The sequence below is a fragment of the Pontimicrobium sp. SW4 genome (assembly GCF_039954625.1).
In the GTDB taxonomy this organism is placed as follows: Bacteria; Bacteroidota; Bacteroidia; order Flavobacteriales; family Flavobacteriaceae; genus Pontimicrobium.
This window is the reverse complement of the sequence record NZ_CP157199.1, coordinates 2,132,857-2,190,527: the sequence shown is the minus strand read 5'-3', so window position 1 is coordinate 2,190,527 and position 57,671 is coordinate 2,132,857. Positions and strand designations below refer to the sequence as shown.

59 protein-coding genes (2 of these 59 only partly in view) are annotated in these 57,671 nt (G+C 30.9%); 34 read left to right on the top strand and 25 right to left on the bottom strand.

Translation table 11 applies throughout. From position 1 onward, the window contains the following. The 6 genes from ABGB03_RS10260 to ABGB03_RS10235 all read left to right on the top strand — a co-directional run. A protein-coding gene (locus ABGB03_RS10260) for a M20/M25/M40 family metallo-hydrolase (protein ID WP_347922422.1) crosses the window boundary here: on the top strand, positions 1-1,076 show its 3' portion. It extends 298 nt beyond the left edge of the window; 1,076 of the gene's 1,374 nt are visible here — the last part of the coding sequence; its start codon lies beyond the left edge, outside the window; it ends in the stop codon at positions 1,074-1,076. 168 nt (positions 1,077-1,244) lie between these two features. After that, complete coding sequence (locus tag ABGB03_RS10255; protein WP_347922421.1) at positions 1,245-2,747, top strand: AraC family transcriptional regulator; 1,503 nt, start codon at positions 1,245-1,247, stop codon at positions 2,745-2,747. A gap of 237 nt (positions 2,748-2,984) precedes the next feature. Further along, on the top strand, positions 2,985-6,011 hold the full coding sequence (locus tag ABGB03_RS10250; protein ID WP_347922420.1) for a TonB-dependent receptor: 3,027 nt from the start codon (positions 2,985-2,987) through the stop codon (positions 6,009-6,011). A 9-nt stretch (positions 6,012-6,020) separates the two neighbouring features. Then, a complete protein-coding gene (locus ABGB03_RS10245) occupies positions 6,021-7,349 on the top strand; it encodes a RagB/SusD family nutrient uptake outer membrane protein (RefSeq protein WP_347922419.1) in 1,329 nt (442 codons plus the stop codon). 168 nt (positions 7,350-7,517) lie between these two features. Beyond that, positions 7,518-8,102: a hypothetical protein gene (locus ABGB03_RS10240; protein WP_347922418.1), complete on the top strand. Its 585-nt coding sequence runs from the start codon at positions 7,518-7,520 to the stop codon at positions 8,100-8,102. A 134-nt stretch (positions 8,103-8,236) separates the two neighbouring features. Next, positions 8,237-9,016: an SDR family NAD(P)-dependent oxidoreductase gene (locus ABGB03_RS10235; protein WP_347922417.1), complete on the top strand. Its 780-nt coding sequence runs from the start codon at positions 8,237-8,239 to the stop codon at positions 9,014-9,016. Between the two features lie 165 nt (positions 9,017-9,181). On the opposite strand, the gene ABGB03_RS10230 is transcribed toward ABGB03_RS10235, so the two are convergent. The 10 genes from ABGB03_RS10230 to ABGB03_RS10185 form a co-directional block, all read right to left on the bottom strand. Beyond that, positions 9,182-9,844 carry a DUF1361 domain-containing protein gene (locus tag ABGB03_RS10230; RefSeq protein ID WP_347922416.1) on the bottom strand — a complete coding sequence of 221 codons (663 nt, stop codon included), beginning with the start codon at positions 9,842-9,844 and terminating at the stop codon, positions 9,182-9,184. Then, positions 9,813-10,205: a DUF2809 domain-containing protein gene (locus ABGB03_RS10225; protein ID WP_347922415.1), complete on the bottom strand. Its 393-nt coding sequence runs from the start codon at positions 10,203-10,205 to the stop codon at positions 9,813-9,815. Before ABGB03_RS10225 ends, ABGB03_RS10230 begins: the two co-directional genes overlap by 32 nt. Beyond that, the gene (locus tag ABGB03_RS10220; RefSeq protein WP_347922414.1) at positions 10,202-10,582 is read right to left on the bottom strand and encodes a hypothetical protein; all 381 of its coding nucleotides are present in this window, start codon (positions 10,580-10,582) and stop codon (positions 10,202-10,204) included. The genes ABGB03_RS10225 and ABGB03_RS10220 overlap by 4 nt, the downstream gene beginning before the upstream one ends. A 3-nt stretch (positions 10,583-10,585) precedes the next feature. After that, the gene (locus ABGB03_RS10215) at positions 10,586-11,983 is read right to left on the bottom strand and encodes a DUF4173 domain-containing protein (RefSeq protein WP_347922413.1); all 1,398 of its coding nucleotides are present in this window, start codon (positions 11,981-11,983) and stop codon (positions 10,586-10,588) included. A gap of 70 nt (positions 11,984-12,053) precedes the next feature. Then, complete coding sequence (locus ABGB03_RS10210) at positions 12,054-12,320, bottom strand: hypothetical protein (protein WP_347922412.1); 267 nt, start codon at positions 12,318-12,320, stop codon at positions 12,054-12,056. Beyond that, a complete protein-coding gene (locus tag ABGB03_RS10205; RefSeq protein WP_347922411.1) occupies positions 12,320-12,619 on the bottom strand; it encodes a transcriptional regulator in 300 nt (99 codons plus the stop codon). Before ABGB03_RS10205 ends, ABGB03_RS10210 begins: the two co-directional genes overlap by 1 nt. A 35-nt stretch (positions 12,620-12,654) precedes the next feature. Further along, positions 12,655-12,942 carry a hypothetical protein gene (locus tag ABGB03_RS10200; protein WP_347922410.1) on the bottom strand — a complete coding sequence of 96 codons (288 nt, stop codon included), beginning with the start codon at positions 12,940-12,942 and terminating at the stop codon, positions 12,655-12,657. Positions 12,943-12,957: 15 nt separating this feature from the next. Further along, positions 12,958-13,584 carry a hypothetical protein gene (locus tag ABGB03_RS10195; RefSeq protein ID WP_347922409.1) on the bottom strand — a complete coding sequence of 209 codons (627 nt, stop codon included), beginning with the start codon at positions 13,582-13,584 and terminating at the stop codon, positions 12,958-12,960. A 70-nt stretch (positions 13,585-13,654) separates the two neighbouring features. Continuing rightward, a complete protein-coding gene (gene ggt / locus ABGB03_RS10190; RefSeq protein ID WP_347922408.1) occupies positions 13,655-15,355 on the bottom strand; it encodes a gamma-glutamyltransferase in 1,701 nt (566 codons plus the stop codon). Between the two features lie 81 nt (positions 15,356-15,436). Then, positions 15,437-16,396 carry a transglutaminase domain-containing protein gene (locus ABGB03_RS10185; RefSeq protein ID WP_347922407.1) on the bottom strand — a complete coding sequence of 320 codons (960 nt, stop codon included), beginning with the start codon at positions 16,394-16,396 and terminating at the stop codon, positions 15,437-15,439. Between the two features lie 24 nt (positions 16,397-16,420). Between ABGB03_RS10185 and ABGB03_RS10180 the strand changes: the two genes are divergently transcribed. Beyond that, positions 16,421-16,798 (top strand): DUF1801 domain-containing protein, encoded by a 378-nt coding sequence (locus tag ABGB03_RS10180; protein WP_347922406.1) that lies wholly within the window; start codon positions 16,421-16,423, stop codon positions 16,796-16,798. Here ABGB03_RS10180 and kdsA read toward each other — a convergent pair. Continuing rightward, a complete protein-coding gene (gene kdsA, locus ABGB03_RS10175; protein WP_347922405.1) occupies positions 16,795-17,616 on the bottom strand; it encodes a 3-deoxy-8-phosphooctulonate synthase in 822 nt (273 codons plus the stop codon). The two genes, ABGB03_RS10180 and kdsA, sit on opposite strands and share 4 nt — an antisense overlap. 35 nt (positions 17,617-17,651) lie before the next feature. Continuing rightward, positions 17,652-18,011 carry a hypothetical protein gene (locus tag ABGB03_RS10170; RefSeq protein ID WP_347922404.1) on the bottom strand — a complete coding sequence of 120 codons (360 nt, stop codon included), beginning with the start codon at positions 18,009-18,011 and terminating at the stop codon, positions 17,652-17,654. 149 nt (positions 18,012-18,160) lie between these two features. Between ABGB03_RS10170 and typA the strand changes: the two genes are divergently transcribed. From typA to ABGB03_RS10135, 7 genes are all read left to right on the top strand, one after another. Then, positions 18,161-19,960, top strand: coding sequence for a translational GTPase TypA (gene typA, locus ABGB03_RS10165; RefSeq protein WP_347922403.1), 1,800 nt, complete (start codon positions 18,161-18,163; stop codon positions 19,958-19,960). Further along, entirely contained in the window at positions 19,960-20,190 is a 231-nt protein-coding gene (locus tag ABGB03_RS10160) for a uroporphyrinogen decarboxylase (protein WP_347922402.1), read from the top strand. Before typA ends, ABGB03_RS10160 begins: the two co-directional genes overlap by 1 nt. 117 nt (positions 20,191-20,307) lie before the next feature. Next, positions 20,308-21,201, top strand: coding sequence for a GNAT family N-acetyltransferase (locus ABGB03_RS10155; protein WP_347922401.1), 894 nt, complete (start codon positions 20,308-20,310; stop codon positions 21,199-21,201). 8 nt (positions 21,202-21,209) lie between these two features. Beyond that, positions 21,210-22,298: a DegT/DnrJ/EryC1/StrS family aminotransferase gene (locus ABGB03_RS10150; RefSeq protein ID WP_347922400.1), complete on the top strand. Its 1,089-nt coding sequence runs from the start codon at positions 21,210-21,212 to the stop codon at positions 22,296-22,298. Continuing rightward, entirely contained in the window at positions 22,299-23,600 is a 1,302-nt protein-coding gene (locus ABGB03_RS10145) for an O-antigen translocase (RefSeq protein ID WP_347922399.1), read from the top strand. Then, a complete protein-coding gene (locus ABGB03_RS10140; RefSeq protein WP_347922398.1) occupies positions 23,590-25,068 on the top strand; it encodes an oligosaccharide flippase family protein in 1,479 nt (492 codons plus the stop codon). Before ABGB03_RS10145 ends, ABGB03_RS10140 begins: the two co-directional genes overlap by 11 nt. After that, entirely contained in the window at positions 25,061-25,468 is a 408-nt protein-coding gene (locus ABGB03_RS10135; RefSeq protein ID WP_347926413.1) for an FdtA/QdtA family cupin domain-containing protein, read from the top strand. Before ABGB03_RS10140 ends, ABGB03_RS10135 begins: the two co-directional genes overlap by 8 nt. Here the strand turns inward: ABGB03_RS10135 and ABGB03_RS10130 are convergent. Continuing rightward, on the bottom strand, positions 25,461-26,408 hold the full coding sequence (locus ABGB03_RS10130) for a glycosyltransferase (RefSeq protein ID WP_347922397.1): 948 nt from the start codon (positions 26,406-26,408) through the stop codon (positions 25,461-25,463). The genes ABGB03_RS10135 and ABGB03_RS10130 overlap by 8 nt on opposite strands. Positions 26,409-26,501: 93 nt before the next feature. Here ABGB03_RS10130 and ABGB03_RS10125 point away from each other — a divergent pair, with 93 nt between their 5' ends. Continuing rightward, a complete protein-coding gene (locus ABGB03_RS10125) occupies positions 26,502-27,593 on the top strand; it encodes a glycosyltransferase (protein ID WP_347922396.1) in 1,092 nt (363 codons plus the stop codon). A gap of 1 nt (position 27,594) precedes the next feature. Then, positions 27,595-28,689 carry a glycosyltransferase gene (locus ABGB03_RS10120; RefSeq protein ID WP_347922395.1) on the top strand — a complete coding sequence of 365 codons (1,095 nt, stop codon included), beginning with the start codon at positions 27,595-27,597 and terminating at the stop codon, positions 28,687-28,689. 2 nt (positions 28,690-28,691) lie between these two features. Here the strand turns inward: ABGB03_RS10120 and ABGB03_RS10115 are convergent, their stop codons facing one another. The 3 genes from ABGB03_RS10115 to ABGB03_RS10105 are packed head-to-tail and all read right to left on the bottom strand — an operon-like array spanning position 28,692 to position 31,272. Then, positions 28,692-29,585 carry a glycosyltransferase family 2 protein gene (locus ABGB03_RS10115; protein ID WP_347922394.1) on the bottom strand — a complete coding sequence of 298 codons (894 nt, stop codon included), beginning with the start codon at positions 29,583-29,585 and terminating at the stop codon, positions 28,692-28,694. 6 nt (positions 29,586-29,591) lie between these two features. Continuing rightward, positions 29,592-30,569, bottom strand: a complete 978-nt coding sequence (locus tag ABGB03_RS10110) for a class I SAM-dependent methyltransferase (RefSeq protein WP_347922393.1) — start codon at positions 30,567-30,569, stop codon at positions 29,592-29,594. Positions 30,570-30,588: 19 nt separating this feature from the next. After that, positions 30,589-31,272 (bottom strand): ATP-binding cassette domain-containing protein, encoded by a 684-nt coding sequence (locus tag ABGB03_RS10105; protein WP_347922392.1) that lies wholly within the window; start codon positions 31,270-31,272, stop codon positions 30,589-30,591. 240 nt (positions 31,273-31,512) lie between these two features. On the opposite strand from ABGB03_RS10105, the gene ABGB03_RS10100 reads away from it, so the two are divergent. After that, positions 31,513-34,539 carry a tetratricopeptide repeat protein gene (locus tag ABGB03_RS10100; RefSeq protein ID WP_347922391.1) on the top strand — a complete coding sequence of 1,009 codons (3,027 nt, stop codon included), beginning with the start codon at positions 31,513-31,515 and terminating at the stop codon, positions 34,537-34,539. Positions 34,540-34,558: 19 nt separating this feature from the next. Beyond that, complete coding sequence (locus tag ABGB03_RS10095) at positions 34,559-36,346, top strand: TonB-dependent receptor (protein ID WP_347922390.1); 1,788 nt, start codon at positions 34,559-34,561, stop codon at positions 36,344-36,346. 5 nt (positions 36,347-36,351) lie between these two features. Here the strand turns inward: ABGB03_RS10095 and ABGB03_RS10090 are convergent, their stop codons facing one another. Beyond that, entirely contained in the window at positions 36,352-37,047 is a 696-nt protein-coding gene (locus ABGB03_RS10090; RefSeq protein WP_347922389.1) for a class I SAM-dependent methyltransferase, read from the bottom strand. Positions 37,048-37,279: 232 nt separating this feature from the next. Here ABGB03_RS10090 and ABGB03_RS10085 point away from each other — a divergent pair, with 232 nt between their 5' ends. The 6 genes from ABGB03_RS10085 (at position 37,280) to ABGB03_RS10060 (ending at position 40,898) form a co-directional block, all read left to right on the top strand. Beyond that, on the top strand, positions 37,280-37,771 hold the full coding sequence (locus ABGB03_RS10085; protein ID WP_347922388.1) for a YkgJ family cysteine cluster protein: 492 nt from the start codon (positions 37,280-37,282) through the stop codon (positions 37,769-37,771). After that, on the top strand, positions 37,768-38,667 hold the full coding sequence (locus ABGB03_RS10080) for a hypothetical protein (protein ID WP_347922387.1): 900 nt from the start codon (positions 37,768-37,770) through the stop codon (positions 38,665-38,667). Before ABGB03_RS10085 ends, ABGB03_RS10080 begins: the two co-directional genes overlap by 4 nt. Further along, positions 38,645-38,938 carry a hypothetical protein gene (locus ABGB03_RS10075; protein WP_347922386.1) on the top strand — a complete coding sequence of 98 codons (294 nt, stop codon included), beginning with the start codon at positions 38,645-38,647 and terminating at the stop codon, positions 38,936-38,938. The genes ABGB03_RS10080 and ABGB03_RS10075 overlap by 23 nt, the downstream gene beginning before the upstream one ends. A gap of 37 nt (positions 38,939-38,975) precedes the next feature. After that, positions 38,976-39,359: a hypothetical protein gene (locus ABGB03_RS10070; protein ID WP_347922385.1), complete on the top strand. Its 384-nt coding sequence runs from the start codon at positions 38,976-38,978 to the stop codon at positions 39,357-39,359. Between the two features lie 120 nt (positions 39,360-39,479). Then, on the top strand, positions 39,480-40,319 hold the full coding sequence (locus ABGB03_RS10065) for a sterol desaturase family protein (protein ID WP_347922384.1): 840 nt from the start codon (positions 39,480-39,482) through the stop codon (positions 40,317-40,319). Between the two features lie 174 nt (positions 40,320-40,493). Then, on the top strand, positions 40,494-40,898 hold the full coding sequence (locus tag ABGB03_RS10060; protein WP_347922383.1) for a hypothetical protein: 405 nt from the start codon (positions 40,494-40,496) through the stop codon (positions 40,896-40,898). Between the two features lies 1 nt (position 40,899). Here the strand turns inward: ABGB03_RS10060 and ABGB03_RS10055 are convergent, their stop codons facing one another. Together ABGB03_RS10055 and ABGB03_RS10050 are read right to left on the bottom strand one after the other, a co-directional pair. Then, a complete protein-coding gene (locus ABGB03_RS10055; RefSeq protein WP_347922382.1) occupies positions 40,900-41,973 on the bottom strand; it encodes a serine hydrolase domain-containing protein in 1,074 nt (357 codons plus the stop codon). A gap of 87 nt (positions 41,974-42,060) precedes the next feature. Next, a complete protein-coding gene (locus tag ABGB03_RS10050; protein WP_347922381.1) occupies positions 42,061-43,293 on the bottom strand; it encodes a DUF1343 domain-containing protein in 1,233 nt (410 codons plus the stop codon). Between the two features lie 9 nt (positions 43,294-43,302). On the opposite strand from ABGB03_RS10050, the gene ABGB03_RS10045 reads away from it, so the two are divergent. The 4 genes from ABGB03_RS10045 (at position 43,303) to ABGB03_RS10030 (ending at position 49,523) form a co-directional block, all read left to right on the top strand. Then, positions 43,303-44,538, top strand: a complete 1,236-nt coding sequence (locus ABGB03_RS10045; protein WP_347922380.1) for an FtsX-like permease family protein — start codon at positions 43,303-43,305, stop codon at positions 44,536-44,538. Between the two features lie 76 nt (positions 44,539-44,614). Next, positions 44,615-45,595 carry a pyridoxal-phosphate dependent enzyme gene (locus ABGB03_RS10040; RefSeq protein ID WP_347922379.1) on the top strand — a complete coding sequence of 327 codons (981 nt, stop codon included), beginning with the start codon at positions 44,615-44,617 and terminating at the stop codon, positions 45,593-45,595. Between the two features lie 36 nt (positions 45,596-45,631). Beyond that, entirely contained in the window at positions 45,632-47,245 is a 1,614-nt protein-coding gene (locus ABGB03_RS10035; protein ID WP_347922378.1) for a SulP family inorganic anion transporter, read from the top strand. Positions 47,246-47,321: 76 nt separating this feature from the next. Then, positions 47,322-49,523 (top strand): response regulator, encoded by a 2,202-nt coding sequence (locus ABGB03_RS10030; protein WP_347922377.1) that lies wholly within the window; start codon positions 47,322-47,324, stop codon positions 49,521-49,523. A gap of 56 nt (positions 49,524-49,579) precedes the next feature. On the opposite strand, the gene ABGB03_RS10025 is transcribed toward ABGB03_RS10030, so the two are convergent. From ABGB03_RS10025 to ABGB03_RS10015, 3 genes are all read right to left on the bottom strand, one after another. After that, a complete protein-coding gene (locus tag ABGB03_RS10025) occupies positions 49,580-50,029 on the bottom strand; it encodes a HEAT repeat domain-containing protein (RefSeq protein WP_347922376.1) in 450 nt (149 codons plus the stop codon). Between the two features lie 62 nt (positions 50,030-50,091). Continuing rightward, positions 50,092-50,547 carry a pantetheine-phosphate adenylyltransferase gene (coaD, locus tag ABGB03_RS10020; protein ID WP_347922375.1) on the bottom strand — a complete coding sequence of 152 codons (456 nt, stop codon included), beginning with the start codon at positions 50,545-50,547 and terminating at the stop codon, positions 50,092-50,094. Positions 50,548-50,564: 17 nt separating this feature from the next. Next, complete coding sequence (locus ABGB03_RS10015) at positions 50,565-51,539, bottom strand: D-alanine--D-alanine ligase (protein WP_347922374.1); 975 nt, start codon at positions 51,537-51,539, stop codon at positions 50,565-50,567. Between the two features lie 176 nt (positions 51,540-51,715). Here ABGB03_RS10015 and ABGB03_RS10010 point away from each other — a divergent pair, with 176 nt between their 5' ends. From ABGB03_RS10010 to yaaA, 3 genes are all read left to right on the top strand, one after another. Then, positions 51,716-52,267 carry a PASTA domain-containing protein gene (locus ABGB03_RS10010; protein ID WP_347922373.1) on the top strand — a complete coding sequence of 184 codons (552 nt, stop codon included), beginning with the start codon at positions 51,716-51,718 and terminating at the stop codon, positions 52,265-52,267. Beyond that, entirely contained in the window at positions 52,254-53,309 is a 1,056-nt protein-coding gene (locus ABGB03_RS10005; RefSeq protein WP_347922372.1) for an RluA family pseudouridine synthase, read from the top strand. The genes ABGB03_RS10010 and ABGB03_RS10005 overlap by 14 nt, the downstream gene beginning before the upstream one ends. 78 nt (positions 53,310-53,387) lie before the next feature. Continuing rightward, positions 53,388-54,146 carry a peroxide stress protein YaaA gene (gene yaaA, locus ABGB03_RS10000; protein ID WP_347922371.1) on the top strand — a complete coding sequence of 253 codons (759 nt, stop codon included), beginning with the start codon at positions 53,388-53,390 and terminating at the stop codon, positions 54,144-54,146. A gap of 19 nt (positions 54,147-54,165) precedes the next feature. Here the strand turns inward: yaaA and ABGB03_RS09995 are convergent, their stop codons facing one another. Next, a complete protein-coding gene (locus ABGB03_RS09995; RefSeq protein WP_347922370.1) occupies positions 54,166-54,327 on the bottom strand; it encodes a 30S ribosomal protein THX in 162 nt (53 codons plus the stop codon). An 84-nt stretch (positions 54,328-54,411) separates the two neighbouring features. Here ABGB03_RS09995 and ABGB03_RS09990 point away from each other — a divergent pair, with 84 nt between their 5' ends. Both ABGB03_RS09990 and ABGB03_RS09985 read left to right on the top strand, forming a co-directional pair. Next, a complete protein-coding gene (locus ABGB03_RS09990) occupies positions 54,412-55,134 on the top strand; it encodes a hypothetical protein (RefSeq protein ID WP_347922369.1) in 723 nt (240 codons plus the stop codon). Beyond that, positions 55,135-55,851: a uracil-DNA glycosylase family protein gene (locus ABGB03_RS09985; RefSeq protein ID WP_347922368.1), complete on the top strand. Its 717-nt coding sequence runs from the start codon at positions 55,135-55,137 to the stop codon at positions 55,849-55,851. 9 nt (positions 55,852-55,860) lie between these two features. On the opposite strand, the gene ABGB03_RS09980 is transcribed toward ABGB03_RS09985, so the two are convergent. Next, positions 55,861-56,781 (bottom strand): YitT family protein, encoded by a 921-nt coding sequence (locus ABGB03_RS09980; RefSeq protein WP_347922367.1) that lies wholly within the window; start codon positions 56,779-56,781, stop codon positions 55,861-55,863. 207 nt (positions 56,782-56,988) lie between these two features. Here ABGB03_RS09980 and ABGB03_RS09975 point away from each other — a divergent pair, with 207 nt between their 5' ends. After that, positions 56,989-57,381, top strand: a complete 393-nt coding sequence (locus ABGB03_RS09975; protein ID WP_347922366.1) for a hypothetical protein — start codon at positions 56,989-56,991, stop codon at positions 57,379-57,381. A 43-nt stretch (positions 57,382-57,424) separates the two neighbouring features. Here the strand turns inward: ABGB03_RS09975 and ABGB03_RS09970 are convergent, their stop codons facing one another. Next, on the bottom strand, positions 57,425-57,671 hold the 3' end of the coding sequence (locus tag ABGB03_RS09970) for a M28 family metallopeptidase (protein WP_347922365.1). The gene runs 1,370 nt beyond the window's last position; only the last 247 of its 1,617 coding nucleotides appear in the window; its start codon lies beyond the right edge, outside the window — the gene reads right to left on this strand; its stop codon occupies positions 57,425-57,427.

Genomic DNA, 57,671 nt, shown 5'->3' with positions numbered 1-57,671 from the left:
CAAGACCAGGAGAAACAATTAGTGTAAATATTTGTGCTTTGGGAGGTTCGGTTGCTACACCAACACTTGGTATTAAAGCAAGCGTTGTTGAAGTGCAAAGCCTTGAAGAACTAAAAATCCTTGGTCGCGAGAAATTAGAAGGAAAAATTGTATTCTTTAATCGACCTATGGATGAAACACATATCAATACTTTTAATGCTTATGGAGGTTGCGTCGACCAACGTGGTTCAGGAGCTAAAGAAGCAACTAAATATGGCGCTGTAGGAGTTATTGTGAGATCTATGAATTTGCGTCTTGACGATTTTCCGCATACTGGAGGGACAAATTATGGAGATACACCAATTAGTGAGCGTATTCCTGCTGCAGCTATTAGTACCAATCATGCTGAGCTATTGAGCAGTATGATAAAACTTGATAACGATGTAAAGTTTTATTTCAAGCAAAACTGTCAACAATTGCCAGATGTACAATCTTATAATGTCATTGGTGAAATAACAGGAAGTGAATTTCCAAAAGAAATAATTGTTGTTGGAGGTCATTTGGATTCATGGGATTTAGGAGATGGCTCGCATGATGATGGAGCAGGTTGCACACAATCTATGGACGTTGTTAGATTATTAAAGGAGTCAGGAATAAGACCAAAGCGTACTATTAGAATAGTACTTTTTATGAATGAAGAAAATGGTTTAAGAGGAGGACGCAAATATGCAGAAGTAGCCAAACTAAAAGGGGAAAATCATATAGTTGCTTTAGAAAGCGATTCAGGAGGCTTTACACCTAGGGGGTTTTCATTCGATTGTAATGATGAAGATTTTAAACAAGTATTAAGTTGGAAACATTTGTTTGAGCCTTATTTAGTTCATTTTTTTGAACAAGGAGGAAGTGGAGCAGATATTGGGCCTTTAAAAAATGAAGATATAGTTTTGGTCGGATTGCGTCCAGATACTCAGCGTTATTTTGATTATCATCATGCAGCAAATGATACTTTTGATGCTGTTAATAAAAGAGAATTAGAACTAGGAGCAGCTACAATGACAGCTTTAGTTTATCTATATGATAAATATGGAGTGAAATGAATAGCTAATTAATACGACTAAAATACAGTCACAATTTTTTGTGATCATTGATATATATGTTATATGTCTTAAAATTATGCTAAAATTTAAGTAAAAAATTATCGGGTTTTACTTTAAAGTAGCTTATTTAATTCAACATATTGTATCTTTAAGTGTAAAAATTGCGTTTTGGAAAAGCTTAAAAAACATATAGTTTATCCAAAAAAAGACTTTATTCTAATTATTTTTCTTGCCTTGCTTTCAAATGCCTTTGCATTGGAGCAGTACTTTATTGAAGGTGTAGACGTGAAAATTGCTGAAAAGAATTTATTAGAGTTTCCGTCTTTTTTTGACTCTTCATTTGTATTGGATTCTAATCTAGTGCAATCAAAGGATTCTATATTGTATTTTAGAAATTTGGCTGTAGAATATTCTAGTAAGAATGATGTAGATAATGCTATTGTATATATTAAGAAGTATATAGGAGCTACTGCAGATTTATCTTTAATAAACGACCATCTATTTTCAAACATTAATAATGCTGAGAAGTATATAGCATTTAAGCAGAAATACTTGCCAAAATTTAATTTTATGGCAATAATTTACTTTTATGCAGGCTTTTTAGGGATTTTTATTTTTGTAATACTAAATATAAAAAAGGGAGTGGACAGGGTAGGTACCTTTTTAATTAGTCTATTCGTATTATTTAACTCATTGTTTATTTTACATTTAAGCCTGTATATAATTAATTATCAATACCACATACCACAAGCATTGATGATGACTATAACATTTTCCTTTTTATATGGACCATTGCTCTACTTTTATTTTAAGAGGGTTAATTATAATTATAAGTTTAGATTAATAGATATTTTACATTTGATACCATCAATAATTCTTTTGATATCAATTTTGCCTTATTATTTTATGTCTTCATTAGAGAAGTTTAATATTCTATTTGATGGAAGAAAAGAATTGCTTCCAGCTGCTTATACTGTAATTGTTGTTAAAATACTGTCTTTATCTATTTATGCCTTTTTAATTTTAAAAGTGTATCGAAAAAATAAAAAGATTGTAAATAATAAAAATAAAGTGATATTTTGTTGGCAAAGAAATTTATTAACGCTTCACATAATCTATACAATTGCTTATATAATATATGTAGGAGGAGTTGTTAAAATAATTAATTTTCAACCCTTGTATCATTTGCAAATTTTGGTAATGGTGAGTGTGGTATTTTATGTTGCATATATAGCTTACGGACAACCAGAAATTTTTAAAGGAAAGGTAAAACTCTTAGATCCTATTAACTTTTTTAAATATAAAAAATCTGGACTAACACCGTCTTTCTCTTTGGAGTTAAAAGAAAATCTTTTAAGACTTCTCAGCGAAGAGAAAATATATTTGGACAATGATTTGAATTTGGAATCATTATCTGATAAGCTTGGAACAACAAGACATAATACCTCTCAAGTAATTAATGAGCATTTTAACATGAGCTTTTCTGAGCTTATGAATCAATATAGAATAGATGAAGCTACAGAAATCTTAAAGAAAGATGAGTATAATAGTTTAAGTATTATACAGGTAGCATACGAAGTTGGTTTTAATAATAAAGTCTCGTTTAATAAGTCCTTTAAAAAACAATTGTCTCTTACGCCAACACAATACATTAAATCTATAAGAGCGTAAATAAAAAGTAAGTTTTCTTCGGCTTTGGTTAATTCTTATGGGGTTTCCCTACAAACACAGTAATAACAAGTTCTTTTGATATACAATCAATCAAAAAAGCTTGTCGTAATTTTTACACCTTCCATTAAACTTTGTTTTTAATCAATTCTAATTGGAAGAATTTTATTTGAATTAGTCTTCGCTTTACTTCAGGCTTTTTTTGGTTGTAAAACTGAATTAATAACTAAATATTTAATTATGAAAAAAAAATGCAAAGTTGTTTTCTTACTATTGTTTTTAAACATTTCTATTGCTTTTGCGCAACAAAAAACCGTATCAGGAACAGTTTCGGACCAATCGGGAGTTCCTCTTATTGGAGTTAATATTGTTGTAAAAGGCACTACGAATGGAACACAAACAGATTTCGATGGTAAATATTCAATTAATGTAAATGAAGGACAGACCCTTGCATTTACGTACGTAGGACTTAAACCTGTTGAGGTAATAGTAGCATCTTCCAGTACTATAAACGTTACTATGGAAGAAGATGCAGCAGCGTTAGAAGAGGTTGTCGTAATTGGCTACGGTACGCAATCTAAAAGATTATTAACCGATAATGTCGCAAAAATTGACGCTAGTCAAATTGAAGGCGTTTCAACACCTAGTTTTCAAGGTGCCATTGTTGGTAAGGCAGCAGGTGTACAAATCACACAAATTAATGGTAAAGTTGAGGGTGGTGTAAAAACTATTATTAGAGGATTGTCTTCGGTTTCAGCTTCTCAAGAGCCATTATACATAATTGATGGTATTGAAATGAACAATAGAAACACTTCTTCTATTGGAGCAAATTTAAATCCATTATTATCTCTAAATCCAAATGATGTTGCTTCTATAGATATTCTAAAAGATGCTTCAGCAACAGCTATTTATGGAGCAAAGGGGACCAATGGTGTAATTTTAATTACTACTAAAAGAGGAAAACAAGGAGACTCTAAAGTTTCTGTAGATTTTTCGACATCAGTAGGAGAGCCAACCAATAAAAGAAATTGGTTAAATGCAGAACAATATGTTGAGTTATTGAGAGAGTCGGCTTTTAACAGTGGTTTTTTTGCAGATCAAACAGCTTCAGATGCATGGGTAGATGGTCGTTTACCAAGGTATCAAGGTGATGAAGATTGGAGAAATGTAGATACCGATTGGCAAGAAGAAGCTTTTCAAAATAGTATCACTCAGGATATAAATGTATCTGTTTCTGGAGGAAATGAGAAAACAACAAGTTACATTTCTGGAGCTTATAATGATACTGAAGGAATTGTAAGAGGAAACAATTTAAAGCGTTATAGTTTAAGAGCAAATTTGGATCATAAAGTAAGTAGTAAATTTAATGTAGGCCTTAATGCAAATTATTCCAGTACGATTATAGATAGAATCTCAGGTGATAATTCGTTTACTACACCATTACAAGCTATAGCCCAAGTTCCAACATCACCAGTGTATTTAAATAATGGTGATCCAAATGATGGAACACTATATGCAAACTTTTTATTACAAGACAAACATTCTTTTAGAAAAACATCTGTAAGAAGAATTTTGAGTAAGGTTTTTGGTGATTACCAATTCTTACCATCTCTAAGTTTTAGAACTGAGTTTGGATATGATTATTTAAGTCAGACAGTTGACAGAAATACAGGACGACTAGCACCATTTCAATCCACAAATGGGCAAACATTTGCATCTAATGATGGAACTGAAATTATATCAACAAACAACTATTTCACGTTCGACCATACGTTTGGAGAATTATCAGATTTAAATGTTGTAGCTGGTATGACGTATACTAGATTAAAAAACAGAGCAATTTCGGTTACAGGTGATGGATTTCCAACCGACGATTTTAAATCTGTTTCAAGTGCTGCAACAATTTCAGCGGGAACAGGAACATTTACAAATTGGGCGCAAGTATCTTATTTTGCTAGAGCGACTTATAGTTATGATAATAAATATTTATTAAAGGCTTCACTTCGTAATGATGCATCGTCTCGATTTGGTGCAGACCAACGTAATGGATATTTCCCTGCAGCATCAGCTGGATGGATTATCTCGGAAGAAGATTTTTTAAAAGACTCTAATGTAGTTTCAAATTTAAAACTAAGAGGCAGTTGGGGAATAAATGGTAATACACCAGTTTCAAATTTTGGAAGCTTAGGACTTTATGGAGGGACTGCTTATGATGGTGTATCTGGTATTGCTTTTACACAAATTGAAAATCCTAATTTAAAATGGGAAGAAACAGCCCAAACTGATATTGGAATCGATTTCGGATTTCTTAATAACAGAATAAGCGGTGAGATAGATTATTATGTAAAGAAAACTAATGATTTAATATTTAATGAGCGTATTCCGTTTGAAGCTGGAGCTCCAGGTCATGCTATATTAAAAAATGTTGGAAATCTTGAAAACAAAGGATTCGAGTTTGTTTTAAATACTACCAACATTCAAACAGATGATTTAACATGGAAAACCAGTTTTAATATTGCAACCAATAAGAATAAGGTTACTAATTTGCCAAATGGTGCAGACCTTATAACAGGACGAAATATTCTTAGAGAAGGCGAACCTATCAATGCGTTTTATATGGTTGAATATGCTGGTGTTGATCCAGCAAATGGTGATGCCTTATATTACTTGAATACTGAAAATTCTGATGGTTCTTTAGATAAAACGAAAACTAATAATTTTTCTCAAGCGCAACGTATTATTATGGGTAATCCAAACCCAGATCTTATTGGAGGATTGTCAAGTAATTTAACTTATAAAACATTCGATTTTTCGTTTACATTCCAAGGTCAATGGGGAGCAAGTTTATATAACAATGCTGGACAGTATCAAGAGACAGGTTTTGGTAATGGTTTGGATAATCAGGATGTATATGTTTTCAAAAACAGATGGCAAAACCCTGGAGATGTTACAGATGTACCACAAGCAAGGTTATTTAATAACAATGGTCATTCTGCTAGTTCTAGATATTTACAAGATGCCGATTTTATAAGACTTAGAAATATAACATTAGGGTATTCATTACCACAGAGTGTTTTAGATAATATCGGTTTTAGTAAAGTAAGAGTGTATTTAGCTGGTTTAAATCTAATTACCATTACAGATTATAGAGGCTATGACCCAGAATCATCGAATGATGATGCCAATACAAATACTAATGTAGGTAATACATTCTATTCGGCACCGCCAGCAAAGACATTTACACTCGGAGTTAATTTAACCTTTTAAAAATACGTTATGAAAAATATAAAATATTTAATTATTGTTTTATGTTCGTTTTGCATCGTTTCATGTGAAAGCGAATTAGATATAGAGCCACAACAAAGTGTTAGTGAAGATGTTGCAACGGCAACTGCTGATAATATTGAAGCAATCCTAGTTGGTGCTTATGCAACTGGAAGAGGAAATTATGATGGAGATATAGCAAACATAAGTGTGCTATTTGGTAATACTGATCAAGTTGAGTGGAACGGAACTTTTGCTAATCTAAGAGATGTTTATTTTAAGCAAATGATAAATAATAATGGATCTGCAAATACTATTTATGGCAACTACTATTTACTCTTTGGAGATGTTAATACAGTTTTAGCAAATTTGGATAAGTTTACTGATCTTGATAGAAAAGATCGTGTTGAAGGTGAGGCTAAATTTTTAAGAGGTCTTGCTTATTTTGATATGGCTCGTCTTTTTGGACAGCAGTATAATTCAGCTGGAGGAAATACTCAAGAGGCAGTTCCAATAGTATTAGATCCGCCAAATGTTACAAGGCAAGTTGCTAGAAATACAGTTGAAGAAGTTTATGCTCGTGTTATAAGCGATCTAACGGATGCTTATGCTATTTTACCTGACGATAATGGTAATAGGGCAGATAAATACGCAGCTCAAGCATTATTAGCAAGAGTTTATTTACAACAAGGCAATTATAGTGCGGCAAGAGACGCGGCTCATGATGTTATTGAAAATAGTGGACATACTTTAATGCCTACGTTTAGTGCTGTTTTTGATTCAGATGATAATACATCAGAAACTATTTTTTCTTGGGTAATTACTACGCAAGAAGGTGTTAATAGACACGTTCAGCATTTTGCAACTCAAGCTTTAGGTGGTAGAGGAGGAGATATTTCTATAACACCAGCATATTTAAGCAAATTCGATTCTCCATTAGATGAACGAGGAAACTTCTATTACACGGATGCAGGATTAACATTAAGTTCAAAGTATGTTCGTCAATATGCCAATACTGAGCAAGTACGATTAGCTGAGATGCATTTAATTAGAGCTGAATGTAATTTTAGAGAAAGCACCTCATTAGGCTTAGATCCTTTAGTAGAGATTAATACGTTAAGAGCTAGATCTTCTGCGCCAGCTTTAGGAGCATTAACATTGGATTTAATACTAAACGAAAGAGAATTAGAATTAGGGTTAGAAGGATTTGTATTACATGATTATAAGCGTACTCAACGTGATATTGGTGGAATGCCTTATAACGACAACAAGTTGATTTTTCCAATACCACAATCAGCAAGAGATAGAAACCCATTGTTAAGTCAAAACCCTGATTACTAAAATAAATTTAAACTAAGAATAATTTTTATAGCTATGAATTAAGAAAAAGGTTGGTGCCAATTTTTATTGGTTCTTAATTCGGTGAACCCCTTCAAGTATATTCTTGAAGGGGTTTTACTTTATTTAGTTTTTTATTGATAACTTTATGAACTAATTAAAACGACTTAAATGAAAATAAAATCATCTCTACTTATAGTATGTTTATTAATAGTGGACCTTATAAGTGCACAAACGGAAAAGCTACCATATTATGAAATTCCTGATTATCCTTCCGAATATAATGAAGGCACTGTCGTTGCAAGATTGATAGATGGATTAGGGTTTAGATACTATTGGGCAACTGAAGGTTTAAGAGCTGAAGATTTGGAGTTTAAGCCAAGTGCAGAAGGTAGAACTACAGATGAAACTATTGATCATATTTATGGATTGACAAAAACTATTATTAATTCAGCATTAAAAAAACCAAATATACCTATAGAAGAACCTAAAATGACTTTTGCCGAAAAAAGAGCTAAGACTTTAAACTTATTAAAACAAGCCGCTGATATTTTTCGTGAAAGTAATGATTTATCAGAATTTACTATGGTATTTCAAAGAGGATCAAATACAACTGAATACCCTTTTTGGAATCAAATTAATGGCCCAATATCTGATGCATTATGGCATGTAGGGCAAGTGATTACACACAGACGTACTTCGGGTAATCCATTTAATTCTAAAGTAAGTGTGCTAGCAGGAAAAGTTAGAGATTAGTTTGTTTTTATGTATAAAACATTTTAATGTTATATATTATATTTAAGCAAGATAGTTAACTCTAAATCTTATTATTACGTGGTTTTAAGTTTGAAAAGACCAACTAGTAGGTTATCATCTTAAAAAACATGTATATGAATAAAACAGCGTTAGTCACTGGTGCTGCTACGGGATTAGGATTAGAGTTAGCATTACTGTTAGCAAAAGACTCTTTTAATCTAATTTTAATTGATATTGACGCTGTTAATCTTGAAAAAGCTAAATTACAAATTACTAGTTTACATGATATAGAAGTTATTCTATTAGTGAAAGATTTATGTCTACCAAATATAGCAGAAGATATCTTTGCTGAAATGAGTTCGCCTATTGATGTTTTAATAAACAATGCAGGTTTTGGACTATTTGGTTCTTTTTCGAATACAGATTGGAATCGTGAAATGGAGATGTTGCAACTGCATGTTATTACTACTACACAACTAACAAAGCTATTACTGCCAGACATGATTGAAAGAGGGTCGGGTAAAATATTAAACTTATCTTCACTTGCGGCCTTTCAACCAGGGCCTTTAATGTCTTTATACTATGCTTCAAAGGCCTATATTTTATCTTTTTCAGAAGCTATTGCAAATGAACTTAAAGGTACAGGAGTTACTGTAACAGCATTGTGTCCTGGGCCAACAAGAACATCATTTCAATCAACTGTTTCAGATTCATCTGCGGATAATAAAATTGGATTTAATATGGCTTGTCCAAAACAAGTTGCATTATATGGTTATAAAGCAATGCACAAAGGAAGAATTGTTGCAATACCTGGAATGTTTAATAAGTTTTTATCAATATTACCACGCGTTTTTACCAGAAAAAGAGCAACTTCTATTGTTAGAATAATTCAAGAAAAAAACAGAAATGATTAACTACATATAGGATTAAGCCAATAATTTTAATGGTATTTCAAAGAGAAGCTATTTAGCCAGAATTAAATAAAGAGAGTAACAACAAAGCTTTGTTATGTTTTGTATAGATAATTACTTATGTTCCTTTTTGGAAATCCGCTTAACTCTAAAGCTAGTATAATTAAATTAAAAATTGGTTTGTTTAAGTGTTTTAACAACTTTGTAAGTTAAGCCTAAAAATACACCAAAACAGAATGTAAAAGTCCAAGCTTCGAAATGTTGATTTGGATTACTTATTATCTCCCATATATTATTAATTAATAAATCTGGATGCTGTAAAATATCCCAAGAATTAAATCTTAAAAAACGACCTAAATACATTCCAAATCCAGTTAAGAAGAAAACAAATAAAAATAAAAAGTTGGTTTTCTTAATACTTATGAATTTTCTCAACAGAGTTTCCATATCCAAAAGTGTTAAGTGAAAAAGTACCAATCCATTTATAGTAAATGATGTTACCATTAAAATATCCAACCATAAAAATGTGCTTGTACTTCTTTTAAAATGCAATAAATCAGTGATTATATAAGGTGCATTCGGCAAGAACAATAGCCAAATTGTGAAATAGGCAAGTAACTTTGTTTTGGTTATTCTAGTTTTGCTTTTAAGATATAATGTCATGCAAAATGGAATAAAAGCTAAGAACAAATTCCACACTAAAAATAAGTAGTAAAACGATTGGTTTAGCTTTACTCTAAGTAAGAGTAGAAATCCGCTTAGCATCATTGACAATGCCATGTAAGTTAGTAACTGAAATCTAGAATTTATGAGTGTTTTTAAATTTGTCATGGTTTAATTTCTTTTCTATTATTATAGTAGTCACGATGCCTAAAGTATAAGCTACTAGATCTGTCACATGAAACGTACTGCCGAAAACAATTTTTGCAGCCTTATTGTCTTGTAAATTCACCAATTCCAATAATGGTGTTAGTTGTAGAAACTCTACAATAAAAGCAATACAAAGGACTATTAAGCCTAAAGTAGTTGGCTTAATGTCTATAAAACTTTTAAAGAGACAATACAGCATAATGACCACCAGAAAATCACCAAACGTATGACGAATGAAGCCGCTTTTTAAGAAATAAGCGATGCATGCTTCTATAGCAAATAGCATTAAGAATAGTATGAAATATGTTTTTGAGAATTTCATTTTATTTCAACCTTTTCTTTTGAAAACCATACCCAAGATTGTGTAGTTGTAATATACGCAGATACATAAAAACTTAAAACAAAAACATCAAACGAAGATTTATAAATACTATATAAGCAGAACCCAAATGCTATTATTGTATATATTGGGAAGTAAGTTTTAAAAATTCTTTGCTTACTATAGTTATCGTTCTCTAAAAACCAAAATATTGGGCAGATAGTGATTAAAATGGTTAGTGCACAAATTATATATATTGGAATTAATGAAAGAAAAATATATGGTACCATATCCAAGTCAAAAGTATCGGATAAAATAATCATCCAAAATATTGAAGCAGCTAAAAGTGATGATTTCCCAATATTACCTAGAATATGCATTTGTTATTTTTTATTAGCAGTTGCTTTTAATTTAAAATTAGAATAGGTGTATTCTTGCCAATTTCTATTATTAACTGTATTTACATAATCACGATGCTTAATGAAAATCCTATTATCTTGTTCTGTATTGAGGTTATTTGACTCTCTATATTTATTAAGTAAAACAGCATTGTTATCTGATAAGTTGATGAGGTAATTTAAGTCTAATGAAGGCGCATGATTAATGTTGTATTTTGTGATGGAATAATCCCAATCAATTATGCTAAAAAGTATAAGAAGCCCAAATGCTATTCGTGTATTTATTCTCAATAAAAACCAGAAATTCTTAACCTTAGAAACTTTTAATAATGTTGTGATTAAGCCAATAAGAGTTAGAAATAGATAAATGTTAACTCCTATTCGCTTGTAGGTTAGTCCAAATAAAGCAATATAATTATAGTTTTTTGTGGCTATTAAAATGACAAGCACTGCATTTAAGAAAATCCAAGTATAAGACAATTTTTTCAACATTTTATTATCCTTGAAAAAGTTGATGTCTCCTCTGAAAAAATAGAGTATTATTACAATTGCAATGACAATTGAAGCTATTAATGTATTTATTCCGCTATGAACTTGACTAGAAAGGACTGAAGCGTGAGTTGAATTAATAGTATTTAATGAAATAATATCTGTAGCTAAATAGAAAACAATAAGTAAATTAAGTAGTAATAATAGTATAGTGCCTAATTGTTTCTCTTTTTTTAGTGCTTCAATTGAAAATGTTTCAGATTGATGTAATGTGTTACCAGTTTGTAAATCTATATTAGTTACTGAATCTACTTGAACAGGATTAAATATATTGCTAAATAAATAATAGCCTAATACTGTAAATAGTAGCCATTGCAGATTAATAAAATCGAAATTAATTTTTGATATTATATCGTTAAAAATAGGGTTGCCATTTTTATATAGCACTATAAAACCAATAATAAATACCAAAGGAATACCAATGAGCTTACTTAAATGTAAAACATCTATTGTCTTTTTTTGTGTGTGTCCTTTTTTTATGTTTTGCTTTATAAATCTTCTGTGAAAATAACCTACAATACTTGTGTAAATGCCATTATACCATTGCACATAAATGGATGATTTAGATTCCGTTACACTTCCAATCAAGGTCAAAAAGGCTATGATGTTTGCTAGTATTGACAAATTAGTGTATTGAATAAATACTAAAGCTGCTGTAAACAAGTAAATGAATATGTATAATAGGGCAGTTTTATTTTTGAATTTATGTGTATTGCTAACTGCTAGTATTATTACGGTTAATACACTAAAAATTGAAATGTTCAATCCAATTTGTTGATTGTAGAATAAAGTACTAAATAAGATGGATGAGATAATTATTATTATGTGTTTCATGTTGTTTATACTAGATTTTACTTTGAATTTCAAAGTTGATTGATAAATTTTTTATTCTTGTATAGCTTTTTTATAAACCATACATTTCAGCGAGGTCACTAACACCTAAAGTAAACCACATAATGATTATAAATAGAATTGTTTTTATTCCAAATGGAACGGTGAAGTTAAATCTCTTTTTAAAAAAAACCTTAGTAGGAGGAAAGAATACAATTGAGAAAGTTATGTAAATGATTCCTGGAACTGGATGAACCTTAAGTATATTCATTATACCAATAGTCAATAAAATTAAACCAAATAGTAGGCTAATTACTTCTAAGACGTTTAATTTTTTCATTATTTTTTCTGTTTATTAATAATACGTTCTAAAGCATTGATGTGGTCTTTAAACGCTATTGTTCCAATTTTGGAGGCACTATAGCGCGTGTTTGGTTTTCTGCCAATAAATTGCTTTTCAATACTTATGAAGTGCTCTTTTTCCAAGGCTTTTAAATGGCTCGCTAAATTGCCATCAGTAACATCAAGCAATTCTTTAAGTGTATTAAAATCGGCATACTCATTAACCATTAAAATAGACATAATGCCTAATCTAATACGATGATCGAATGCTTTATTTATGTTTGTTAGTAAGCTCATATTACTTCCTGTATAACCAAGGAATCTCTTTTAGTTTAACTTCCTGCTAAAGGCGTTCCAAAAATGCCAACAGCCAATTCTGCCCAAATCAATAATAATAATGCAAGAGTAATTACAATTAGAGCTATTCGGTTTTCTTTTGTTTTTACTTTTCTCATTACAAATTCGCATACTAACCCTGTTCCTGTAAGTAATACGCCAGCTATTATAAAGTCAGATAAAGTCCAATGTACCTCATTAGTAAACTGCATGGCTACCCATGGCATTAAAAGTATAAATGCTATTGATGTGAAAATATAAGTGAGTCGTTTATTTTGTATCATGATTCTCAATTTATATTATTTTCTATCGTATTTAAAATGCATTAAAGCTCCATAAATAATATGGCATACTCCAAAGCCCAAAGCCCAAAAGAATAAACCATACCCTAAAAACCAAACGGATGCTAAACCAATAAGTATCATCGTAATTCCAAAATATCGAATGTATCCTAATGTGTATTTACTGGCGTTAACTAATGCAAGACCATAAAAAACAAGAGTTAATGGTGCTACAAATGCATAGATTTCTTTTTCAATTAAAAAAAGTATAAAGAACCCTCCAGTTGCTAAAGGAATTAAAAAATTAATTAATAAACGTTTAGAGGCAGAATTCCAAAAACTTTCATTCTGGGTTTTTGCTTTTCTCCAACTTAAATAAACTCCAGTAATTATTGATAACATAACTACAGCAAATGCTATAACAACAATATTTATGATATCCTTTCCATCTATTATCAATGTTCTATAACCATCGTCTGAGATTACATTATCTCTATAAATTATAGTATATCCTAGGTAAGCTCCAATAAGTGCATAAATACCAGCTAGTATTCCTGATAAACCGCTAAGCGACATAAATCGTGATGATTTATTCATAAGATGTTTAATCTCATTAATGTCTTGTAAATAGTCTTTTGATTTCATATAAAAGTACTTTGAATTACAAAGTAAATAAAACTAATTCATATCTACAACTAATATTTTGTTAAATAAATTAATATCCTATCGCAGCACCTTCTGGTCTTGAAGAATCTGAAGCACCAATAATTAGATTATTTTGTGCATCGAAGGTAATTCCCATTAAAGCACCTAAACCTCCTGTGGCACGTAGAGTGTGTCCCATGGCTTCTAAAGCTTTTCGAGTATCTGGCGACATTAAATGACGCTCATAGGTAAGTACATCTGGCGACCATTGATGATGAATTTTCATTGCTTCAATAGCTTTGTCAATGCGCATATCGAATTCTAAAACATTTAGAGTCGTTTGGAAAACTGTATTAATAATGGTTCGCCCTCCTGGACTTCCTATAATTAAATAGGGCTTACCGTTTTTAGCGACAATAGTTGGTGTCATACTTGACAACATACGTTTTTGTGGAGCTACTAAATTGGGCTTTGTGCCAATTTGACTTCCAGAAGTTGTGACACCTGGAACTGGATTAAAATCGCCCATTTCATTATTAAAAATAAATCCAAGATCTTTAGACCCCATTTTAACACCATAACTATTTTCGAGTGTATAGGTCATAGAAATAGCATTACCATCTTTGTCAATTACCGAAAGGTGAGTCGTATTTTTCCCGTCATAAATTTGACCAAATTTTGATGAATCACTAACGGAAGCTCTTTCCATATTTAAGTTTTCAAAGCGATTTTTCGCATGTTCTTTAGATAGTAGTTTATCTATAGGCATATTTGGATTAAAATCGGGATCACCTAAGTGTTCGGCTCTATCAGCATAAGCGCGACGCATAGCTTCGGCAACCACATGTACATATTCAGTTGAATTAAACTCTATATTTTCCCAATCTACCAACTCCATGGTATTCATCATTTGAATAAGGGTTGCTCCACCAGAACTAGGAGGTGGCATACCATATATATCATAGCCTTTGTAAGTTCCTTTTACTGGTTTACGCTCAATAGCATCATATTTTTCTAAGTCTTCGGTAGTAATAATACCACCATTTTCCTTCATATAACTTTCAATCTTTTTGGCAACTTTACCTTTGTAAAACCCATCACGACCTTTATCTCTAATTTGTTTAAGTGTATTAGCTAACGCTTGCTGTTTCCAAATTTCATTAGGTTGTGTGACTTCCCCATTTTCATTGTTAAAATAAGAAGCCATAAAAGGATATTCATCAGCCATATTACTAAAATTCATAGCAGCTCCATATAGATTCCAATTAAAAGAGAATCCTTTTTCTGCTAAATCTACAGCTGGTTGTACTAAATCTTTCCACGGAAGCTTACCGTATTTTTGATGTGCTAAATATAATCCTGCAACTGTACCAGGAACACCAACAGCTAACAAACCTCTATGATTACTATTATCTTTTATATTTCCATTTTCATCTAAAAACATGGTTTCTGATGAAGCCAAAGGTGCTTTTTCTCTAAAATCAATAGTTGTGGTTTCTCCTCCTTCACTATTTAAGAAAACTATAAAACCACCGCCACCAATATTGCCAGCAGTTGGATGTGTTACAGCTAATGAAAAAGCGGTTGCAATTGCGGCATCTATAGCGTTTCCACCTTGTTTAAGAACATCAACACCTTTTTGTGAGGCTATTTTACTAGCTGAAACTACCATACCATTTTTGGCGTATGTTTGAGCTTCAAATTGTGAAGTTGTTAGTAAAAAAACAAAAGTTAAAAAAGAGAATAGGAACTGCTTGAAATGTAATTTCATTTTGAATATTGTTTGTGAAAAATAATAATGCATTAAAGTTAGACTTTTTTAAATACTAATAAAGAAATGTTGTATTGAAGCTTAATTTATTTTAAAGCCTAATACAGGATTTAAGTTTACATAAAGTGTAAGTATATCGTTGGTATTATTATTGTGGTAGATAATTGCGTTATAAGAGTCTTCTTTGTTTTTAATAACCTTTAGGCTTTTAATATACTTATCTCCAGAAAGTTTATAAAAAAGATTATCCTTTTTGTTCTTTTTATTAAAATTTAAAATTATTCGTCGCTCTGATACTTTTATACTACCTTTTTGTTGTTCATTTAAAACTAAATTACTATTGAAGTAATGCGGGTAGAAAATAGGTTTCTCATAGAACGATTTTATATTTATCGTTTTAGTTAATAATTGCCATTTTTTTAGTTCGGGATAATGAGAAGTAATAAAATGTTCTGGTTTAGTAAAGAAGAAAAAGTCATTAAAATCATTAATCCAGTTTCCAGAAATATCATCTATAAAACCATTTCCCCAGCCAACATCTACCAATTCCCACTTACCGTCTATTTTTATAGCATTCCAAGCATGGTTCTTTGTTTTTTTATAGGAGTTGATTTCTGAAGGACGAACTTTTGCAATACCTTTTACTATTATAGATTCTAAGTTTAATAAATCACACAACTCTACAAACATAGCGCTATAACCTTCACAAAGTGCTTTTTTTGTCATTAATGCCATTTTTACTTTACGTTTTAAACGTGCTTTCATTTGTCTTTCATAATCTCTTTCAGAGAAATACATATAAGTATTAAAGACTTTAGGCTTTTTTGTGGTTTCTATATCATAGTTTATATTAGTTGCAATCCAAGTGTATGCAGCTCTTGCTTTTGTAGCTTCAGTTTTAAAATCGTTTTTAATTCTTTTACTTAAAGTTTCTAAGTTTGAATATGATGGGTAATTCCTTACAATTTTATCAACTAATTCGTAGTTTTGAGAGAATGCTGTAGTGCAAATAAAAAAGAAAACACAGATTATATTACGCATATAGTAAATATAATAAAAAACAAATTGAAACCAGTAGAAGATTACATATTGCGTCAAGAAGAACCTTATCAATCTATTATTCTATATGTTAGAAGTGTTATTCTTAAAACTTTGCCTGAAGTTAAAGAACGGTATAGCTATAAGATTCCCTTTTACAATGTGGATAAAAAACCAATGTTGTATTTAAATATCTTAAAGGGAACCAATTTTGTAGATGTAGCTTTTGTGCAAGGAATTTTATTAGAAAAGGATTTTCCAATTTTAAAAGATTATAATAATAGAAAACAAGTGCGATCTATTCAAGTTAAGTCCTTAGAAGAGTTTGATGAGTTAGAGTTTGTTAATTTATTAAAAGCTGCAGTTAATTCAATTAAAAAAAGCAAGAAAGCTTGGTTTATCTAAGTTAAATTATTGACTGTTTTTCTAATAGCAACAAGGTTGGTTAAAAGTTTTTCTAAATTATCTAAATGTAACATATTTGCACCATCACTTTTCGCATTAGCAGGATCGAAATGTGTCTCTATAAATAATCCATCTACATTGTTAACAATACCAGCTCTTGCAATTGTTTCAATCATATCTGGTCGACCTCCAGTAACACCTATGCTTTGATTTGGTTGTTGCAAAGAATGCGTAACATCCAAAACTGTAGGTGCATATTGACGCATGGTAGGGATGCCTCTAAAGTCAACAATCATATCTTGATAACCAAACATAGTACCTCGATCTGTAATCCACGCTTTATTGTTTCCAGCATCTTTTACTTTTTGTACTGCATGTTTCATTGCTTCAGGACTCATAAACTGCCCCTTTTTAAGGTTGACTACTTTACCTGTTTTGGCAGCAGCTACTACTAAATCTGTTTGACGAACTAAAAAGGCTGGAATTTGTAACACATCAACATATTTTGCTGCCATGTTTGCATCTGATACTTCATGAATATCTGTAACTGTTGGAACATCAAATTTATCAGAAACTTTTTTCAAAATTTCAAGTGCTTTTTCATCGCCAATTCCTGTGAAACTATCAATGCGACTTCTATTAGCTTTTTTAAAACTGCCTTTAAAAATAAAGGGTATTTTCAATTTATTGGTAATTTCAAGAATACGTTCAGCAATTTTTATTGCCATATCTTCACTTTCAATAGCACAAGGTCCAGCTAAAAGGAAAAAATTATTTGAATCCGTGTTTTTTATTTTTGGGATGTCTTGAAGCGTCATTTACTAAAGTTTATCAAGCCACAAAGATACACATTTTAGAAAGTACGCTTTAAACTATTTCTAATAATCCATAAAGACATGATGAAATTAGTTAAAGAGAGTAAGCCACCAATAATAATAAACTGTTTTGCAGTTTTTCCAAAAGAAATAATATCCAAAACATCTGATAAATATGCTAGTACAAAGTATGAAGAGATACAGACAAACGTGGTACCTAGAGCAAAATTCAACTTGTTATTAGGTTTAACGATTTGCCAAATAAATGGAATTCCAAATATTAAAATAGGAAATGCAAAAACTCCTAAATTTCTATTTACATCGGTAAACCAAAGTATTATAAAACTCAAGAAATATAAATAAGGAGTATATTTTATGTATTTATTTAAATCTTTCATTTACAAAGTTTTACTGTTTAACGCAACCACGGTGTCAATATTTTATCTCTTAAGGCGAATAACAAATATTTAACATCTTAATGAAATTTAATTTCATAGTTAATTGTATTAAAATTAAGCTTACCTTTGCACGCTCAAAATAAGGCACTATGACCAATATTAAAAATATAGCGATTATCGCTCACGTCGATCACGGTAAAACTACTTTGGTAGATAAAATCATGTATCATTGTCAGTTATTTCGTGAAAACGAAAATACTGGAGATTTAATTCTAGATAATAATGATTTAGAACGTGAACGTGGTATTACTATTACTTCTAAAAATGTATCTGTTGTTTATAAGGATACTAAAATAAACATTATTGATACTCCTGGTCACGCGGATTTTGGTGGAGAAGTAGAGCGTGTGCTAAACATGGCAGATGGTGTATTATTGTTAGTAGATGCTTTTGAAGGTCCAATGCCACAAACGCGTTTTGTGTTGCAAAAAGCTATTGATTTAGGGTTAAAGCCATGTGTGGTTATAAATAAGGTTGACAAAGAAAACTGTACGCCTGATGAAGTTCATGAAAAAGTCTTTGATTTAATGTTTGAACTTGGAGCAGAGGAGTGGCAGTTAGACTTCCCTACAGTTTATGGTTCAGCCAAAAATAACTGGATGAGTGACGATTGGAAAAATGAAACAGAAAACATTGAACCATTACTTGATATGGTTATTGAACATATTCCTGCTCCAAAAATTGAAGAAGGAACTACGCAAATGTTAATTACATCCTTAGATTATTCGTCATTTACAGGACGAATTGCTATTGGGCGTTTAACACGTGGAGAGTTAAAAGTTGGTCAGAATATTTCTTTGGTTAAAAGAGATGGAAGTATTGTAAAATCGAAAATAAAAGAGCTTCACATTTTTGAAGGTTTAGGGCGTAAAAAAGTTGATGAGGTACAAGCTGGTGATATTTGTGCAATAGTTGGTCTTGAAGGATTTGAAATTGGTGATACTATTGCAGATATAGAAAACCCTGAAGGGTTAAAAACGATTGCCATTGATGAGCCAACTATGAGCATGTTATTTACAATTAACGATTCACCATTTTTTGGTAAAGATGGTAAATTTGTAACATCTCGACATATAAAAGAGCGTTTAGATAAGGAACTTGAAAAGAATTTAGCACTACGTGTTAATGCAACGGATAGTGCTGATAAATTTCTAGTTTTTGGTCGTGGTGTATTGCATTTATCTGTATTAATTGAAACAATGCGTCGTGAAGGTTATGAACTTCAAATTGGTCAACCACAAGTAATTATTAAAGAAATTGATGGTGTAAAATGTGAACCTGTTGAAGAAATGACCATTGATTTACCTGAAGCAGTTTCTGGTAAAGCAATTGAAATGGTGACTATGCGAAAAGGAGAAATGCTGAGTATGGAAGCTAAAGGAGAGCGTATGGTATGCGAGTTTATAGTGCCTTCAAGAGGTATTATTGGTTTGCGTAATCAATTATTAACTGCTACAGCTGGTGAGGCTATTATGGCACATCGTTTTAAAGAGTATCAACCTATAAAAGGAGGTATTCCTGAGCGTCAAAATGGATCTTTAGTATCGATGGAAAAAGGACAAGCTATTCCTTATTCTATTGATAAATTACAAGATAGAGGGAGGTTTTTTGTTGATCCAGGTGAAGATATTTACGAAGGTCAGGTTATTGGTGAAAGCTCTCGTGGTGATGACATGACTGTTAATGTTACAAAGACAAAAAAGTTAAGTAATGTTCGTTCTTCTGGAGCAGATGATAAAGCTAAAATTGTTCCTGCGATTAAATTTTCATTAGAAGAAGCATTAGAATATATTCAAAAAGACGAATATGTAGAGGTTACACCTAATCACTTACGTTTACGTAAAGTTTTACTGAAGGAAGTTGATAGAAAGCGATCTAAAAGCATCTAATGGAGATATTTGGAATTACTTTGACCGAATGGGTTGGTTATGCGGCTATGTTTGCATTACTAATTTCATTTATGATGAGAGATGTAAAAAAACTTCGTATTATTAATTCCATCGGTTGTGCATTATTTGTGTTTTATGGCTTTATGCTTGATATTTCTTGGCCTATTATAATTACAAATTCTGCAATAATTTGCATAAACTTCTACTATTTGTTTGTGAGGAAAAATTAGTATTTTCACATTATCAATAATTTAAGAGTTACAACTATTTTTTCAATAGAAAAATACAGTGATAATTACAAATCTCTTTGGGATGATTTTGTAGCAAAATCAAAAAACGCTACATTTTTGTTTTATAGGGATTTTATTGAGTATCATAATGATAGATTTCTTGATTTTTCATTGTTAATTTTTAAAGATGATATACTCATTGCAGTTTTTCCAGCCAATAAGGATGATAATAATGTCTATTCGCATCAAGGATTAACTTATGGTGGACTTATTCTTAGCGATGAAATTGCTTTTAAAGATGTGCTGTTAGCATATAAGGAACTACTAATGTTTCTAAATGAGAAAGGTATTAACCAGCTTTATATAAAATTACTCCCAAAAATTTATCACACCTTGCCAAGTGATGAAATGAATTATTTGCTTTTTAAAAGTAAAGCAGAATTAACTAGGAGAGATCTAACCTCGGTTATTGACGCAAAATATAAATTGCATGTGCAATCAACAAACAGAAAGAGAGGATTGAAAAAAGCCATTTCACATGGTTTAAAAGTCAAAGAAGTAAATAATTTTGAAGATTTTTGGAATACTATTTTAATTCCAAACTTGAAAAAGACACATAATACAAATCCAGTACACTCACTTTTAGAAATCACACATCTTAAATCTAAATTTCCAAATAACATTAGACAGTTCAATGTTTATCATGAAGATAGTATAGTTGCTGGAGTAACTGTTTTTGACACAAAACATGTAGCTCATGTACAGTATATTTCAGCTAATGATGACAAACAAAAATTAGGGAGCTTAGATTTTCTTTTTCAACATCTTATTAATGATATATTTAAAAACAAAAAATATTTCGATTTTGGCATTTCTAATGTCAATCAAGGTCAGCAAATAAATAAAGGCTTGCTATCTTGGAAAGAATCTTTTGGCGCACGAACTATAGTGCATGAATTTTATAAGATTGATACAAAGAATTATGTAGAACTTAATTCAGCTTTTGTATGATACGCTTTATGGATTTACAAAGTGTTAATGCACGATTTGATAAAGAATTTAAAGAAGCTTATATTAAGTTTTTAACTTCAGGCAGGTATATTTTAGGTAAGGAAGTAGACAATTTTGAAACCAATTTTGCTGATTTCTGTGGTACAAAATTTTGTATTGGAACAGCAAATGGTTTAGACGCATTAACATTAATTTTTAAGGCGTATATTGAACTTGGTTTACTGCAAAAAGGAGACGAAGTAATTGTTCCTGCTAACACATATATAGCATCAATATTAGCAATTCTTCAAGCGGGGTTAGAACCAGTTTTAGTAGAACCTGATTTAGAAACATTTAACCTTTCTTCTAGTAAAATTGAGAATGCTACTACCTGGAAAACTAGAGCTGTTCTTGTAGTGCATTTGTATGGACAACTTATAGATGTAGAACCAATAAAAAAAATATCTAGAAAACATAACTTATTACTTATAGAGGATGCTGCTCAAGCTCATGGTGCAAAAAATGAGTTAGGCAAAAAAGCCGGAAACATTGGTGATGCTGCAGGATTTAGTTTTTATCCGAGTAAAAATCTAGGAGCATTAGGTGATGGAGGTTGCGTTACTACTAATAATCAAGATTTAGCTAAAATGATTCGTATGTTGGCTAATTACGGAACTATTTCAAAATATGTAAACGAGGTTAAAGGCATTAATTCTAGGTTAGATGAAATTCAAGCTATGTTCTTGAATATTAAATTGCCTTTACTGGATTCAGATAATAGTCGTAGAATTGAAATAGCAAAGCAATATGTGAAAGGTATAACATCTAGGAAAATTACCTTACCTAGTTTTTCTGGGCGCGGTAATCATGTTTTTCATCAATTTGTAATTAGAGTAGAAACTAGGGATGATTTTATAGACTACTTAAACAAAAATGTAGTAGAAACAATAATACATTACCCAATTCCACCTCACAAACAAAAAGCTTTAGAAGAATTTTCGTACTTAAATCTTCCAATTACCGAAAAAATTCATAAAACAGTTGTAAGTTTGCCATTGTACCCAACAATGACAAACCAAGATATACAAAAAGTAATAGAACTTTTAAATACCTACTAATTGAAAAAGTTAATTAAATATATTAATAGCAAAGTTTTAGTTAAAATTGCTTGGTTACATTCTGCAACAGTTTTAACTAAAATTATTTCCGGATTTTTAACTACAAAGTTTATTGCCATTTTTATAGGAGCCGAAGGGATGGCTTTAATTGGTAACTTAAGAAGCTTTTTTACTTCTATTCAAACATTTGCAACCGTTGGACTTTACAATGGTGTTGTAAAATATATAGGTAAGTTTAAAGATGATGCTGTTAAGCTAGGAAAAACCATTTCTACAGCTTATTACTTAGGATTTTTTGCAACCTTTTTAGTGAGTTTAATGTGTTATTATAATGCTGAAAGAGTTAACTTTTTTTTATTTTCTGAAAATTATGATTTTATCTATATCATAAAAATAATGGCACTTGCTATTCCTTTTTATTCTTTGAATATGTTTTGCTTTTCTATAATGAATGGATTCTCGAAGTATAAAATTTTGTTAGTAATCAATATTATAGGGCAAATCATGGGATTAGGAGTGACTTTGTTGTTGATTTGGAAAAATAATATTGATGGTGCACTAATTTCAGTAGTTATTTCACCATCGTTAATATTTTTAATTACACTAGTTGGAATATTAAACAGAAGAAGTTTAATAAGTCAAATTAAGGTCGAAAATATAAACTTTAAAAAGATTAAGAAATTTGGACCATTTGCATTAATGGCTTTAGTGTCTGGTATTGCATTACCTTTGGTTACTATTGCTATTAGAAATTATATAATAACTACCCAAGGAATGAATAGTGCTGGCTATTGGGAGGCAATGAACAGAATTTCAACATATTATTTAATGTTCGTAAATTCTCTAATGACACTTTATTTTCTCCCAAGATTTGCCGAAATAACGGATAAAAAGGAATTTAGAATAGAGGTGTTTAGTTTTTATAAGAATATTGCTCCAGTCTTTGGGTTAGGCCTTTTTGTTATTTATTTGCTTAAACCATTTGTAATTGTATTGTTTTTATCAGATGATTTTACGCCTGTTAAAGAATTGTTTGGATGGCAATTATTGGGAGATTTTATAAAGATTCTATCAGTTTTAATAGCGTATAATTTTATAGCTAAGAAAATGTTTTGGCACTTTATAATAACAGAATTGTTTTTAGTCTTTATAACTTATTTTACAAGCTTGTACTTTGTAGATATATATGGAGTGGTTGGCGCAAACATCGCACATTTTGTTAGCTATGTTATGTATTTTGTAATTATATTAATAATTTTTAGCAGTTCTCTATTTGGTGTAATCCCTGAGTATGACGAATAAAAATTCATATCGTGATATTTTAAAAACCACATCTTTATTTAGTGGCGTTCAGGTATTGAACGTTTTAATATCTATTGTGAAATCAAAATTAGCAGCCATACTAATTGGTCCTGCTGGAATTGGTATACTAGGACTGCTTAATTCAACTTTAAATGTTATAGTAGGACTCTCTAAGCTAGGCTTAGATGTAAGTGCAGTTAAAGAAATCTCTGCTTTAAATGAAAAAAATAAGAGTAGAGCAATAAAAATAATTGATGTTTTAAGACGATTATGTTGGATTACAGGGTTATTAGGTGCTGTTATTACTTTTGTTTTTTCATCATGGTTAAGTAAGTTGACTTTTGGAGATTCGTCGCATACCACTTCGTTTATGCTGTTATCTTTTGCTGTATTGTTTAATCAATTAACAGTTGGAAACCTAGCTATTTTGCAAGGATTAAGGAAGTTGAAAAGATTAGCTAAAGCCTCTTTATGGGGAAGCTTTTTTAGTTTAATCGTGATTATTCCTTTGTATTATTACTACGGTATCGAAGGAATTGTGCCAGCTATTATTTTAATTTCCGTATTTACTTATTTCTTTTCATGGCTTTATGCAAAAAAGGAATTTGTTAATCAGTCAAAACTTTCTTTAAAAGAAACTTTAAGCGAGGGTAAGTCTATGATTAAGTTAGGCTTTGTGTTAAGCTTAGGGAGTCTAGCAACCATTTTAACCATTTTTGCTATTCAAATTTTTATAACCAATAAAGGAGGTGTTGATGAGGTTGGTTTTTATAATGCAGCCTTTATAGTAATTAATGCATATGTAGGTGTGATTTTTACCGCTATGAGTAAGGATTATTTTCCAAGATTATCTTCTGTTGTTAATGAACAAGTTGAAATGCTAAAAGTGGTAAATCAGCAAGCTTATATAGCTGTTTTGTTGCTAACCCCTATAATAGTAATCTTTCTCGCATTTATTCCTACTATTATTAGTATTCTGTTTACTAAAGAATTTATACCAATTATTGGTATTCTTACTTTTGGAATATTAGCCACTTTATTCAAAGCAGTATCATGGTCTATGGGGTTTATTCTTGTTGCTAAAGGAGATTCTAAACTTTATATAAAAACTGAAGTAGGTTTTAATGTGTTACTACTGTTAATAAGTGCTTTTGGATATATTTATGGAGGACTTACAGGTGTTGGTATGAGTTATTTGGTGTATTATATAATATATTTAATCGGAATAAAAATCATAACAAATAGTAAATATAAATTTAAATTTGAAAATGAATTTTATCAAGTTTTTCTTATTTGTATGGTACTTTGCTTAGGTGCTTTTTATGCAACATATTTCGACAGTTTATATTTAAAATACGGAATACTATTTGTTTTTATTGTTGCATCAATTATTTTTAGCATTAATAGGTTAGATAAAAAAACAGATTTAATAAAGGAATTAAAACAACGAATAACAAAAAATAAATAGTTTGAGTTTAAGCAATATTAAAATAATAGACATTCCAAAAATAACAGATGTTAGAGGTAACCTGTCAGTTATTGAAAACGATGTTATTCCATTTGATATAAAACGTGTCTATTATTTATACGATGTCCCAAGTGGTTCTTATAGAGGAGGCCATGCGCATAAACAATTGCAACAATTATTAATCGCTATTAGTGGAAGTTTTGATGTGGTTTTAAAGGATAAAAACGGAAAAGAAGAAACAATTACTTTAAACAAACCGAATAAAGGTTTATTGATTCCTAATATGGTTTGGAGAGAAATTGAAGAGTTTTCTTCAGGTGCTATTTGTTTAGTTGTTGCTTCGGAAATTTATGATAAAAACGACTATATTAGAGATTTAGATGAGTTTCTATCTAGTTAAATTTAATTCTTTTTCTTAAAGAAATTAATTTTCTGAGCAAAGGAAATTGACTCGCCAAATAATGAATCCTATCTTTTAAGGATTTTGATTTGATGGCTTTATAGAACTCTTTTCCTAGTTTCTTATTACTAAAATAACCAGCATAAAATAATAGAGCTTTATTGTGACTGCTTAAATAACTTTTTCTTATTTCATTAGGGAACGCATATTTTTTTGCAAAATAATCAAACAGCTTTTTCATTTGAAGTTTTTGAAAAACAAGCGTATTTATATCCTTTTGATGTGAGAAAGAAGCATCATGTGATCTATAAATACACAACGGTTCATTTATTCTTTCAAATTCAGTATTCATAACCATATCAACCAAAATGGGATAATCTTCAATGGTTATGTCCATATTTTTATAGGTATCAAAATCTACATATTTGAGCAATGCATCTTTTCTATAACAGTGACCAATAGGAGCAATATTACCTAGTAGGACAGCTTCTTTGTATGCCTCTTTCGTACTACAAATAATTGATTCATTATTAAAAACGCTAATGGTTTTTGTGTCTTCGTAATAACTATCAAACCCAGTATCAACAAAACCTAAATTATGATTGCCCTTAAATACATTTACCATTTTTTGTAAGGCATCAGTAGTTTTAAGCATGTCATCGCCAGCAATATCAAACACAAAAGTCCCACTACATCTATCTAAAGTTGTTTTAAAGTTTTTTAGAATTCCTAATTGCTCATTATTCTTTTTAATATTGAACAAGTTTGGATGTTTTGCAGCATAAGTCTCAATAATATTTAAAGTGCCATCTGTTGAACAATCATCACCAACAACAATTTCATAATCAAAATCAACGTTTTGTTTCAAAATGGATTGAAGAGTCTCTTCTATATGATGCTCGTTATTATAAGTTATAAGATGTACAGAAAGCAAAATCATTCAAGAAAACTATTTTTATTGTATAAATTTAGAATAAAGAAAAATAGAATAAATGAATTAATCATTTATTTTTGAAGAAACGTTGTTTTAATAATGAGTCGACCAAAAATTGCTTTAGTAGGATATCGATTAAATAGAGGAGGTGCTGAACGAGTAATGGCAAATTTATCTAACTTTTTTCATGCTAACAATGTTGAAGTTCATAACATAATTGTACTTGATGACATAAAGTACCCTCACTCTGGCGAGGTTTTTAATTTAGGAAAGTTAAAAAACAAGCATAATGGCATTTTTAACAAGATTAAAAGATTAGCTGCTTTAAAGAACTATTTAAATAAGCATGATTTTGATTTTATTATTGACTTTAGATTCAGAATTAAACCAATTCAAGAACTAATAATTTCTAAATGGGTCTATAATACCAAAACGATATTTACGGTGCATAGTTCAAAAATTGATAGCTATATACCAAATTTTTCACCATTAACTAGATTAATGTATGGTAATGCATTTCAAAATGTTGCTATTACAAAAACTATGCAACGATTAATTGAAGATAAGCATCATTTAGATAATGTATCGACAATATATAATTCTATAGATATTGATGATATTGTAGCTAAAAGTCAAGATACAATCGAATTGGATTTTGAATATATAGTTGGAGTAGGCCAGTACGATACTAATGTAAAACAGTTTGATAAACTTATTGAAGCATTCGCAAAATCTAAATTGCCTAAGCAAGGAATTGCTTTAGTAATATTAGGGGAAGGAAAATTGAAGGAATATTTAGAGTCTATTGCAAAATCTTTTGATGTTGAAAGTTTAGTGCATTTTTTAGGATTTAAAAATAATCCTTTCAAGTATATTAAGAATGCTAAATTCTTTGTATTATCTAGTGAATTAGAAGGTTTACCTATGGTTTTGTTAGAATCATTGGCGTGTAAAACTCCAGTCGTGTCATTTAATTGTCCAACTGGTCCAGAAGAAGTGATTAGTCATGGTGAAAATGGGCTTTTAATAGAACATCAAAATATTAAAGCTTTAACCGAAGGAATCAATACAATGATGTATGATAGTAAATTATATGAAACCTGTAAGGTGAATACTTTTAAAACAGCTCAGAAATTTTCGGTTGAAACAATTGGAAAACAATGGTTAGAATTAATGAATTATAAAAATTAGTTTGCTACCAAAATTATTATATATAACAACGAATTTACAAGGCTCTGGAGGTGTTTCAAGGTTGCTTTCGGTGAAGCTCAATTATTTAATTGAAAACTATGGTTATAATATTTATGTAATTACAACCAACAATAAATCCAATACTTTTTTTTATGAGTTTAATAACAACATTAAGTTTCATAAAATTGATATTAAAGATTTTGGATTTTGGCATTTAAGGAAATATAAACAAATGCTGCAAAGTATAATTAATGATGTGAAACCAGATATTATTATTAATTGTGACAATGGTTTTAAAGGAACTCTGCTTCCTCTTTTGATTAAATCTAATGCGTCGTTAGTTTATGAAAGACATGGTAGCAGACAAATCAAAACAAAAACATTTGTAGAATACCTTAAGAAAAAAACTTCCAATTTTGTAATTGACCAAAGTATTAAAAAATATCAAGTTTTTGCTGTTTCGAATGATGATGATAGAAAAGATTGGAAAAGCAACAATGTTAAGTTAATTTACAACCCAATTTGGTTTAAGCCACCTCTAGAAGATCCTAAATTTGACAATAAAATAGTCTTAGCTGTTGGAAGACATTCGGTAGAAAAACAATTTGACTTACTATTAAAAATATGGCAAAAGGTAGTTAAAGATAATCCTGATTGGACCCTTAAAATTTTTGGTGAAAGTGATAATGAAAAGACACTAAAAACATTGGTTAAAAAGCTAGAGATTGGTACTCAGGTAGAACTTCATCCACCAACAAAAAATATTACAGCAGAATATGCAAATGCTTCAATGCTCTTAAATGCATCATCCTCAGAAGCTTTTGGATTGGTGATTATTGAGGCTATGGCTTATGGTTTGCCAGCCATTGCATTTGAAAGTGCTTCTGGCCCAAAAATGTTAATCGATAATGATGCTAATGGTTACTTGATTAAAAGCTTTGATATTGATGCTTATGCTAATAAAGTAAAACAGTTAATTGATAATAAAATATTAATAAGAGAACTAAGTAAGAATGCAAAAAAGAGTGTGAAAAAATTTGATATAGATGTGATTATGAAGCAGTGGCATCAACTATTTCAATCAATAGGCGAGTAGATTTATCTTTTGTTCAAATCGTAATAGCACATATATAGTATCTTATAAAGTTGTAGCAATGTAATTTTAGGTTTTTTTGACAATAATTGCTTCTTAATTCCAGAATTAAGAACCTTGTAAAGTCCCGAACAGATATAGTTGAGACCAGTTTTTTTCATTAACAGAAATGTTTTAAGTAAATCATTTTCGTGTTCTTTAACTTTATTGTTACAATGAAGCTTAAGCAATGTAGAAACAGCAAATTTTACTTTGCCTAAATACTTACTACTGCTTTCGAGACCTAAGTGATAAACACTATTATCTATATGTATTACAGGAACTTTGTTTAGTTTTAGTTGAGGTCCAAAAAAGATGTCCATACCATAAGAGTTTCCAATGTCACCTAAACCAAACTGTTTATACACATCTTTTTTTATGCATAAGTTGGCTGCTGAAGTCACTTTATATGGATGGCTATTGCGTTTATTGGCTTCCAGTTCTTCGCATTGTTTACCATATTTCCACCTTAAAATACTATTAGTATCTGGTTGTGTGCTTTTATATGAAATACCTCCAAAAACTACTTCGTGACCATTCTTAATCGCTTGCAAATAATTTGAAATATAATTATCATCTATCAATTCCACATCAGCATCAATAAGTATAATCCAGTCATAAATTGCTGTATTAACCAAAATTTCCCTGTTTACTGCTATACCATTATTCTTGTCGGATAGTTTATAAATGGTATTTGATAAAGAGCCTATGCTTAAATTTAAATCTATAATGTATTGATTGGATTTGTCATCCAAACAAATAATTTCAAAATCAATATTTGAAGCTACTAGCTGTTTATGTAACTCATTTACTAACTCAGCAATATTATAATTATAAACAGGAATTAATACAGATATCATATCGTTTTATTGAGCTTCATTTTTATAGATGCCAAACACATAATCGCTTTTGTATTGTTTTAAATAAGCATCTTCAAACTTAAACAATTGTTCTAATATTTTTTCTTTTTCGTCATCAAGAGTTACAAAATGGTGTCCTAAATCCTTTAAAGCAGGAATTAAAATGTTCCCGCCAAAATCACGTTCATAAATTGGAGTAAATAGATTGTGAATGGTTGGCATGATTTTTACAGAATCCACACATTCTGATGGATCTGCCATTATCATTCTAATAATTCCAGAGCCGTAGTATTTATTCTTGTATAAGTTTAATTTGAATCGCTTTTTAAATTTCCTAGGTAGCAATTGTAAACATTCATTTATAGCGCTTATTTGATGTTTCGGATACTGAAGTCTATTGGTGCCAACGTACTCATTCATTATTAAAACCCCATTACTTTTTAAAGTAGGTTTTACTTTGGTTTTAAGAAACTCTTCGATGTTTTTAAAATGGTGAAGTGATGCATGAAAAAAAACTATATCAAAATAATTTTCAGGAAAATCATAATTATAAACGTCCTGTACTTTAAATGTAATATTGGTCAAATTGTTTTTTTTAGCGGTAGTTTTTGCGTTTTTAATTAACTCATCACTAATGTCCATGCATACTATTTCTGAAAAATTTGAATGTGATGCAAATTCTAATTCATGGAAACAATTTCCACTTCCTAAGGATAACATTTTTATGCCTTGTTTTTCCTTGAAAAAATCAATTATAAAGTCTCTAAATCCTATTTTGGGATTTCCAGTAATGAGTTGGTTCCATCGCTCATGCATTTTGGAAATTACCCAACTATGAGCAGAATCAATATTCAGCTCATTAAACGCACTTCGAGTTCTTTTTGTATTATTTAGGTTGAATTTTGATAGAACAAAAGGCAATCCTCGTAGTTTGATTTTTGTATATAAATCAATAAAATCTTCGAGAGTAATTAATCGCCTCATTAGTTCTTTTTAGTTGTAATTATCCTTTACGTTGTACAACTTCAAACACTTTATTATCATCACATTTTAGGGTCTTACTTGGGTATTTTAAAAGTAAGGCATAGTCGTGTGTTGCCATTAAAATAGTGTGTCCTTTTTTGTTGAGCTCTTGCAGTACTTCCATAACCTCAATACTAGTTTGTGGGTCTAGGTTTCCAGTCGGCTCATCTGCTAGAATTAATTCAGGGTCGTTTAATAAGGCTCTTGCAATGGCAATACGTTGCTGTTCACCACCAGATAACTCGTAAGGATATTTAAATCCTTTGGTTTTCATACCAACACGATTTAGAACATCTTCAATTTTAGCGGCGATTTCCTCTTTGTCTTTCCATCCTGTTGCTCGAAGCACAAACTCTAAATTTGCATTAACAGTTCTGTCGTTTAGTAATTTAAAATCTTGAAACACAACACCAAGTTTTCTTCGTAAAAAAGGGATGTCATCTTCTTTTAATTTTGCTAAATCAAAATCCACGATATTGCCTTCACCCTTTGTGAGTTCTAAGTCACCATAAAGCGTTTTCATAAAACTACTTTTACCTGTGCCTGTTTTACCAATTAGATAGACAAAATCGCCTTTGTTCATTTCAAAATTCACATCGGCGAGCACTAAACTATCACCTTGATAAATGGACGCATCTTTTAATTGTAAAACTGTTTCAGGCATAAAATATTTTAGTTTTAAAGTACTGTAAATGTATTATTAAATAAGGAATTACTCAAAAAATACGCAGTATTTAAACCAAGTTAATTGACAACTTTTTAACATTTAATAACTTGGTTTATAATTATCATAAATTTCTAACGTTATAAAAACGATATAAAGTATTTTTGGTATCAATATTGATTACTAAGAAAAGTATCACATTAGTTTATACTAATAATTTCTCAACAAAAAACGAAGTTAATGACTAAATTAAGATTATTAGCAATTGTATTGACACTGACAATTAATCTTGGTGTTTTTGCACAACAAACAGCAGCTTATACAAGCGACTTAGTAGACTTTCAAAAAGCATTATCACTTTACAATAGCAAGCAATATTTAGCAGCACAATCTATGTTCGATAAAATTGAGGACACAGCAACGGATGAAGTTGTTAAGTCCGATTGTGCCTACTATATTGCTAATTGTGCAGTGCGATTAAATCAACAAAATGCCGACGATTTAATTCAGAATTTTGTAAACGATTATCCTACGAGTACCAAACGTAACACAGCATATATTGATGTGGCCGATTACTATTTTGAAAACTCAAAATTTGCTTACGCAAGAAAGTGGTATGATAAAGTGGATGAAGAAGCCTTAGCTAGAAGTGAGCGCGAGAAGTTCTATTTTAATTATGGCTATTCTTTTTATGCGACCAATAATGCACAAGGTGCCAAAAAATATTTATCAAGAGTAGAAAACTCAGAAAAGTATGGTTCTCAAGCAAAGTACTATATTGGTTATATGGCGTATGAAGGTGACGATTACGACAAGGCTTCAGAGTATTTTGAACAAGTAAGTGACAATGAAAAGTATCAAGAAGGATTATCATATTATCAAGCCGATTTAAACTTTAAACTAGGCAACTTTGAAAAGGCAATAGAATTAGCAAAAGAAAAACTACCAACAAGTGATGATACAGAGGTTTCAGAATTATCTAAAATAATTGGTGAAAGCTATTTTAACTTAGAAAAATATGCCGAAGCTATTCCTTATTTAAAAGCTTATCAAGGAAAGCGTAAACGTTGGAATAATACCGATTATTATTTATTAGGATATGCTTACTATAAGCAGAACGACTTCGAAAATGCGATTTCAGAATTCAATAAGATTATTGATGGAAACAATTCTGTAGCACAAAACGCCTATTACCATTTAGGAGAAAGCTATATTAATGTAGATAAGAAACAAGAGGCTTTAAATGCCTTTCGAAATGCGTCGGAAATGGATTATGATTTAAAAATTCAAGAAGATGCATGGTTAAATTATGCAAAGATTAGTTACGAAATTGGAAATCCATATCAATCGGTGCCACAAGTGTTAGCTGGTTATTTAGATAAATATCCAGATACAGGTTATAAAGAAGAAATTGAAACTTTATTGATTGATTCTTACATTACATCAAAAAATTACAAAGAAGCTTTAAATCTTTTAGAAGGAAGAAAAAGTTTCCAGAACAAAGTAGCTTACCAAAAAGTAGCATTTTATAGAGGTGTCGAGTTATATAATGAAAGTCAATATTTAGAAGCCGAATCGTATTTTGATAAGTCTATTGCTGAGCCAAGAGACGAGAAATTTTTAGCTAGAGCTATTTTTTGGAAAGCCGAAACTGATTACAACCTCACCAATTATGACGATGCTTTAGTCGGTTTTAAGCAATTTCAAGGTAGTAACCAATCATCAGGAACTCCAGAAATTAAAAACATCGATTATAACTTAGGTTATACCTATTTCAAGCAAAAAAGCTATGCAAAAGCAACAGAGCATTTTCAAAAGTACATTTCAAATACTTCTGAAGATAAGTTAAGAATCAACGATGCTTTTTTACGTTTGGGTGATGGTCATTTCGTATCCAGTGATTACAACAAAGCGATAAATGCTTACGAAAGAGCAATTAAAATGAACCAGATTGAACCAGATTATGCCTTCTTTCAAAAAGCAATAAGCTATGGTTATATAGGTCAAGGAAGCACAAAAATTAAGGAATTAGAAGAATTTATTACTACATATAAAAGGTCGCCGCTACGTGATGACGCACTTTACGAACTAGGGAATTCCTATGTTAAGAAAGGTGAGGAAGATAGAGCAATGCAGCTATACGATCAGCTAAATAAAGAATACAGGTCGAGTCCTTATGCATCTAAATCGCTGTTAAGACAAGGGCTAGTGTATTATAATGCTGGCAAAAATGAAGATGCATTATCCAAGTTTAAAAATGTTGCCAATAATTACCCAGGATCTCCTGAAGGTATGCAAGCTGTGTCTACTGCGAGATTAATTTATATAGATCTTGGTCGTGTAGATGAATACGCACGTTGGGTAAAAGGTTTGGATTATGTGAATGTTTCTGATGCCGATTTAGATAATACAACTTACGAATCTGCCGAAAAGCAATATTTAGCGGGAGACACAAGTAGAGCAATTAGATTATTTAACGGTTATTTAAACGAGTTCCCAAATGGCTTACATGCCTTAAAATCTCATTTCTATTTAGCACAGTTATATTATAAAGATGATTTGCAAACAAATGCAGCACCTCATTACGAATATGTGGTTAATAAATCAAGTGGTGAGTTCACAGAACTAGCCTTAACGAGATTAGGAGAAATCTATTTGAATGAGAAAGATGTTACGAGAGCAATGCCGATTTTAGAGCGTTTGGAAAACGAAGCAGATTTCCCACAAAACGTCGTATTTGCGCAATCTAATTTAATGAAAGTACATTACCAGTTACAGGATTACAATCAAGCTGTAGCCTATGCCGAAAAAGTACTAGCAAGCTCTAGAACCGATAAAAATGTTAAAAGTGATGCACATGTTATTATTGCACGTTCTGCAATAAAAACAGGCGACGAAAGCAAAGCAAAATCGGCGTACGCTCAAGTTGAAAGAATCGCATCTGGTGAGCTGGCAGCCGAAGCGTTATACTATAATGCCTACTTTAAAAATGAAGAAGGACAATATAAATCATCAAATACAGTAGTTCAAAAATTAGCTAAAGATTATTCAGGGTATAAATTATATGGTGCAAAAGGCTTAGTAATTATGGCAAAGAATTTTTATGCTTTAGGTGATGCTTATCAAGCAACTTATATTTTAGAGAGTGTTACTGAAAACTTTGCTGAGTTTGACGATGTAGTTGATGAAGCAAGAACAGAACTTCGCAGAATCAAATCGGAACAAGCAAAAACAAATGCTTCAGTAGAAACCGATAATGGAAATTAAAATCAAAAAACGTAATGTCATGCTGAGCGCAGTCGAAGCATCTAGACAAAAACAATCAATGAATATGTATAAATTCAAAAATAGCTTATCGTTTTTAATAGCAGTTTTAATAACTGCTACAACATTTGCACAAGAAAATAGAAAAACCAAGGATACTATTAACACCGAGGTTGTGAATGTGGTAAAACCTTATACGCCAAAAATTTCGGATGCTTTTAAGGTAAAGGAAATTCCGTCGTTAGATGATGAAACCACAATGACCAAAAAAGTAATTAAGTATAATATTTTTTCAATTCCAGTAGCGTCTACTTTTACACCAGCAAAAGGAAAAGCAGCCGAAGTAGATAAAGGAGAGAAAGCAAAATTGTATGACAATTATGCATCGTTTGGAGTTGGCTCTTATACTAGTTTTTTAGGCGAAGTCTATTTAAATCATGCTATTAATAGAACTGAAAGTGTTGGAGGTTATGTGAGCCATCATTCTTCTCAAGGAGGGATTGAAGATGTATTATTGGATGATGCATTTTCAAACACCCAAATCAATGCAAACTACGCAAGAAAACTCAGGGATTATTCATGGAATGTAGATGCAGGCTTTCAGCAACAAGTATTTAATTGGTATGGCTTACCGCAGCCTCAATACGACCAAGCATTTGCAGACCCTATGATACCGCAACATAAGTTTTTTACATTTGAATTTGGTGGAAAGATAGACTTTGACGACAGATTATTCAATAATGGTAATATGCGTTTTAGACGTTTTGCTGACGATTACGATTCAGGAGAAAATCATTTTGCAATGTCTACAAATTTTGACATTCCATTAAACGATGGCGATTTAAATTCAACTATAAAATTAGATTATTTAAATGGGTCTTTTAACCAATCGTATGAAACAGCCGATAAATTAAAATATGGTAATTTTAATGTTGGTGTATCTTCTAGTTATCAAATGAAACAAGATGACTTAACACTTAATCTTGGAGCGTCAGTGTTTTATTTAAACGATACCGAAGCTGGAAAAAACAAAATATATATTTATCCTAATATTACTGCAACTTACAGATTGGTAAATGAGTTATTAATTGCTTATGGAGGTATTGAAGGTGGTTTAATTCAAAACACATATCATGAGTTTGCTAAAGGAAACCCATATGTGTCACCAACGCTAAATATTTTGCCAACAGACAAACAATATGATGCTTATGTGGGTTTAAAAGGAAAGTTGTCTAACAATATGAGTTATAATATTAGAGGTAAGTATTATGCAGAAAATGATAAAGCTTTATTTAAGAATAATAAAGACATGAATCAAACAGCTAATAATAATTACAATAAAGGAAATTCTTATAATGTGGTTTATGATAATGTCTCAACATTAAGTGTTTTTGGTGAAATAAATGTGGATGTAAACAGAAATTTTACATTAGGAATAAAAGCTGAATATTTCTCGTACAATACCAAAAACGAAGCAAAACTATGGAATCTACCTGATTTTGAAGGCTCGCTCTTTATGGATATTCAATTTGATGAGCATTGGTTTGCAGGCGCTAATTTGTTTTATATAGGTGAGCGATTTGACCAAAGTTCTATTGAAGGTTCGTTAGATCCAAGCGAAAGTTTAACAACACACACCCTAGAAAGTTATTTCGACGCCAATGCACACTTAGGTTATCGTATTAACGATAAATGGTCAGTATATGGTAAAGCAAATAACATCGCTAATCAAGATTATAAAAGATGGTTAAACTATCCAGTTCAAGGCATTCAGTTTATAGCTGGTACGACTTATAAGTTTGACTTCTAAAAAAGTTAAATAGTAATTCTTGCTAAAAAATCATAATGTTCGCCTTCAAGAACTAGTTCGCATTGTAAGCCAACAATAGCACAAGCAGTTTTAAGGTTATCAAAATCTAAATACATCCAGGTGAAACTTTCGGTTTCACCTTTGTATGTTATATGATATTCTAATTCGCCGTAATAATCGCTATTGGCATCTATCCAAATACCACCATCATCGTCTTCATACATATATTTAATGTCCGAAGAGTCAATAAGTATTTGTCCATTTTTGTTAAGCAGGCTTTTTAAATGATTTAAAATATGCGGAGTTTGTTCTAAACTTTTAAAGAACCCAGAGCCATTCATAAGCATTAAAATAGTATCAAAGGTTTCGGTTTCATCTAATACATCACATACATGAGCATTTTTTAAGCCTCTCAATTTACAAGTTTCTATAGCGCCTTTTGAGATGTCAATAGATTTTACATTACAGCCTATGTTTTGTAAATACAAACTATGCGAACCTGCACCACAACCAACGTCTAAAGTTTTTCCTTTAGCCAGTTTTAAAGCTTTTTTTTCAATGTTTGGCATTTCAGAAAAATCTCTAAATAAATAGGGAATGGGTAACAGATCATCATCCGAAATACTTGTAGAAGTAATAATGTCTTCTGTGTAGCTTCCGTTTTGATAATCTAAAATGGCTTTTCCAAATACGTCTTTCATATCTATTTCCTGCAAAAGTAGGAATCTCTTTTTGTCATTGCGAGACTTCTAAGAAGTTGAGGCAATCTAATTATTAATAGCGATGTCATGTTGAGCGCAGTCGAAACATCTTATTTAACCATAAGATTAGATGCTCCACTTTGCTCAGAACGATAATTTTTTTATTTATATCAGTTCAAGTATCCATACGTTTTTGGTCTGGATGTACCGAGAACTTTAGTATTTTTACACTATGCAAGACATTATTAATAATCTTCCAAAGCTCGCCAAAGATAAACATAAGGAGAATAAAACCTTCTTTGCAAAGCTAAAAAAGAAATCGCCTAAACAATTAGACTATATCATGCAAGACCTGCACGACAAGGAATTTAAAAAAACAGATTGTCTAGAGTGTGCTAATTGTTGTAAAACCACAGGACCTTTATTTACTAGTAAAGATATCGAGCGAATTTCAAAACATTTTAAATTAAAACCGCAGCAATTTACGGAACAATTTTTGAGACTAGATGAAGACAACGATTATGTGTTACAAAATGTACCATGTACGTTTTTAGGAAGTGATAATTATTGTACAATTTATGAAGTGCGTCCAAAAGCATGCAGAGAATTTCCGCATACTAATAGAAAAAAGTTTCAGCAAATTACTAACTTAACCCTTAAAAATGTGGCTATTTGTCCAGCTGCTTTTAATATTGTTGAAGAAATGAAAAAGAACATTAAATGAAAAAAACAATCCTTATTTTTTTAATAGCATTTAGCTCAATTACTATTTGTAATGCCCAAGAGTGGTTTACCTCTTTTGATGTTGCTAAACGTTTGGCTTTAGTACAAGATAAAATGTTATTGGTCATGTGGCAAAATACCTTAGATTATCCATACCCTGTAACTTTGAAAGGAGAAAAAGGTGTTTCGATTGTTGTAGATTTAAATGAAAACGATGAGGTTAACAGTTTAATTTGGCAACATTTCGTTCCTGTTATTTTATTGGAATCTAACTACGATGAGTTTTATAATAAAGCCAAAAAAAATAGAAGCACATGGTATTTAGATAAATTAAAAGACGATAGCATTAAGATTATGGATGCTAACGGAAATATTTTAAATGTTGAGCCAGAAGATGTTCAAATGGAAAACCTAACGTTATTAATCAAAAAATATGCTTTAAATACTTCTTTTTTGAAGCATGAGCTTAATAACTATTCAAAAGAACAAAATGTCACTACAGCGTTTAATTTGGGGTCTAAATATTTAGACTATTCAATATATGTGCAAAAAAATGTTAGGTCTGAAATAATTAGATTGGTAGATATTTATTTTAATGAAGCTAAGGAATATTTAGAAGAAAGCACAATAAATAATAAATTAGGCTTTTTACAGCGATTGGATTTTCTCGATATTGAAAAAGCGTTAATTTTAAATAATCCAGGTAAAGCACGTAGACTACTAAAAAAGATCGATGTAGCTGAAATTGATTCAACCAACTTATCATTATACAATTTCTTAAACTACACGACTTTTAAATTACTAAAAAAAGAAGATGATGCGGCTTTATTTAAGGATAAGCTCTCAACAGTAGATTTAAAAAAAGCAGAATTGATTGTTGATAGTAGTGGTAGTTGATTTATTTGATGAAAAGGAAACGACTAAGAATGCCGAATTTGAATTTACGACAATGCCAGCTAAAGATAGAGATGTAAGAATGATGGAAAGACAATTTTCTCACTTTAAGGAAACTCATCCAGAATACTATAAATATGAATTATATAGGACATTTAAGAGAAATCCATTAAAATTCTGGAATTGGTATTCTTATGTAACCGAAGTAATGTATCTATATAAATATCAGAGTGAAGTTGAATCGAAATCTGGAAAAGGGAAGTTTGGAATTTGAAAATAACATTATGAAAAACAAAATTTTTTTACTGATTTTGACTATTCTGTTTGGCTATCAATTAAGTTTTGGGCAGGAAAAGTCATTGATTGACTTTAACTCGGATGATTTAATTGGCGTATGGTATCCAAAATATAATCGAGGAAAACACGATTTAGTTTTTGAAAAAAAAGTAACAACTGGACATGAATACGGATTAAGAATCGAAATACTTATAAACGGAGAATTTCGTAATAGATATTCAGCACCTTGCGGAAATGACTCTATGTTATGGACTCATAATTATATCGGAAAATGGAGTCTAGATAAAGAAGAATGGATTATTACTACTACTGAACCAATTAATCGAAAAGGAACTGTTTATAGAATAGTGGAATTAAAGTCTGACAAACTAATTCTTGTTGAAATCAAAACGGAATAAAGCCAACGCGCAGCAGATTGTATAATTAATTTAGTTCTATCTTACTTACGAAAACCCTCGTGGATTTTCAATTAAACATAGAATCACTAAATTAGTTGTCTAACAAATAGAATACTATTATTGGAAACCATCATCAATTATTTTGAAACCATTCCTTCACTTCATAGAAGTTTAATACTTATAGGAGGCTTGACCTTTTTTTGGTTACTAGAAGGTGCTGTACCTTTATTTAGGTTTAAATATCATAAATGGAAACACGCTGTTCCTAATGTCTTTTTCACTTTTACAACAATTATTATAAATTTTGCCTTAGCATTCTTGTTATTAAAAGCATCCGATTGGGTAATTGTAAATGATTTCGGAATTATTAATTGGCTACCAGAAATGTCTTTAGCATTGTATGTGTTGCTTGGTGTGTTGTTAATGGACTTCATTGGTGCTTATCTAGCACATTATGTAGAGCATAAAGTAAAACCATTATGGATGATACATTTAGTCCATCATACCGACCATAAGGTGGATACAACAACAGCCAATAGGCATCACCCATTAGAAAGTTTAATACGTTATACTTTTACGTTAGCTGGTGTTATCATTATAGGGACGCCAATAGGTATCGTGATGTTGTATCAATCTATGTCTTTAGTGGCGACTCAGTTTAGTCATGCAAATATTAAATTACCTAAAAAGGTAGATCATTTTATAAGTTATATTTTGGTGTCTCCAGATATGCATAAAATTCATCATCATTACGTATTGCCATATACCGATTCTAATTATGGCAATATTTTTTCTATTTGGGACAGACTCTTTGGAACCTATATGAAAATGGATAGAGAAAAGATAATATATGGTGTAGATGTATTTCCAGATGAAGTCAAAAATGGTAACCTTATAGAGTTATTAAAGCAGCCATTTCAAGAATATCAAAAACCAACAATTCTTCCAGAAGAAAAATAAGCGCTTCTTAAGTTTTCAACATACTTATTAACAATCAGAGGACGTTCCTCTAATATTTTGTACCGTTCATAGATTTTTTTTCTGAATGTGTATTGATCTTACCTAGATTAGCCGACGAGGGTCTATAATTGCTATTTAATTCAAGTATTATTTTGAAATTAAAACAGTTTTTCTATGAAAAAAACTCTCGTAGTGCTAATAATAGCAAGCTCTGGCCTTCTATGTAATCGTGCAAAAGCACAAAAAAAGGATTTTGCGTTAATCGAAAAAAACGTGAATATTACTGCCAGTGACTTATTCCACGATTTGAATAAAACTAAAGATACCTTAGTCCTAAATGGAGATAAGCGTATTAGAAACGTATATTCAATTAATACCAATTATAAGCGAGAGACTCAAGAATTGATTGATGCTAATTCGGCTAAAGTGCCTTTAACACATTTAAGTAAAGGTAAGCACATTTTTGTTGTAGAACAGGTACCATTAAAAATTGTTTTTGTGGTAAGAGTATTACAAGACCGAAAAGAATTCTCAAAAGTTGAGGTTGAAAAAATAACTGCTTCTAATAATAAGAAGTAATTTAGTCTATAAATACATCTTCTAGCTTGGTCGTAAGTTGCCTAATTGGTACTTGCGAAAGATTTGTAACAATAGAAATAACAATATTCTCTTCTGGATACATCATTAAAAAAGTGGTTGCTCCCATGCCTCCACCAGAATGACTATATCTTGGTGTGTTGTTTTTTGTTTTTACAATCCCAAAGCCAATACCATATTCTGTGCTTTTGCCATCATCTGTATATAAAGGCGTTACTAATTCTTTAACTGAGGCTTTTGATAATATAGTTGGATTAATAATTTCATTTCCAAATTTCACTAAATCTTCAGAGGTTGCAATAAATCCGCCACCTGCAACTTTATGCTCGTTGCTTACAGAAACACCAAGTTTAATATCTCCAGAATTTGTTTTAATGTAAAATTGTGTGCGATTTGGCATATCTACATCAGATAGGCCTAATTCGGTGTTATTCATTTGTAAAGGGTCAAAAATGGTTTCAGTCATGTATTTATTAAATTCAACTCCTGAGGCATTCTGGATAACAACACTTAGTAAGTTCCAACCATAAGTACTATAGCTATAACTACTTCCTGGTTTAAATTTCAAAGGAGAGTCTTTAAAAATATCAAGCCCTTCGACAATGCTCATCTTTTTGTTTAAAATAAATTCGTTGCCATTGTAATGTCTTACACCTGCAATGTGCCCTCCAACTTGACGAACCGTAAAATCGTATGTCTTTTTCGGGAAATCTGGAATGTAGGTATAAATACTTTCATCAAAATCTAGCTTCCCATCATCCACAAGTTTTGCTAAAGCTGCTGACGTAATTGATTTCGAAATACTAGCGATTCTAAATTGAGTTTTATTTGGTAGCACTTTTTGTTTGGTTTCTATGTTTGAGTAACCAAAACCTTCAGACCAAATAAGTTCACCATTTTTTGAAACCGAAATAGACATTCCAGGAATTTTCACATCGTTTAAAAATTGATTAGCAATCTCTTGAGCATTCTCAATTTTTTCGGCGTATGCTTTATCAAAAGTTTGACTAAATGCTAAACCAGTGAATAGTAGAAATAGAAAAGTTAGTTTGTTCATTTTTTTAAGATTTTGTAATTATTCAAATTTTAACAATTTAGTTATTGTTAAAACCATTACCTGCCAAATGCCCATTATGGGCTTTCATTAGTTATATATTAAGTATTTGTTTCGTATTTTTTTAAAAGCGTCTAGATCTTCTTGCCAAATCACTTTAATGGCTGCTTCAGTCATTCCAACTTCAATTTGTTTTTGAAGCGTTGCAGTTCCAGCATGTTTTGTAAATCCGTCTGTTAAAAAGAAAAGGGATTTGTCTGTAGAATTTTCATACGCTTTAATAATCCACTTTAAAGTCATTTCATTTGTTACAGTTACATTACTCAAATCTTCACCATAACACAACTCGTCTTTGTATTTTGGGTACTTAGCTCCGAAATTTGATTGAGGCGTGTAAGTAAATGTCATTGTTTCAGGATTCAAAAAAGGAGCTCCATATCGTTGAAATTGAAATTCGGTGCCTCGTCCAGCATTTATATTGGTGCCCTCAAACAAGCCGAGACTTGGATACAGCTTTATGGATTGGTCATTAGGAAGGTTTGGTGAAGGTCTTATAGAAAGACTATAGGACATATCATGAGTATAATTTTTACAAGAAATGATAGTTATATCACACTGAATTCCATTTGATAACCATTTTTCACCATTAATCATTTGAGCATATTCACCAATAGTCATACCATGAACCAAAGGAATTGGGTGCATCCCTAAAAAACTTTGATGCTCTTTTTTTAAGGTTGGACCATCAACATATTGGCCATTAGGATTTGGTCTATCTAAAATAATAAGCGGAATGTTATTTTCGGCACAAGCCTCCATGATATAGTGCAACGTTGAAATGTAAGTGTAAAAGCGAACACCAACATCTTGAATATCAAAAATCATTATATCTAAGCCTTTTAGCTGTTCTTTACTTGGTTTTTTGCTTGTTCCATGAAGTGAAAAAATTGGCAAACCAGTTTTAATATCTACACCATCAGCAACATGTTCACCAGCATCAGCATTTCCTCTAAACCCATGTTCAGGAGAAAATACTTTTTTTACATCTAAGTTTAAATCAACCAACGAATCAACTAAATGTGTATATGTATTATCACTTTTAAAAATAACGGAAGTTTGATTAGCAACAATCCCAACACGTTTTCCGTTTAAAAGTGGTAAATAGATTTCAGTTTGATTGGCACCAACAATTATTGATTTGTCATTCTGAACTTGATTCAGAATCTCATTCTTTTTAATAATTTCATTTTTAGTTTTAGAACCACATGAAATGAATGCCAAAAGAAAGAATAAAACTGTATTTTTGAAAACGTTTAAAATCATTATCACAAATTGAAATTCGAGTATTTTATTGCTAAACGCATTATTGGTAGCAAGTCGTATAAAAGTAGTGTATCGGCACCAATAATAAAAATTGGAATTACTGCTATTGCCATTGGCATGGTAGTGATGATGATTGCTATTGCAACAGGTATTGGTTTGCAACAAAAAATTCGTGATAAGGCAGTCGCTTTTAATGGGCATATTACTATTACAACGTTTAATTCTAATGCTTCTGATGAGTCGGAAGTACCACTGTCCATCAATCAAGATTTCTATCCAAACTTCTCCAACATAGATGGGATTACTCATATTCAGGGCATTGCCACGAAATGGGGTTTGATTAGGACTGAAACCAATTTTGGTGGAGCAGTATTAAAAGGAGTTGGATTGGATTATGATTGGCATTATTTTCAAGAGTTTTTAATAGAAGGCGAATTACCGATATATGAAGATAATGTTAGTAATGAGGTGTTAATATCGCAGTATTTAGCTAACAGATTACAGTTTAAAGTTGGTGATACTTTTCAAATGTTATTTGGTAAAGAATCGGTTGATAAGTTACCTTTTATTAGAACATTTAAAGTTTCTGGGATTTATAATTCAGGTTTTCAAGAACTTGATGAAACGTATTTATTAGGGGATATTAGACATATTCAGTTTTTTAACAAATGGGAAGATGACCAAATTGGACACTTTGAAGTTTTTATAGACGATTATTCTCAAATAGTGCAAAAGGAAGAAGAAATCTACCAAAACATTTCTTCCTTTTATACATCTAAAACAGTAGAAGAGAAATACCCTATAGTATTTGAATGGATAAACATTTTCGATAAAAACATATATGCCATTATTGGTATTATGATTATTGTTGCTGGTATTAACATGATTACGGCATTGTTAGTCTTAATCTTGGAGAGAACACAAATGATAGGTGTTTTAAAAGCACTAGGCAGTAGTAATTGGAGTATTAGAAAATTGTTTTTGTATAATGCATCTTATTTAATAATGTTGGGATTATTTTGGGGAAATCTTATTGGTTTGGGGTTGTTGTTTGCTCAAAAGTACTTTAAACTTTTTCCACTAGACCCAAGTGTATACTATGTAACTGAAGCGCCAGTTTATATAAGCGGAACATATATTATTGCACTTAATATTGGGACGTTTATTTTGTGTTTAATAATGCTGCTAGTGCCATCTTATGTTATCACAAAAATATCTCCAGTCAAAGCTATGAGTTTTGAGTAAAATAGCCATAAGATTTACTATTTTTGCACAAGATTTTTATTAATAAATAAAAGATACTCACTTTCGTGAGCATGAAATGAAATACGCTAAAAATATACTGGAAACCATTGGAAACACACCTTTGGTGAAAATAAATAAGTTGGTTGAAGACTTGCCTTGTTTAGTACTTGCTAAGTACGAAACTTTTAACCCAGGTAACTCTGTAAAGGATAGAATGGCATTAAAAATGATTGAAGACGCCGAAGCTGATGGACGCTTAAAACCTGGAGGAACTATTATTGAAGGAACATCTGGAAATACAGGAATGGGTTTAGCATTAGCGGCTATTGTAAAAGGTTATAAGTGTGTTTTTGTAATTTCAGATAAACAATCTAAAGAAAAAATGGACATTCTTCGTGCTGTAGGTGCTGAGGTGGTTGTGTGTCCAACAGATGTGGAACCAACCGACCCTCGCTCATATTACTCAGTTTCTAAACGTTTGGGTAAAGAAACACCAAACTCATGGTATGTTAATCAATATGATAATCCAAGTAATGCCAAAGCACATTACGAAAGTACTGGACCAGAAATTTGGAAGCAAACTAATGGTAAAGTAACGCACTTTGTGGTAGGTGTAGGAACAGGAGGAACAGTATCTGGTGTTGGAAAATATTTAAAAGAACAAAATCCAAATATTAAAGTTTGGGGAATAGATACCTACGGTAGTGTGTTTAAAAAATACCACGAAACAGGAGAGTTTGATGAGAAGGAGATTTATCCTTATGTAACCGAAGGTATTGGCGAAGATATTTTACCAGAAAATGTAGATTTCAGTATTATAGATGGGTTTACTAAAGTAACCGATAAAGATGCAGCTGTATACACCCAATTACTAGCCAAAAAGGAAGGTATGTTTTTAGGGAATTCTGCTGGTGCAGCCATTAAAGGACTACTACAACTTAAAGAACATTTTACAAAAGATGATGTAGTGGTGGTGTTATTCCATGACCATGGTAGTCGTTATGTAGGTAAAATGTTTAACGACGATTGGATGCGTGAGATGGGTTATATTGAATAATAGCTGTATTTTTGCCGCTTCTTAAAAGCAACCATTATGACTGAGTTTATCAGAAGAAGAGCAGCAAATGCTAAAAATGATATTTTAAGCGGATTAACTGTAGCTTTAGCTTTAGTGCCAGAAGCTGTAGCTTTTGCATTTGTGGCTGGAGTAGATCCATTGGTTGGTTTATATGCAGCATTTATGATTGGTTTAATCACTTCTGTTTTTGGAGGAAGACCAGGAATGATTAGCGGAGCGACAGGTGCTTTAGCAGTCGTTATGGTAGCTTTAGTTGCTAAGGGAAATGCCATGGGAGCTGAAGGCGAACAATTAGGATTATATTACCTATTTGCTACAGTCATTTTAATGGGCTTTATACAAATGTTAGCAGGTGTTTTTAAACTCGGAAAGTTTGTACGACTAATTCCACACCCAGTAATGATGGGATTTGTAAATGGTTTAGCGATTGTAATCTTCCTATCACAATTAGGAATGTTTAAAGATGGTAGTGGTAATTGGTTTACTGGTGGACAATTGTGGATTATGCTAGGCTTGGTAGCTTTAACCATGGGAATCATGTTTAGCTTACCTAAACTTACCAAAAAACTTCCTGAAGCTTTAATTGCTATTTTGGTAGTTTCTGGTATTGTGATTTTTGGAAACTTAGACGTAGCGACTGTTGGAAGTTTTATTCGTGATGGAGGAGGAGAAGGTTTAAAAGGAGGTTTACCACAATTTCAAACTGATATTTTTAGCAAAGTACCTTTTTCTTGGGAAACCATTAAGTTTATTGGTCCTTATGCGTTGATTCTTGCTGCAATTGGATTGATAGAATCTTTAATGACCCTTAATTTAATTGACGATTTAACTGAAACTCGTGGAAACTCTAACAGAGAATGTTTAGCTCAAGGAGGCGCCAATATTGTGACTGGATTCTTTGGAGGAATGGGAGGATGTGCTATGATTGGTCAATCTATTATCAATATAAAAGGTGGAGGACGAGGTCGTCTTTCAGGTATTGTTGCTGCATTAGCTCTATTGGCCTTTATTTTATTTGCATCAGGTCTTATTGAGCAGGTGCCAATAGCAGCTTTGGTTGGTGTGATGTTTATGGTAGTTATTGGAACGTTTGCATGGTCAAGTTTCAGGATTATGAACAAAATACCTAGAACAGATGTATTTGTACTGATCTTGGTGTCAGGATTAACAGTGCTTTTCGATTTAGCAATAGCTGTAATTGCAGGTGTTATTGTTAGTGCTTTGGTGTTTGCTTGGGAAAATGCAAAACGCATTCGAGCCAGAAAGCGTATGCGTGAAGATGGTACTAAAATTTATGAAATTTGGGGACTACTATTTTTCGGAAGCATTTCAGCATTTAATGAAAAGTTTGATATTAAAAATGATCCGGATCATGTAGAAATTGATTTTGTAGAAGCAAGAGTTAGCGATCACTCAGCTATTGAAGCAATTTTTAGCTTGGTAAACAAATATAAAGCCGAAGGAAAGTCTGTTAAGTTGAAACATCTTAGTGAAGATTGCAAGGTGTTACTTTATAAATCTAGCCCAATGTTTAGAGACATTATAGTAGAAGCTATTGATGACCCTCGTTATCATTTAGCAGAAAACCCTGAAGCGTTTACAAAAGGATTAGGAGAGTATAATTTATAGCATTTGTAGTAAAAAGGTCTCATGTTTTTTGGTATTTAACATTTTTTAAGTATCTTTCATATACCTACTTATGATTATGAAGATATTTTCTTACATATTAATTGCCCTATTTACAGGTACATATGTGTTTGCACAAGACACTATTTCTTTCTCAGAAGAAGCTGCTAGAAAAGAATTGGATCATGCTTTTGATCTTTCTCAACAAAACAAATTAAGCGAAGCAATACTTCTAACTAACAAAATCCTAAAACTTGCTAAATCTGGCAATTATCCTAAATTAGAAGGTAGAGCATTAATTACACTAGGAGTAATACATAGTAGCTTTGAAACTGATAAAGATAAAGCGTTAGACTATTATAAGAAAGCAGAAGATTTTCATATTGAACATGGTTTAGATGACCAGTTATTAGTTGTATATAATAATATAGGTGTGCATTTGAGAGACTTAGAAGAGTATGATAAATCAACACAGTCTTTTTATAAAGTTTTAGACATTCTAGAAAAAAAACCAGAATTAGGTGGTCTAAAAAATAGGATTGCCTACAACATAATGTATAATTTAGGGTATAATTTTAGCTTTTACTCACCTCAAGATTATCAAAAAGCCCTAGATTATCTATTTAAGTCAATTGAACTTTCTGTAAACTCTACAAATAAGAGATTAATGGCTGATATTTATGAGGCATTAGGGTATACATATTGGAAGCTAAAAGATTTCGAAAAAGCACATTTTTATTATGATAAATGTATAGAGTACGGTAAAGCCAATGAGTATTTAGCTCCTGTAGAGTTGGCACATGAACATAAGTCTAAAGCCTACATAGACCAAAAAAAATACAAAGAAGCCAATGAGCAATTATTAGAGCAAATGACAATTGCAGATTCTATAAAAAAACTTGAGCAATTTGATTATGTAAAAAAACTGCAAACAGAATATGAAGTAAAAGAAAATACAGAAAAAATAACATTGATAGAAAGAGAAAAGGAACTTCAAGAAGAGGTTATTAAAAACGCAAGGCAATCCAATATAATATTAATAGCTTTAATTATTTTATTACTAATCATATCATATTTATTAGTAAATAGAACGAAACAATATAAAAAACAAAGAGATAAAGCCGAGGAATTGTCTAAAGTAAAATCTGTTTTTTATTCTGAGATTAGTCACGAATTACGTACACCACTTTATGCGGTTATAAAACTATCCCATTTATTACTTAAAGAAAACAAAAACCCAGATCATAAAGAATATTTAGAATCTCTAAATTTTTCAGGAAATCATCTTTTAACATTAATTAATAATGTATTGGAGCTTAATAAAATTGAATCTACAAAACTTAATACACAACAAATAGAGTTTAATTTAAAAGAATTAATAACTAATATAACCGATTCTTTATCTTATGCCATAAGGGATAGTAATAACAAAATTAAGTTTAAGTGTGACGAAAATATCCCTAAAGTAATAGTTGGAGATTCTTTAAAACTGTCTCAAATACTTATTAATTTGATTGCAAACGCAATTAAATTCACATCTAATGGTAAGATTAAAATAGAGGTTAAGCTAATATCAAATTATCATAATAAAGTAGAACTATATTTTGGTATCTCCGATAACGGTGTTGGAATTTCTAAAGAAAACCAAAAGCATATTTTTGATGAATATTATCAAGAAGAGACTAAAAGAGACAAATCATATAAAGGTTCAGGCTTAGGGTTATATATCGTTAAGAAAATGCTTAATCTTATGGACAGCGATGTATTTATTGAAAGCGAGATAAATAAAGGAACTAAGTTTTATTTTAAACTTGATTTTTCTAAAAAAATAGAGGATTCAAGTGTAAATTTAGAGTTTAAAAAACAATTAAAAAGTTTAAAAAGTTGCAAATTCCTTATAGTAGATGATAATAAGATTAATCAATTAGTAACAAGTAAAATATTAAATCAATTTAAGCTAAAATGTGATGTGGTTTCTAGTGGAAAAGAAGCAGTAGAAGCTACTAGAAATAAAAAATATGATTGCATTTTAATGGATTTACATATGCCAGAAATGGATGGTTATCAGGCGACGGAGAGAATAAGGAAATTTGATAAAAAAGTAACTATAGTTGCACTCACAGCAGCTTCAAGAGAGGAAATTGTGAGTAAAATTTATGGTTGCGATATGGATAGCTATATCTCTAAACCTTTTTATGAAGAGAGTTTTATAAAAATAATAGCTGAAAGTATTGTTTTAAGAAAAAGGAATGGAAACTCGAAAATTAGACTAGTTTCGTAACTTTTAGCAAAAGATTTGCAAAAAGGATAGTTGAATATATCTTTTACAGCTAAGAACTACCTCATAGGCTTTTTTAATTGCTCTTTAACACGATCAAAAGATTTTTTGCTAGCGCGTTCCCATCTATAAATATTGTATTTTTTAATGCTATTAGCTTTTCTACGTTTTTCTTCTTTTTCTTTAAGTTTTTGAAGCCAATTAAATCGCTTTTTTATAACAGTTTTGCCTAATTCATCTTCACATTCAATTCTGTCTAAGGCATTTAAAGCAGCAATAGAAACGTTTTGAATTTCATCATTAATAGCATGTAGAAGGTAAGGTACAGATTCGTGACTACCTATTTCACCAAGAGCATTTGCTGCAAACTCACGAATTTTATAGTTGCCATGTTTTAAAGCATACTCTATTTTTAAAACTTGGTTTGTATGTTGCCATTTGTAAATGTCATTTTCTGATGGCTGAATAAGTTTTAGTTCAATAAGCAGATATTTAAGCTTTTCAAACATGATTAAATGATGGTTGTGTGTACTATATATGTAGAGGAAAATGAGTTTTTGTTACAACAAGTCTATTTTACACGAACACTTTTAGGAACTAGCTTGGTGTAATCTCCATTATTTCTAATCACATCTCTTACAATCGATGATGCGATATAAGATGTTTTAGCAGAGGTTAATAAAAATACAGTCTCAATAGGTGCTAAATCTCTATTGGTATGAGCAATAGCTTTTTCAAACTCAAAATCGGCAGGATTTCGTAAACCTCTTAAAATAAATTCCACATCTATTTCTTTACAAAAATCTACTGTTAAACCTTTATAGGTAACCACTTTTACTTTTGGTTCGTCAACAAACGTGTCCTCAATAAATTTTTGGCGTTCTTCTAAAGAGAACATATATTTTTTATCAGAATTTACACCAATGGCTACGATAATTTCATCAAACAGCGTTACACCGCGTTTAATAATATCGTAATGCCCTAAAGTTATTGGATCAAAAGACCCTGGAAAAATGGCTCGTTTCATGATTTAAATTTACATTTTTATTTCATAGCTTCTTCAATAGCATTGCCAAATAAATCTTCCAAAGAAATTCCAGCAGCAACTGCTTGCTGTGGTAAGATACTTTCTTTAGTTAATCCAGGAACCGTATTTACTTCTAATAAATGGGGTTCGCCATCTTTAAAAATGTATTCACTTCGTGTAAAGCCATCCATTTTTAGTATTTCATAAACTTTTTTTGCAACGATTTGTACTTTATTAGTCATATCATCACTAATTCTTGCTGGCGTAATTTCTTGTGATTCACCTAAATATTTTGCTTTATAATCAAAGAAATCATTATCACTCACTATCTCGGTGATGGGTAATACTTTAATTGCTCCTTTGTATTTTATGACACCAACTGATACTTCGACACCATCTAGGTATGATTCAATGATAATTTCATCATCTTCAGCATAAGCAAAGTCAATAGCATTTTGTAAATCCTCCTTTTTATACACTTTTGTAATTCCGAAACTACTTCCTGCTTTGTTAGCTTTTACAAAACACGGTAATCCTACTTTTTTGACGATAGCATCTTCGTCAATCTTGTCTCCTAAATTAATATAATAAGATTCAGCTGTTTTAATCCCGTAAGGTTTTAAAACACTCAAACAATCCCGTTTATTAAAGGTTAAGCTTGCTTGATACATATTGCAACTTGTCTGTGGGACATTCAACAATTCAAAATATGCTTGCATAAAACCATCTTCTCCAGGAGAACCATGAATAGCATTGAATACACAATCAAAAGTTATTTTCTTGTTATTTATTGATACTGAAAAGTCATTTTTATCAATCGGAAATTCATTATCATTATCATCAACATAAACCCATTTAGTTTTAAATATATGAATGCGATAAGGATTGTATTTTCTACTATCAAGGGATTCGTAAACAACATTTCCGCTTTTTAATGAGATTTCATATTCGCTTGAATAACCTCCCATGATAATCGCAATATTCTGTCGCATTAATTTAAAGTATTATAGATTCAATAAACAATCGTTTTGACCGTTTTGTAAAAATATCATTTATTCATGTAACGCAAAACCTTTTTGTTTTAATATACGTATATCTTAAAACTAAAGTTTGCCAATTAATTATAAAACTATAAAATTGTGTAGTTTTGTTAAATATTTTTAGCAGTATGAGTATTCTAAAATTTGTAACCAGTAAAGAGTTTTTTAAGCAATTAGGATTAGCAATTGTAGTACTTATAATTATTGGTTTTTTTACGCTTAGGTATTTAAAATTTTCAACTAATCATGGAGATTTTGTTGAAGTACCAGAATTAAAAGGTAAAACTTTAAATGTGGTTCAAATTGAAATTGATGACCACGATTTATCGATGGTTGTGCAAGATTCTGCCAATTATAATCCTAATTATCCTAAATATTCAGTGATTGATCAACAACCTGCTGCTGGTACTTTGGTAAAAGAAAACCGAAAAATATACTTGACGCTAAATCCATCAGGATATAAAAAAGTAGGTATTCCAAATATTATTAGACGTACGTTTAGACAAGCAAAACCTACATTAGAAGCTTTAGGTTTTGAAGTTGGAAATATAACTCGTGTAAACGATATTGGTTTAGACCAAGTTATTGAGATAAGGTATAAAGGCGAAAAAATCAACCCAGGAACTATGCTCGAAAAAACGACAAAAATAGACTTGGTTTTAGGAAATGGAAAACAATAATACCTCGATGGAAGCTAATAACTTTCCTGAAGAAACCCCAGAACTTTACGAGCATCATTCTTTTACTGTAGATAAAGGTCAGCAACCATTACGTATTGATAAATACTTAATGAATTTTATCGAAAACGCTACAAGAAATAAGGTGCAAGCTGCAGCTAAAGATGGCAGTATTCAAGTAAATGGGGTTTCAGTTAAATCAAATTATAAGGTTAAGCCTTATGACGAAATCAAGGTCTTATTTGAACATCCACCTTATGAAAATCTATTAGTTCCTGAAGATATTCCTATTGATATCGTTTATGAAGATGAGCATCTTCTAGTTGTAAACAAACCTGCTGGAATGGTTGTGCATCCAGGACATGGTAATTATTCAGGAACCTTAATTAATGCGCTTACATTTCATTTTGATAATTTACCAAATAACTCTAGTGATAGACCAGGGTTGGTCCATAGAATTGATAAAGATACAAGTGGGCTTTTGGTCGTTGCAAAAACGGAGAAAGCTATGAGTCATTTGTCAAATCAATTTGCAGAAAAAACAAGTGAAAGAGAATATATAGCTTTAGTTTGGGGAAATGTTGAAGAAGACGAAGGAACTATTGAAGGAAATATTGGTCGTCATCCAAAAAACAGATTACAAAATACAGTCTTTTTTGATGAAGAAGAAGAAAAAGGAAAACCAGCTGTTACACATTATAAAGTAATTGAACGTTTGGGATATGTCACGTTAGTATCTTGCAAACTAGAAACAGGACGTACACATCAAATTAGAGTGCACATGAAACATATTGGTCATACGTTGTTTAACGACGAGCGATATGGTGGTGAAAGAATATTAAAAGGCACAACATTTACAAAATATAAGCAGTTTGTGGATAATTGCTTTAAAATTCTTCCTAGACAAGCACTTCATGCAAAAACACTGGGTTTTAAGCATCCAGAAACTGGTGAATGGATGAGTTTTACTACAGAGTTACCAGAAGATATGCAGCAATGCATCGAGAAGTGGCAAGCGTATGCGAAGCATCAAGATAATTTATAAGCCTATTTATAATTACTTGCAAAATTAGTTTCATTTTATTGATGTTACTCTTAAATTTGAGAAACAAAAAGTATCAAAATGAAATTAGTCCTTTCTCCAGCAAAATCTTTGAATTTTGAAAGTGAATTACCAACAAATAAAGTTTCAGAATCTTGTTTTTTAAAAGAAGCTGAACGTTTAAATAAACTGCTTAAAAAGAAATCTGCCAGAAGTTTATCTAAGCTTATGAATATTTCTGATAATTTAGGGCAGTTAAACTATGAGCGTAACCAAGAGTGGCAGTTGCCATTTATTCAAGATAATGCAAGACAAGCTATTTATGCGTTTTCAGGCGATGTATATCGTGGATTAGATGCGTATACAATTCCGCAGGAGAAATTAGATAAAGTTCAAGATACTGTTAGGATTATTTCGGGACTATATGGTATTTTGAAACCTTTAGATTTAATACAGCCTTATCGTTTAGAAATGGGAACTAAATTTCTAGTTGGAAAGAACAAGAATCTGTATGAATTTTGGAAACAAAAAATAACCAAAAAGTTAAATGAAGAACTTGAAGATAGCGAGCTTTTTCTTAATCTTGCGAGTAATGAGTACTTTAAAGCAATAGATACGAAAGCCTTAAAAGTTCCTGTTATAACAGCCAATTTTAAAGATTTTAAAAATGGCGAGTATAAAATGATTATGACCTTTGCAAAGCTTGCAAGAGGTTATATGACGCGCTATATTATTGATACTGATGCTAAAACTATAGAAGATATTAAAGGCTTTAATTATGAGGGGTACGGTTTTAGTGAAGCTATGTCCACAAAAACAGAATTAGTTTTTATACGATAAAAGTAACGAAGACCTTAATTTATTTTTTCTCCTTTGTTTTTTTAGCAACAGGTTTTTTTGCAGCAGGTTTAGGTTTCGCTACAGCTTTTGGTTTAGAAGTAGTTTTTTTTCGTTTACGTCTTACACCATAACTGCCTATTGCTATTTTTCCACGTTTAGACTTTTTATCACCTTTTCCCATTATCTTTGGACTTTATATATTCACATTAATATACAAAAATTTTATGTTTAATTTTTATAACCAATACTAAACAAAATATTCTCTATGTATTTTTATTTAACTATAGCGCTTCAGGTATTTTGTATTTATCATTTATACAAAAACAGAAACGACTATTATTGGTATTTTGTAATCATTTTTCTTCCAGTACTTGGTTGTCTTATTTATATTATTACTCAGGTTTATAGTAGGCGTGATACCGAGAAAATAACAAGCGAAATAGCTACAATTATTAATCCTACTAAAAAAGTTAAGGATTTAGAAAGGATATTAGAGTTTTCAGAAACATTTCAAAACAGAGTTAATTTGGCAGACGCTTATTTAGAAATAGGCGACTTTATTAATGCCAAGGTAAACTATTTAAAAGCTCAAGAAGATAATTTTAAGATTGATTTATACGTAGCAAAACAATTAATTGAATGCTTTTACAAACTAAATAACTATAAAGAGGTTGTTACATATTCTAAAAATATTAGAGATCATATAGAGTTTAAAAAGTCCAGTACTCAATTTTATTATGGATTATCTTTAAAAGAGTTAGGAGAAATAGAAGAAGCAGAGACCCAATTAAGAGTATTAGATCAACGCTACTCAAATTATAATGAAAGAGTAGCATTAGCAAAGTTTTTAATAGAGATAGATAAAAAAGAAGATGCTCAAGAATTGTTAAATGAAATTTATGCTGAATCTAAAAATATGACTCGCCCAAATAGAAATAAGTATAGATTTACTATTATTGAAGTTGAAAATTTATTAAAAACTGTTTAGATGTTTTTTCACAAACATCCATACCCTCCATTCATTCAAAAAGACACTACAAAGCTTATTGTTGGTACGCTACCACCACCTCGTTTTTCTACCGGAGAACTCTTAGAAAAAGATGTCAATTTTTGTTATGGGAGTTACTATAACTCATTATGGCTTTTTATTGATAAAATTCATGATTTAAATTTGAGATATGATAGTTCTCAAGAAGCTATTGACCAAAGAAAGCAATTTCTAATAAAGCATAAAATAGGTGTTTGCGACATTGTTGAAAGTGCAGAGCGAGAAAAAATTGATGCTTCCGATTTAGGAATGCAAAATATTAAATTACGTGACGTGATATCCTATCTTAAAGATTATCCAAATGTTGAAACACTATTATTTACTGGAGGAAACAGTAAAAATGGACCTGAATATTTTTTTAGAAAACATCTTAAAGATTACAATTTAAAGTTGGAGTTGATTTCAAATGAAGTGCCTAGAATCCACCAATTTATTATTCCAAATGAATATGAGGAATCTCAAAAAAAAGAAATTTCTCAATCGTTTCACTCATTTCAAAAAGACAAACGCACTATTAAAACAGTATCCCTAACCTCTGGCTCTGGTGCAGCAAATATCTCAATAAGTAGATTACCTTTATACAAAGAACTAAAAGCTAAAAACCCAAAGTTTAACACGTTCGATTTTAGAGTTTTACAATACAAAGTGTTTTTTTAGTCTAACTAATCAATACTTATGCTTATTATATTCTAAAATTTCTTTTGGAAGTTGTTTTCCTTTGTTTTTTGCTAAATAGCGACGCAAAACACCACCTTTAATATGGTTAATATCGAATTCTATTGAAAATGCATGTGGGTCTACTTTATCTATAACACGGTGCATTTTTCTAATATCTATTCTGTTTATAACTGTATGGATAATATCAAACTCTAACATTTCCCCACTACTACCATATCCTTTTTCACCTTTATAAATAGTCATTCCCGCACCAAGTTCATTAATAATAGCCGATTTAATTTCTTTATGATGCTTAGAGACAATCATAACTCCAATAAAATCTTCAAACCCTTCTATAAGCATATCAATTACTTTTGCAGTGACAATGTAAGTAAGAATTGAGTACATGGCAATTTCAACTGAAAGGACAAAAGCAGTAATACTAAACAATATAATGTTGAAGTATAAAATAATTTGACCAATACTAAATCCAAAACGATCATTTAAAAACACACCTAAAATTTCCGATCCATCTAATACAGCACCGTTTTTTACAGTAAGCCCAATACCAGCACCAACAAATAAACCACCAAAAATGGAAATCAATAATTTATCTTCAGTTATAGTATTAAATTCTACAAAATGTATTACTAATGCTAGTCCAATAATACTAAAGACTGATTTTATTAATATGCGCTTAGATAAGGTGAAATATGCCAATATTAAAAATGGAATATTAATAAGCACTAGAAGTATTGAGACGTTAAAACTCTTAAATTGTGAGTTTAATAAAATTGCAGTTCCAGTAACTCCTCCATCCAAAAAGTCGTTTGGTAATAAAAAAGCCTTTAGACCAATGCTAGCTAGAAAAATCCCTAATGCTATTTGAAAATATTCTGAGATATAGGTATAAGTTGTTTTCTTGTTCATGCTTTTTCTATGTCTATTTATAAAAGTAAGTATTAAAAAGGTAATGTACTTGAAAATTTTAATAAACAGCAAATATGGTTGTATTAACAACTTGATATTAATTTATATAGCTATTCTTTTTAAAATTTTGAGTTTTTTTAGTTGTGTTTGGAGCTATTTTTTTAGATATTTATGTGTAGAGAGGGATATCTTTTATTTAAAAAAGGTATGAAAATATTAGAGTTTCCATATGGTAAAATAATAATTTTACGAAAAAATATTGCTGAAGTAATTATCAATGAAGGGATTGTTATGGATGTAGTTATGATTGACCATTATCATGATATTCTAAGGTCTAATTTAGAAGCACCGTTTTCTCTACTTATTAATAAGAAGTATTCTTATACGTACGATTTTAATGCACAAAAAAAATTAGCTACTATTAGCGAAATAGCTGCTATGGCAGTTGTAGCATATAGCAGACTAACTAGTATGACAACAGAAATACTAGACAAATTGCCAAGAAAAGAAGCTTGGAATCTTAAAATTTTTTCCGATAGGGAAGAAGCTTTAAAGTGGCTAATTTTTGAGCAAGAAAAATTAGACAAATCTATTGACTAGATTTTAATAAAAGAACTCTATTTTTATTTTCTAAAGAATTGTTTTATTCTCTTGCCGCTTTAAACTCGCTTCCATCATACCACTTTGGAAAATAATCTTCATTAGCTAATTGTAATCCTACATTAAAAAATAATTGTAAATCTAATTGTATACCACTTAATTCTGTGATTTCAGGATCGTATTCATCTGAAGGCTGATGATATTTATTAATACGATAAAAATCGTTATACGCTTTTATTTCTTCAATACTTTTATCAAACCCTTCGTAGGCACCACTTGCGTACAATGCG

Excerpts from the sequence above, each read along its gene's own strand:
- ABGB03_RS10205 (WP_347922411.1), bottom strand. The coding sequence starts at position 12,619 with ATGAGCTTACTAACAAACATAAATAAAGCATTCGATCATCGTATTAGA.
- ABGB03_RS10215 (WP_347922413.1), bottom strand. The coding sequence starts at position 11,983 with ATGAAACACATAATAATAATTATCTCATCCATCTTATTTAGTACTTTA.
- ABGB03_RS10185 (WP_347922407.1), bottom strand. The coding sequence starts at position 16,396 with ATGCGTAATATAATCTGTGTTTTCTTTTTTATTTGCACTACAGCATTC.
- ABGB03_RS10220 (WP_347922414.1), bottom strand. The coding sequence starts at position 10,582 with ATGCATATTCTAGGTAATATTGGGAAATCATCACTTTTAGCTGCTTCA.
- kdsA (WP_347922405.1), bottom strand. The coding sequence starts at position 17,616 with ATGACGCTTCAAGACATCCCAAAAATAAAAAACACGGATTCAAATAAT.
- ABGB03_RS10105 (WP_347922392.1), bottom strand. The coding sequence starts at position 31,272 with ATGCCTGAAACAGTTTTACAATTAAAAGATGCGTCCATTTATCAAGGT.
- ABGB03_RS09985 (WP_347922368.1), top strand. The coding sequence starts at position 55,135 with ATGTTTTTTCACAAACATCCATACCCTCCATTCATTCAAAAAGACACT.
- ABGB03_RS10085 (WP_347922388.1), top strand. The coding sequence starts at position 37,280 with ATGCAAGACATTATTAATAATCTTCCAAAGCTCGCCAAAGATAAACAT.
- ABGB03_RS10030 (WP_347922377.1), top strand. The coding sequence starts at position 47,322 with ATGAAGATATTTTCTTACATATTAATTGCCCTATTTACAGGTACATAT.
- ABGB03_RS10095 (WP_347922390.1), top strand. The coding sequence starts at position 34,559 with ATGCTGAGCGCAGTCGAAGCATCTAGACAAAAACAATCAATGAATATG.
- ABGB03_RS10250 (WP_347922420.1), top strand. The coding sequence starts at position 2,985 with ATGAAAAAAAAATGCAAAGTTGTTTTCTTACTATTGTTTTTAAACATT.
- ABGB03_RS10160 (WP_347922402.1), top strand. The coding sequence starts at position 19,960 with ATGGAGATATTTGGAATTACTTTGACCGAATGGGTTGGTTATGCGGCT.
- ABGB03_RS10090 (WP_347922389.1), bottom strand. The coding sequence starts at position 37,047 with ATGAAAGACGTATTTGGAAAAGCCATTTTAGATTATCAAAACGGAAGC.
- ABGB03_RS09990 (WP_347922369.1), top strand. The coding sequence starts at position 54,412 with ATGTATTTTTATTTAACTATAGCGCTTCAGGTATTTTGTATTTATCAT.
- ABGB03_RS10245 (WP_347922419.1), top strand. The coding sequence starts at position 6,021 with ATGAAAAATATAAAATATTTAATTATTGTTTTATGTTCGTTTTGCATC.
- ABGB03_RS10125 (WP_347922396.1), top strand. The coding sequence starts at position 26,502 with ATGAGTCGACCAAAAATTGCTTTAGTAGGATATCGATTAAATAGAGGA.
- ABGB03_RS10025 (WP_347922376.1), bottom strand. The coding sequence starts at position 50,029 with ATGTTTGAAAAGCTTAAATATCTGCTTATTGAACTAAAACTTATTCAG.
- ABGB03_RS10225 (WP_347922415.1), bottom strand. The coding sequence starts at position 10,205 with ATGAAATTCTCAAAAACATATTTCATACTATTCTTAATGCTATTTGCT.
- ABGB03_RS10040 (WP_347922379.1), top strand. The coding sequence starts at position 44,615 with ATGAAATACGCTAAAAATATACTGGAAACCATTGGAAACACACCTTTG.
- coaD (WP_347922375.1), bottom strand. The coding sequence starts at position 50,547 with ATGAAACGAGCCATTTTTCCAGGGTCTTTTGATCCAATAACTTTAGGG.
- ggt (WP_347922408.1), bottom strand. The coding sequence starts at position 15,355 with ATGAAATTACATTTCAAGCAGTTCCTATTCTCTTTTTTAACTTTTGTT.
- ABGB03_RS10230 (WP_347922416.1), bottom strand. The coding sequence starts at position 9,844 with ATGACAAATTTAAAAACACTCATAAATTCTAGATTTCAGTTACTAACT.
- ABGB03_RS10100 (WP_347922391.1), top strand. The coding sequence starts at position 31,513 with ATGACTAAATTAAGATTATTAGCAATTGTATTGACACTGACAATTAAT.
- ABGB03_RS10035 (WP_347922378.1), top strand. The coding sequence starts at position 45,632 with ATGACTGAGTTTATCAGAAGAAGAGCAGCAAATGCTAAAAATGATATT.
- ABGB03_RS10005 (WP_347922372.1), top strand. The coding sequence starts at position 52,254 with ATGGAAAACAATAATACCTCGATGGAAGCTAATAACTTTCCTGAAGAA.
- ABGB03_RS10110 (WP_347922393.1), bottom strand. The coding sequence starts at position 30,569 with ATGAGGCGATTAATTACTCTCGAAGATTTTATTGATTTATATACAAAA.
- ABGB03_RS10130 (WP_347922397.1), bottom strand. The coding sequence starts at position 26,408 with ATGATTTTGCTTTCTGTACATCTTATAACTTATAATAACGAGCATCAT.
- ABGB03_RS10235 (WP_347922417.1), top strand. The coding sequence starts at position 8,237 with ATGAATAAAACAGCGTTAGTCACTGGTGCTGCTACGGGATTAGGATTA.
- ABGB03_RS10140 (WP_347922398.1), top strand. The coding sequence starts at position 23,590 with ATGACGAATAAAAATTCATATCGTGATATTTTAAAAACCACATCTTTA.
- yaaA (WP_347922371.1), top strand. The coding sequence starts at position 53,388 with ATGAAATTAGTCCTTTCTCCAGCAAAATCTTTGAATTTTGAAAGTGAA.
- ABGB03_RS10050 (WP_347922381.1), bottom strand. The coding sequence starts at position 43,293 with ATGATTTTAAACGTTTTCAAAAATACAGTTTTATTCTTTCTTTTGGCA.
- ABGB03_RS10210 (WP_347922412.1), bottom strand. The coding sequence starts at position 12,320 with ATGAAAAAATTAAACGTCTTAGAAGTAATTAGCCTACTATTTGGTTTA.
- ABGB03_RS10200 (WP_347922410.1), bottom strand. The coding sequence starts at position 12,942 with ATGATACAAAATAAACGACTCACTTATATTTTCACATCAATAGCATTT.
- ABGB03_RS10115 (WP_347922394.1), bottom strand. The coding sequence starts at position 29,585 with ATGATATCTGTATTAATTCCTGTTTATAATTATAATATTGCTGAGTTA.
- ABGB03_RS10080 (WP_347922387.1), top strand. The coding sequence starts at position 37,768 with ATGAAAAAAACAATCCTTATTTTTTTAATAGCATTTAGCTCAATTACT.
- ABGB03_RS10150 (WP_347922400.1), top strand. The coding sequence starts at position 21,210 with ATGGATTTACAAAGTGTTAATGCACGATTTGATAAAGAATTTAAAGAA.
- ABGB03_RS09980 (WP_347922367.1), bottom strand. The coding sequence starts at position 56,781 with ATGAACAAGAAAACAACTTATACCTATATCTCAGAATATTTTCAAATA.
- ABGB03_RS10015 (WP_347922374.1), bottom strand. The coding sequence starts at position 51,539 with ATGCGACAGAATATTGCGATTATCATGGGAGGTTATTCAAGCGAATAT.
- ABGB03_RS10010 (WP_347922373.1), top strand. The coding sequence starts at position 51,716 with ATGAGTATTCTAAAATTTGTAACCAGTAAAGAGTTTTTTAAGCAATTA.
- ABGB03_RS10060 (WP_347922383.1), top strand. The coding sequence starts at position 40,494 with ATGAAAAAAACTCTCGTAGTGCTAATAATAGCAAGCTCTGGCCTTCTA.
- ABGB03_RS09995 (WP_347922370.1), bottom strand. The coding sequence starts at position 54,327 with ATGGGAAAAGGTGATAAAAAGTCTAAACGTGGAAAAATAGCAATAGGC.
- ABGB03_RS10195 (WP_347922409.1), bottom strand. The coding sequence starts at position 13,584 with ATGAAATCAAAAGACTATTTACAAGACATTAATGAGATTAAACATCTT.
- ABGB03_RS10055 (WP_347922382.1), bottom strand. The coding sequence starts at position 41,973 with ATGAACAAACTAACTTTTCTATTTCTACTATTCACTGGTTTAGCATTT.
- typA (WP_347922403.1), top strand. The coding sequence starts at position 18,161 with ATGACCAATATTAAAAATATAGCGATTATCGCTCACGTCGATCACGGT.
- ABGB03_RS10170 (WP_347922404.1), bottom strand. The coding sequence starts at position 18,011 with ATGAAAGATTTAAATAAATACATAAAATATACTCCTTATTTATATTTC.
- ABGB03_RS09975 (WP_347922366.1), top strand. The coding sequence starts at position 56,989 with ATGAAAATATTAGAGTTTCCATATGGTAAAATAATAATTTTACGAAAA.
- ABGB03_RS10240 (WP_347922418.1), top strand. The coding sequence starts at position 7,518 with ATGAAAATAAAATCATCTCTACTTATAGTATGTTTATTAATAGTGGAC.